General features: G+C 59.7%; 58 protein-coding genes (2 of these 58 only partly in view). 27 read left to right on the forward strand and 31 right to left on the reverse strand.

The window, feature by feature from the left end:
- From pheT to thrS, 6 genes are all read right to left on the reverse strand, one after another.
- Positions 1–2,205, reverse strand: the 5' portion of a protein-coding gene (gene pheT / locus HX824_RS10670) for a phenylalanine--tRNA ligase subunit beta (RefSeq protein ID WP_177054529.1). Its footprint begins 174 nt before the window's first position; the window shows 2,205 of its 2,379 coding nt (coding positions 1–2,205); it begins with the start codon at positions 2,203–2,205; the stop codon falls past the left edge of the window.
- 26 nt (positions 2,206–2,231) lie between these two features.
- Positions 2,232–3,248, reverse strand: a complete 1,017-nt coding sequence (gene pheS, locus HX824_RS10675; RefSeq protein ID WP_177054530.1) for a phenylalanine--tRNA ligase subunit alpha — start codon at positions 3,246–3,248, stop codon at positions 2,232–2,234.
- A gap of 109 nt (positions 3,249–3,357) precedes the next feature.
- Positions 3,358–3,714 (reverse strand): 50S ribosomal protein L20, encoded by a 357-nt coding sequence (gene rplT, locus HX824_RS10680; protein WP_003219940.1) that lies wholly within the window; start codon positions 3,712–3,714, stop codon positions 3,358–3,360.
- A gap of 28 nt (positions 3,715–3,742) precedes the next feature.
- Positions 3,743–3,937 carry a 50S ribosomal protein L35 gene (gene rpmI, locus HX824_RS10685; RefSeq protein WP_002553160.1) on the reverse strand — a complete coding sequence of 65 codons (195 nt, stop codon included), beginning with the start codon at positions 3,935–3,937 and terminating at the stop codon, positions 3,743–3,745.
- Between the two features lie 59 nt (positions 3,938–3,996).
- A complete protein-coding gene (gene infC, locus HX824_RS10690) occupies positions 3,997–4,548 on the reverse strand; it encodes a translation initiation factor IF-3 (RefSeq protein WP_169875357.1) in 552 nt (183 codons plus the stop codon).
- Complete coding sequence (gene thrS, locus HX824_RS10695; RefSeq protein WP_003219944.1) at positions 4,548–6,470, reverse strand: threonine--tRNA ligase; 1,923 nt, start codon at positions 6,468–6,470, stop codon at positions 4,548–4,550. The genes infC and thrS overlap by 1 nt, the downstream gene beginning before the upstream one ends.
- A gap of 364 nt (positions 6,471–6,834) precedes the next feature.
- On the opposite strand from thrS, the gene HX824_RS10700 reads away from it, so the two are divergent.
- Both HX824_RS10700 and HX824_RS10705 read left to right on the forward strand, forming a co-directional pair.
- On the forward strand, positions 6,835–7,149 hold the full coding sequence (locus HX824_RS10700) for a hypothetical protein (RefSeq protein ID WP_080673250.1): 315 nt from the start codon (positions 6,835–6,837) through the stop codon (positions 7,147–7,149).
- Between the two features lie 289 nt (positions 7,150–7,438).
- On the forward strand, positions 7,439–7,651 hold the full coding sequence (locus HX824_RS10705; protein WP_003179963.1) for a cold-shock protein: 213 nt from the start codon (positions 7,439–7,441) through the stop codon (positions 7,649–7,651).
- 73 nt (positions 7,652–7,724) lie between these two features.
- Here HX824_RS10705 and HX824_RS10710 read toward each other — a convergent pair whose 3' ends face one another.
- Both HX824_RS10710 and HX824_RS10715 read right to left on the reverse strand, forming a co-directional pair.
- Entirely contained in the window at positions 7,725–8,045 is a 321-nt protein-coding gene (locus tag HX824_RS10710; protein WP_008438688.1) for an I78 family peptidase inhibitor, read from the reverse strand.
- 147 nt (positions 8,046–8,192) lie between these two features.
- Positions 8,193–8,498 (reverse strand): hypothetical protein, encoded by a 306-nt coding sequence (locus HX824_RS10715; RefSeq protein ID WP_008438689.1) that lies wholly within the window; start codon positions 8,496–8,498, stop codon positions 8,193–8,195.
- Positions 8,499–8,640: 142 nt separating this feature from the next.
- Here HX824_RS10715 and HX824_RS10720 point away from each other — a divergent pair, with 142 nt between their 5' ends.
- Entirely contained in the window at positions 8,641–8,853 is a 213-nt protein-coding gene (locus tag HX824_RS10720) for a hypothetical protein (RefSeq protein ID WP_003219951.1), read from the forward strand.
- A 33-nt stretch (positions 8,854–8,886) separates the two neighbouring features.
- Here the strand turns inward: HX824_RS10720 and HX824_RS10725 are convergent, their stop codons facing one another.
- Genes HX824_RS10725 through HX824_RS10755 form a run of 7 tightly spaced genes read right to left on the reverse strand, consistent with a single transcriptional unit; the run spans position 8,887 to position 15,855 of the window.
- Positions 8,887–9,915, reverse strand: coding sequence for a nucleoside hydrolase (locus HX824_RS10725; protein ID WP_003219953.1), 1,029 nt, complete (start codon positions 9,913–9,915; stop codon positions 8,887–8,889).
- Positions 9,916–9,941: 26 nt separating this feature from the next.
- Positions 9,942–10,346 carry a D-ribose pyranase gene (rbsD, locus tag HX824_RS10730; RefSeq protein ID WP_008438690.1) on the reverse strand — a complete coding sequence of 135 codons (405 nt, stop codon included), beginning with the start codon at positions 10,344–10,346 and terminating at the stop codon, positions 9,942–9,944.
- Positions 10,343–11,260 carry a ribokinase gene (rbsK, locus tag HX824_RS10735; protein WP_008438691.1) on the reverse strand — a complete coding sequence of 306 codons (918 nt, stop codon included), beginning with the start codon at positions 11,258–11,260 and terminating at the stop codon, positions 10,343–10,345. Before rbsK ends, rbsD begins: the two co-directional genes overlap by 4 nt.
- A gap of 23 nt (positions 11,261–11,283) precedes the next feature.
- Positions 11,284–12,306, reverse strand: a complete 1,023-nt coding sequence (locus tag HX824_RS10740; protein ID WP_003219958.1) for a LacI family DNA-binding transcriptional regulator — start codon at positions 12,304–12,306, stop codon at positions 11,284–11,286.
- Positions 12,307–12,309: 3 nt separating this feature from the next.
- Positions 12,310–13,287 carry an ABC transporter permease gene (locus HX824_RS10745; RefSeq protein WP_008438692.1) on the reverse strand — a complete coding sequence of 326 codons (978 nt, stop codon included), beginning with the start codon at positions 13,285–13,287 and terminating at the stop codon, positions 12,310–12,312.
- Positions 13,284–14,837: a sugar ABC transporter ATP-binding protein gene (locus HX824_RS10750; RefSeq protein WP_008438693.1), complete on the reverse strand. Its 1,554-nt coding sequence runs from the start codon at positions 14,835–14,837 to the stop codon at positions 13,284–13,286. The genes HX824_RS10745 and HX824_RS10750 overlap by 4 nt, the downstream gene beginning before the upstream one ends.
- Positions 14,838–14,895: 58 nt before the next feature.
- Positions 14,896–15,855 (reverse strand): sugar ABC transporter substrate-binding protein, encoded by a 960-nt coding sequence (locus HX824_RS10755; RefSeq protein WP_008438694.1) that lies wholly within the window; start codon positions 15,853–15,855, stop codon positions 14,896–14,898.
- A gap of 566 nt (positions 15,856–16,421) precedes the next feature.
- On the opposite strand from HX824_RS10755, the gene HX824_RS10760 reads away from it, so the two are divergent.
- From HX824_RS10760 to HX824_RS10770, 3 genes are all read left to right on the forward strand, one after another.
- Complete coding sequence (locus HX824_RS10760; protein WP_003219965.1) at positions 16,422–17,510, forward strand: asparaginase; 1,089 nt, start codon at positions 16,422–16,424, stop codon at positions 17,508–17,510.
- 229 nt (positions 17,511–17,739) lie between these two features.
- On the forward strand, positions 17,740–17,991 hold the full coding sequence (locus HX824_RS10765) for a DUF1654 domain-containing protein (protein ID WP_008438695.1): 252 nt from the start codon (positions 17,740–17,742) through the stop codon (positions 17,989–17,991).
- Positions 17,992–17,995: 4 nt separating this feature from the next.
- Positions 17,996–18,685: an endonuclease gene (locus tag HX824_RS10770; protein ID WP_003219970.1), complete on the forward strand. Its 690-nt coding sequence runs from the start codon at positions 17,996–17,998 to the stop codon at positions 18,683–18,685.
- A 43-nt stretch (positions 18,686–18,728) separates the two neighbouring features.
- Here HX824_RS10770 and HX824_RS10775 read toward each other — a convergent pair whose 3' ends face one another.
- Entirely contained in the window at positions 18,729–19,106 is a 378-nt protein-coding gene (locus tag HX824_RS10775; protein ID WP_003219972.1) for a hypothetical protein, read from the reverse strand.
- A gap of 263 nt (positions 19,107–19,369) precedes the next feature.
- Here HX824_RS10775 and csrA point away from each other — a divergent pair, with 263 nt between their 5' ends.
- On the forward strand, positions 19,370–19,564 hold the full coding sequence (csrA, locus tag HX824_RS10780; protein ID WP_003192511.1) for a carbon storage regulator CsrA: 195 nt from the start codon (positions 19,370–19,372) through the stop codon (positions 19,562–19,564).
- A 120-nt stretch (positions 19,565–19,684) separates the two neighbouring features.
- On the opposite strand, the gene HX824_RS10785 is transcribed toward csrA, so the two are convergent.
- Entirely contained in the window at positions 19,685–20,143 is a 459-nt protein-coding gene (locus HX824_RS10785; protein ID WP_008438699.1) for a DUF2214 family protein, read from the reverse strand.
- A gap of 170 nt (positions 20,144–20,313) precedes the next feature.
- Here HX824_RS10785 and HX824_RS10790 point away from each other — a divergent pair, with 170 nt between their 5' ends.
- Entirely contained in the window at positions 20,314–20,574 is a 261-nt protein-coding gene (locus HX824_RS10790) for a hypothetical protein (protein WP_003219977.1), read from the forward strand.
- Positions 20,575–20,733: 159 nt separating this feature from the next.
- Entirely contained in the window at positions 20,734–21,048 is a 315-nt protein-coding gene (locus HX824_RS10795; RefSeq protein ID WP_008438700.1) for a hypothetical protein, read from the forward strand.
- A 16-nt stretch (positions 21,049–21,064) separates the two neighbouring features.
- Here HX824_RS10795 and HX824_RS10800 read toward each other — a convergent pair whose 3' ends face one another.
- A complete protein-coding gene (locus tag HX824_RS10800; protein ID WP_003219982.1) occupies positions 21,065–21,739 on the reverse strand; it encodes an HAD-IA family hydrolase in 675 nt (224 codons plus the stop codon).
- A gap of 243 nt (positions 21,740–21,982) precedes the next feature.
- Here HX824_RS10800 and HX824_RS10805 point away from each other — a divergent pair, with 243 nt between their 5' ends.
- From HX824_RS10805 to HX824_RS10825, 5 genes are all read left to right on the forward strand, one after another.
- Complete coding sequence (locus tag HX824_RS10805) at positions 21,983–22,195, forward strand: phage infection protein (protein ID WP_177054531.1); 213 nt, start codon at positions 21,983–21,985, stop codon at positions 22,193–22,195.
- 161 nt (positions 22,196–22,356) lie between these two features.
- A complete protein-coding gene (locus tag HX824_RS10810) occupies positions 22,357–23,127 on the forward strand; it encodes an alpha/beta fold hydrolase (protein ID WP_008438701.1) in 771 nt (256 codons plus the stop codon).
- Between the two features lie 111 nt (positions 23,128–23,238).
- Positions 23,239–23,496: a DUF2790 domain-containing protein gene (locus HX824_RS10815; protein ID WP_003219985.1), complete on the forward strand. Its 258-nt coding sequence runs from the start codon at positions 23,239–23,241 to the stop codon at positions 23,494–23,496.
- Between the two features lie 51 nt (positions 23,497–23,547).
- Positions 23,548–24,219 (forward strand): heavy metal response regulator transcription factor, encoded by a 672-nt coding sequence (locus HX824_RS10820; RefSeq protein ID WP_003219986.1) that lies wholly within the window; start codon positions 23,548–23,550, stop codon positions 24,217–24,219.
- Positions 24,216–25,628: a heavy metal sensor histidine kinase gene (locus HX824_RS10825; protein WP_003219987.1), complete on the forward strand. Its 1,413-nt coding sequence runs from the start codon at positions 24,216–24,218 to the stop codon at positions 25,626–25,628. The genes HX824_RS10820 and HX824_RS10825 overlap by 4 nt, the downstream gene beginning before the upstream one ends.
- On the opposite strand, the gene pcp is transcribed toward HX824_RS10825, so the two are convergent.
- The 8 genes from pcp to HX824_RS10865 all read right to left on the reverse strand — a co-directional run bounded on the left by pcp (position 25,621) and on the right by HX824_RS10865 (position 33,137).
- A complete protein-coding gene (gene pcp / locus HX824_RS10830) occupies positions 25,621–26,268 on the reverse strand; it encodes a pyroglutamyl-peptidase I (RefSeq protein ID WP_008438704.1) in 648 nt (215 codons plus the stop codon). The two genes, HX824_RS10825 and pcp, sit on opposite strands and share 8 nt — an antisense overlap.
- A 7-nt stretch (positions 26,269–26,275) precedes the next feature.
- Positions 26,276–27,226 (reverse strand): DUF979 domain-containing protein, encoded by a 951-nt coding sequence (locus HX824_RS10835; RefSeq protein ID WP_003219989.1) that lies wholly within the window; start codon positions 27,224–27,226, stop codon positions 26,276–26,278.
- Positions 27,223–27,936, reverse strand: coding sequence for a DUF969 domain-containing protein (locus tag HX824_RS10840; protein WP_003219990.1), 714 nt, complete (start codon positions 27,934–27,936; stop codon positions 27,223–27,225). Before HX824_RS10840 ends, HX824_RS10835 begins: the two co-directional genes overlap by 4 nt.
- A 337-nt stretch (positions 27,937–28,273) precedes the next feature.
- Positions 28,274–28,699 carry a GNAT family N-acetyltransferase gene (locus HX824_RS10845; protein ID WP_008438705.1) on the reverse strand — a complete coding sequence of 142 codons (426 nt, stop codon included), beginning with the start codon at positions 28,697–28,699 and terminating at the stop codon, positions 28,274–28,276.
- Positions 28,700–28,750: 51 nt separating this feature from the next.
- Positions 28,751–29,515, reverse strand: a complete 765-nt coding sequence (locus HX824_RS10850; protein WP_003219993.1) for an IclR family transcriptional regulator — start codon at positions 29,513–29,515, stop codon at positions 28,751–28,753.
- A gap of 117 nt (positions 29,516–29,632) precedes the next feature.
- Positions 29,633–30,952, reverse strand: a complete 1,320-nt coding sequence (locus HX824_RS10855) for an MFS transporter (RefSeq protein WP_003219994.1) — start codon at positions 30,950–30,952, stop codon at positions 29,633–29,635.
- A gap of 47 nt (positions 30,953–30,999) precedes the next feature.
- Entirely contained in the window at positions 31,000–32,199 is a 1,200-nt protein-coding gene (locus HX824_RS10860; protein WP_003219995.1) for a CaiB/BaiF CoA-transferase family protein, read from the reverse strand.
- Positions 32,196–33,137 (reverse strand): hydroxymethylglutaryl-CoA lyase, encoded by a 942-nt coding sequence (locus HX824_RS10865; RefSeq protein WP_177054532.1) that lies wholly within the window; start codon positions 33,135–33,137, stop codon positions 32,196–32,198. Before HX824_RS10865 ends, HX824_RS10860 begins: the two co-directional genes overlap by 4 nt.
- A gap of 320 nt (positions 33,138–33,457) precedes the next feature.
- Here HX824_RS10865 and HX824_RS10870 point away from each other — a divergent pair, with 320 nt between their 5' ends.
- The 3 genes from HX824_RS10870 to HX824_RS10880 all read left to right on the forward strand — a co-directional run bounded on the left by HX824_RS10870 (position 33,458) and on the right by HX824_RS10880 (position 36,812).
- Positions 33,458–34,384 (forward strand): SMP-30/gluconolactonase/LRE family protein, encoded by a 927-nt coding sequence (locus HX824_RS10870; protein WP_177054533.1) that lies wholly within the window; start codon positions 33,458–33,460, stop codon positions 34,382–34,384.
- 109 nt (positions 34,385–34,493) lie between these two features.
- Positions 34,494–35,780, forward strand: coding sequence for a CitMHS family transporter (locus HX824_RS10875; protein WP_008438714.1), 1,287 nt, complete (start codon positions 34,494–34,496; stop codon positions 35,778–35,780).
- Between the two features lie 117 nt (positions 35,781–35,897).
- Positions 35,898–36,812, forward strand: a complete 915-nt coding sequence (locus HX824_RS10880) for an SGNH/GDSL hydrolase family protein (RefSeq protein ID WP_008438716.1) — start codon at positions 35,898–35,900, stop codon at positions 36,810–36,812.
- Between the two features lie 9 nt (positions 36,813–36,821).
- Here the strand turns inward: HX824_RS10880 and HX824_RS10885 are convergent, their stop codons facing one another.
- Positions 36,822–38,024: an ROK family transcriptional regulator gene (locus tag HX824_RS10885; protein ID WP_008438718.1), complete on the reverse strand. Its 1,203-nt coding sequence runs from the start codon at positions 38,022–38,024 to the stop codon at positions 36,822–36,824.
- Positions 38,025–38,236: 212 nt separating this feature from the next.
- Here HX824_RS10885 and HX824_RS10890 point away from each other — a divergent pair, with 212 nt between their 5' ends.
- Genes HX824_RS10890 through HX824_RS10900 form a run of 3 tightly spaced genes read left to right on the forward strand, consistent with a single transcriptional unit; the run spans position 38,237 to position 41,677 of the window.
- On the forward strand, positions 38,237–39,640 hold the full coding sequence (locus HX824_RS10890; RefSeq protein ID WP_008438720.1) for an APC family permease: 1,404 nt from the start codon (positions 38,237–38,239) through the stop codon (positions 39,638–39,640).
- Positions 39,641–39,648: 8 nt separating this feature from the next.
- Positions 39,649–40,677, forward strand: coding sequence for an ROK family protein (locus tag HX824_RS10895; RefSeq protein WP_008438722.1), 1,029 nt, complete (start codon positions 39,649–39,651; stop codon positions 40,675–40,677).
- Positions 40,658–41,677 (forward strand): SIS domain-containing protein, encoded by a 1,020-nt coding sequence (locus HX824_RS10900; RefSeq protein ID WP_032899814.1) that lies wholly within the window; start codon positions 40,658–40,660, stop codon positions 41,675–41,677. The genes HX824_RS10895 and HX824_RS10900 overlap by 20 nt, the downstream gene beginning before the upstream one ends.
- A 66-nt stretch (positions 41,678–41,743) precedes the next feature.
- Here the strand turns inward: HX824_RS10900 and HX824_RS10905 are convergent, their stop codons facing one another.
- Positions 41,744–42,520 carry an AraC family transcriptional regulator gene (locus tag HX824_RS10905; protein WP_008438730.1) on the reverse strand — a complete coding sequence of 259 codons (777 nt, stop codon included), beginning with the start codon at positions 42,518–42,520 and terminating at the stop codon, positions 41,744–41,746.
- A 211-nt stretch (positions 42,521–42,731) separates the two neighbouring features.
- Here HX824_RS10905 and HX824_RS10910 point away from each other — a divergent pair, with 211 nt between their 5' ends.
- The 6 genes from HX824_RS10910 to HX824_RS10935 all read left to right on the forward strand — a co-directional run bounded on the left by HX824_RS10910 (position 42,732) and on the right by HX824_RS10935 (position 50,611).
- On the forward strand, positions 42,732–44,348 hold the full coding sequence (locus HX824_RS10910) for an APC family permease (RefSeq protein ID WP_008438731.1): 1,617 nt from the start codon (positions 42,732–42,734) through the stop codon (positions 44,346–44,348).
- A 30-nt stretch (positions 44,349–44,378) separates the two neighbouring features.
- The gene (locus HX824_RS10915) at positions 44,379–45,305 is read left to right on the forward strand and encodes a 4-hydroxyproline epimerase (protein WP_008438732.1); all 927 of its coding nucleotides are present in this window, start codon (positions 44,379–44,381) and stop codon (positions 45,303–45,305) included.
- 38 nt (positions 45,306–45,343) lie between these two features.
- On the forward strand, positions 45,344–46,291 hold the full coding sequence (locus HX824_RS10920; protein WP_008438733.1) for a dihydrodipicolinate synthase family protein: 948 nt from the start codon (positions 45,344–45,346) through the stop codon (positions 46,289–46,291).
- A gap of 179 nt (positions 46,292–46,470) precedes the next feature.
- Entirely contained in the window at positions 46,471–48,042 is a 1,572-nt protein-coding gene (locus tag HX824_RS10925) for an aldehyde dehydrogenase (NADP(+)) (RefSeq protein WP_008438734.1), read from the forward strand.
- A gap of 3 nt (positions 48,043–48,045) precedes the next feature.
- Entirely contained in the window at positions 48,046–49,305 is a 1,260-nt protein-coding gene (locus tag HX824_RS10930) for an FAD-binding oxidoreductase (RefSeq protein WP_008438735.1), read from the forward strand.
- 169 nt (positions 49,306–49,474) lie between these two features.
- Entirely contained in the window at positions 49,475–50,611 is a 1,137-nt protein-coding gene (locus HX824_RS10935) for a carboxylesterase (RefSeq protein ID WP_023659010.1), read from the forward strand.
- A 23-nt stretch (positions 50,612–50,634) separates the two neighbouring features.
- On the opposite strand, the gene gltS is transcribed toward HX824_RS10935, so the two are convergent.
- Both gltS and HX824_RS10945 read right to left on the reverse strand, forming a co-directional pair.
- On the reverse strand, positions 50,635–51,846 hold the full coding sequence (gene gltS / locus HX824_RS10940; RefSeq protein WP_177040476.1) for a sodium/glutamate symporter: 1,212 nt from the start codon (positions 51,844–51,846) through the stop codon (positions 50,635–50,637).
- A 439-nt stretch (positions 51,847–52,285) separates the two neighbouring features.
- On the reverse strand, positions 52,286–53,326 hold the full coding sequence (locus HX824_RS10945; protein WP_177054534.1) for a hypothetical protein: 1,041 nt from the start codon (positions 53,324–53,326) through the stop codon (positions 52,286–52,288).
- Between the two features lie 818 nt (positions 53,327–54,144).
- Here HX824_RS10945 and HX824_RS10950 point away from each other — a divergent pair.
- A complete protein-coding gene (locus tag HX824_RS10950; protein ID WP_177040477.1) occupies positions 54,145–55,473 on the forward strand; it encodes an O-antigen ligase in 1,329 nt (442 codons plus the stop codon).
- 222 nt (positions 55,474–55,695) lie between these two features.
- Here HX824_RS10950 and HX824_RS10955 read toward each other — a convergent pair whose 3' ends face one another.
- Positions 55,696–56,483 carry the 3' portion of a right-handed parallel beta-helix repeat-containing protein gene (locus tag HX824_RS10955; RefSeq protein ID WP_177020880.1) on the reverse strand. It continues 250 nt past the right edge of the window, so the window shows 788 of its 1,038 coding nt (coding positions 251–1,038); the start codon falls outside the window, past its right edge; its stop codon occupies positions 55,696–55,698.

Genomic DNA, 56,483 nt, shown 5'->3' on the forward strand with positions numbered 1-56,483 from the left:
GAGGTCTGTCAGCCATTCCCCTGCATTTTCACGGATTACGTCCAGAACAGCACTGGCCGCAACACCTTGATCGGCAATCAGCGCCAGATCACGTCGTACTTCAGGGAAACGCGACAACTCGCTGAATTTAGGCATTTTGCCCAAGGCCACTTCAGCCAAGACTAGCTCAAAAACGAAGACTGGACGGTCCAGCCCCAAGGTTTTCGACAGTTCCGGGTGAATCGCGCCAACGAAGCCCACCAGGCGACCTTCACGTTCGATACGGGCGGTCTGGCCCGGGTGCAACGCCGGGTGTTTGCCAGGGGTGAAAGTGAAGGCATCCAGCGCACCGGCAAAGCCCAGCACCGCTTCCACATCGGCCTTGACGTCGAAGAAGTCGACAGTGTCGCGACCTTGTGCCCAGCCTTCCGGCAGACGGCTGCCGCAAACCACACCAGCCAGCATCGGCTCTTGCTTCAGGCCATCCAGCTGACCGACGAAACGCAGGCCGCTTTCGAACATGCGCACGCGGTCTTGCTGACGGTTCAGGTTGTGGGACAGCGCCTTAACCAGACCCGGCCACAGCGACGAGCGCATGGCGGCCATGTCGTTGGAGATCGGGTTAGCCAGCAACAGCGGCTCGACACCCGGGTTGAACAGTTCGAATTGCTTTGGATCGATGAAGCTGTAGGTCACCGCTTCCTGATAACCACGGGCAACCAGCAGGCGACGCAGTTCCGGCAGGTGTGCACGGGCTTCGGCTTTCGGCTGCGGCGCCAGGCGCGCTTGCGGGTAACGAACCGGCAGGCGGTTGTAGCCGTACAGGCGGGCCAGTTCTTCGATCAGGTCGACTTCCAGGCTGATATCGAAGCGATGGCTTGGCACTTCTACGTGCCACTGCCCTGCTTCACCGGCCGAGATGCCGAGGCCGAGTGCCGACAGCAGGCGCTCGATTTCAACCGGCTCGATCACCAGGCCGAGCATTTGCTCAACGGCCTTGGCGCGCAGGATGATCGGTGCAACCGACGGCAGGTGCTGTTCGCTGACGGTTTCGATGATCGGGCCGGCTTCGCCGCCAGTAATTTCCAGCAGCAGGCCAGTGGCGCGCTCCATGGCTTCACGGGCCAGCTGCCAGTCCACGCCACGCTCGTAGCGGTGCGAGGCGTCGGTGTGCAGGCCGTAGGAACGGGCCTTGCCAGCGATGGCGATCTGATCGAAGAAAGCGCTTTCGAGAAAGATGTCGCGAGTGGTTGCGGACACGCCGCTGTGCTCACCCCCCATCACGCCGGCAATCGCCAGGGCGCGGGAATGGTCAGCGATCACCAGGGTGTCGGCACGCAGGCTGACTTCCTGGCCGTCGAGCAGTACCAGCTTCTCGCCTTCCTCGGCCATGCGCACGCGGATGCCGCCGTTGATTTCGGCGAGATCGAAGGCGTGCAGCGGTTGGCCCAGTTCCAGCATCACGTAGTTGGTGATGTCGACGGCAGCGTCGATGCTGCGCACTTCGGAACGGCGCAGGCGCTCAACCATCCACAGCGGGGTTGGCTTGGACAGGTCGACGTTACGGATCACGCGACCCAGGTAACGTGGGCAGGCGTTGGGGGCCAGCACTTCGATCAAACGCACTTCGTCGTGCACGGCAGGTACCGCTGCAACCACCGGGCGGGTCACGTTCGCGGCGTACAGTGCGCCGACTTCACGCGCCAGGCCCGCCAGCGACAGGCAGTCGCCACGGTTCGGGGTCAGGTCGACCTCGATGCTGGCGTCTTCCAGTTCCAGGTAGACACGGATGTCCTGGCCCACTGGCGCATCGGCCGGCAGTTCCATCAGGCCATCGTTGCCTTCACCGACCTGCAGTTCCGCCTGGGAGCACAGCATGCCGTTGGACTCAACGCCACGCAGCTTGGCCTTCTTGATCTTGAAGTCGCCTGGCAGCTCGGCACCGATCATGGCGAACGGGATTTTCAGGCCCGGGCGCACGTTTGGCGCTCCGCACACGACCTGGAAGGTTTCCGCGCCGTTGCTGACCTGGCACACACGCAACTTGTCAGCGTCCGGGTGTTGCTCGGTGCTCAGCACCTCGCCCACTACCACGCCACTGAAAACACCGGCGGCCGGCGTAACGCTATCGACCTCAAGGCCGGCCATCGACAGACGAGCAACCAGCTCGTCGCGACTTACCTGCGGGCTTACCCAGCCACGCAGCCATTGTTCACTGAATTTCATCCTGCTCTCCTAAAGATCCGTTACGACTAGCGAAATTGCGCGAGGAACCGCAAGTCGTTGTCGAAGAACAGACGCAAGTCGTTCACGCCGTAACGCAGCATGGCCAGACGCTCAACGCCCATGCCGAAGGCAAAGCCCGAGAATTCTTCCGGGTCGATCCCGGACATGCGCAGCACGTTGGGGTGAACCATGCCGCAACCCATCACTTCCAGCCAGCCGGTCTGTTTGCAGACGCGGCAGCCTTTACCGCTGCACATCACGCATTCCATATCGACTTCAGCGGATGGCTCGGTGAACGGGAAGAATGAAGGACGGAAACGTACCGCCAGCTCCTTCTCGAAGAACACCCGCAGGAATTCTTCGATGGTGCCTTTGAGGTCGGCGAAGTTGATGTCGCGATCAACCAGCAGGCCTTCGACCTGGTGGAACATCGGCGAGTGGGTGATATCGGAGTCGCTGCGATACACACGGCCTGGGCAGACGATGCGGATCGGCGGCTTCTGCGATTCCATGGTGCGGACCTGTACCGGCGAGGTATGGGTGCGCAGCAGCATGTTCGCGTTGAAATAGAAGGTGTCATGCATCGACCGGGCCGGGTGGTGGCCTGGGATGTTGAGCGCCTCGAAGTTGTGATAGTCGTCTTCGACCTCAGGGCCTTCGGCAATGCCGTAGCCGATGTGGGTGAAGAACTGCTCGATACGTTCCAGAGTCCGGGTAATCGGATGCAGGCCGCCCGAGGTCTGGCCACGGCCAGGCAGGGTCACGTCAATGGATTCGGCGGCGAGCTTGGCCGCAAGATCAGCCTCCTCGAGCGACGACTTGCGCGCATTGAGAACCTCTGTAACACGCTCCTTGGCCACGTTGATCAGCGCACCGACTTGCGGACGCTCTTCAGCCGGCAAATTCCCCAGGGTCTTCATCACCTGAGTCAATTCACCCTTTTTGCCAAGGTAGTGAACCCGGATTTGCTCCAGGGCATTGATATCTTCTGCGCTTTGCACAGCCTCTAGTGCTTGAGAGACCAGCGCATCCAGGTTTTCCATGTACAGACTCCAGATACAAAATAGGGGAAGAGCTTGAAGGCTCTTCCCCTATTTAAGACGTTTAACACCGTGGGCCGCGGAAGCGACCCAGGGTGACTGTCGGGGGTACTTAAGCCAAGGTGGCTTTAGCTTTCTCGACAATCGCAGCAAACGCCGCTTTTTCGTTCACTGCCAGATCAGCCAGAACCTTACGGTCGATCTCGATGGACGCTTTTTTCAGGCCAGCGATGAAACGGCTGTAGGACAGACCGTTAACACGTGCACCAGCGTTGATACGAGCGATCCACAGAGCGCGGAACTGACGTTTTTTCTGACGACGGTCACGGTAGGCGTATTGGCCAGCCTTGATAACCGCTTGCTTGGCAACACGGAATACGCGTGAACGCGCGCCGTAGTAGCCTTTAGCAAGTTTCAGAATTTTCTTGTGGCGCTTACGCGCCATGACGCCACGCTTTACACGAGCCATGAGTTACTTCCTCTATTCTTGACTAAAATTAACGAAGGCGCAGCATGCGCTCGACTTTTGCCACGTCAGACGGATGCAGCAAGCTGCTACCGCGCAGTTGACGCTTACGCTTGGTCGACATTTTAGTCAGGATGTGGCTCTTGAAAGCGTGCTTGTGCTTGATACCGTTAGCAGTTTTCAGAAACCGCTTAGCAGCACCACTTTTAGTTTTCATCTTTGGCATGTTCGGTACTCCGCATTCAGTTGATAAACATAATCAGAAGGCCTGCCGTGCCCTATTGATTACTTCTTCTTTTTCGGGGCGATGACCATAATAAGCTGGCGTCCTTCCATCTTAGGATGCTGTTCGACCGAACCGTACTCGAGCAGGTCAGCTTCAACCCGCTTGAGGAGTTCCATCCCCAGCTCCTGGTGGGCCATCTCACGGCCGCGGAATCGCAAGGATACCTTGGCCCTGTCCCCATCACTCAGGAAACGTACCAGGTTGCGCAGTTTTACCTGGTAATCCCCTTCCTCCGTCCCTGGACGAAACTTGATTTCTTTTACTTGAATCTGCTTCTGGTTCTTCTTCGCCGCGGCAATCTGCTTCTTCTTCTCGAAGATCGACTTGCCGTAGTCCATCACCCGGCAAACGGGTGGGATTGCGTCGGCGGAGATTTCCACCAGGTCCAATTTGGACTCTTCAGCAATACGAAGCGCTTCATCAATCGAGACGATGCCAATCTGCTCGCCGTCAGCGCCAATTAACCGAACCTCGCGTGCCGAGATATTCTCGTTGATCGGGGCTTTCGGTGCAGCTCGTTTATCTTGTCTCATTTCACGCTTAATAATAATTACTCCGAATCTGGGCGACCACGCCGGGAAACCGCTTGCGCGAGGAACTCAGCGAACTGGGCGACGGGCATCGAGCCCAGGTCAGCACCTTCACGAGTACGCACAGCGACAGTCTGCATCTCGACTTCCCGATCTCCGATAACCAAAAGATAGGGAACCTTGAGCAAAGTATGCTCGCGGATTTTAAAGCCGATCTTTTCATTTCTCAAGTCGGACTTGGCACGAAATCCGCTTTCATTGAGAGTTTTTTCAACTTCAGCGGCAAAATCTGCCTGTTTATCAGTGATATTCATGATCACTGCCTGGGTCGGAGCCAGCCACGCAGGGAATGCACCCTCGTAGTGCTCGATCAGGATCCCGACGAACCGTTCGAACGAGCCGAGGATCGCCCGGTGCAGCATAACCGGGTGCTTACGGCTGTTGTCTTCGGAGACGTATTCGGCTCCCAGACGGATCGGCAGGTTAAAATCGAGCTGCAGGGTACCACACTGCCAGACGCGACCAAGGCAATCTTTCAGCGAGAACTCGATCTTCGGACCGTAGAACGCGCCCTCGCCCGGCTGCAAGTCGTATGCAAGCCCCGCACTGTCCAGCGCTGCGGCCAGTGCAGCTTCGGCGCGATCCCACAGTTCGTCGGAACCGACGCGTTTTTCCGGACGAGTGGACAGCTTCATCTCGACTTCGGTGAAACCGAAATCGCGGTACACGTCCATGGTCAGCTTGATGAACGCAGCGGATTCGGCCTGCATCTGCTCTTCGGTGCAGAAGATGTGGGCGTCATCCTGAGTGAAGCCGCGCACGCGCATGATGCCGTGCAGTGCACCCGATGGCTCGTTACGGTGGCAGGCACCGAACTCGGCCAGGCGCATCGGCAACTCGCGGTAGCTCTTCAGGCCCTGGTTGAACACCTGTACGTGGCACGGGCAGTTCATCGGCTTGATGGCGTAGTCGCGGTTTTCCGACTGGGTGGTGAACATGTTGTCGGCGTAGTTGGCCCAGTGCCCGGATTTCTCCCACAGGCTGCGGTCAACGACTTGCGGCGTCTTGATCTCCAGGTAGCCGTTGTCGCGCTGAACCTTGCGCATGTACTGCTCGAGCACCTGGTACAGGGTCCAGCCGTTCGGGTGCCAGAACACCATGCCCGGCGCTTCTTCCTGGAGGTGGAACAGGTTCAGGCGCTTGCCGATCTTGCGATGGTCGCGTTTTTCGGCTTCTTCGATGCGCTGGATGTAGGCCGCCAGCTGCTTCTTGTCAGCCCAGGCAGTGCCGTAGATCCGCTGCAGTTGTTCGTTCTTCGCGTCACCGCGCCAGTAGGCACCGGACAGCTTGGTCAGCTTGAACGACTTGAGGAAGCGTGTGTTCGGCACGTGCGGGCCACGGCACATGTCGACATATTCTTCGTGGTAATACAGGCCCATGGCCTGCTCGTCCGGCATGTCTTCCACCAGGCGCAGCTTGTAGTCTTCGCCGCGGGCGGTGAACACGTCGATCACTTCGGCACGCGGAGTGACTTTCTTGATGACGTCGTAATCTTTTTCGATCAGCGCGTGCATGCGCTGTTCGATAGCCGCCAGGTCGTCCGGGGTGAAAGGACGCTCGTAGGCGATGTCGTAATAGAAGCCTTCGTCGATGACCGGGCCGATGACCATCTTCGCGGTTGGGTACAGCTGCTTGACCGCATGGCCAATCAGGTGCGCGCAAGAGTGGCGAATGATCTCCAGCCCCTCTTGATCCTTGGGCGTGATGATTTGCAGGCTGGCATCGCCGGTGATCAGGTCGCTGGCGTCAACCAGCTTGCCGTCGACCTTGCCGGCCACGGTGGCCTTGGCCAGGCCGGCACCAATGGATGCGGCGACCTCTGCTACGGAAACCGAATGATCGAATGAACGTTGACTGCCGTCGGGAAGAGTAATAGTTGGCATGGCGCCTCCTCTCCTAGTGGTGACCCCTACCAAAGGTCACGTGGGTTGGGATGAGCCAGTACAAGATCCAATACCAGGCCGTTCAGTGATGAACGCCTGCCTTACAGCGGCAGGAGCCTTTCGGCCAACCGATAATCGAACCAGAGTGACTGGAGTTAAACAAAAAAGACCTTGGCAAGGCGGCATAGGGCGCGCCGGAAAATAGCCAAGCGAAAGATGCTAGCACAGATGAACGGTCATGGCGCCGAAGCCGCTTCAGGAAACGAAAATTCCCGGCTTTTAAGGGCAAAAGTGAACTTGAACTGTACGGCAGCCCTCAAACACACCGAGAATCGCCGTTCGTCCACGACTCCAGGAGCATTTGATTATGCGTTTTACCTCGACTTTCGCCCTTGCTGCATCCCTGACCCTCATGTCCCTGGGTGCGCACGCCGCAGCCCCGTCGAACTGGCCTGCCGGTGCGCGGGACAGCTTCATCAAGGATTGCAGCGCAGCCGCCCAGCAAAGTGTTGATGCCAAAACCGCCAAAGACCACTGTGAATGTGGCGCGGACAAAATCAATGCCGAATTGAGCAGTGCCGAAATCAAGGAACTCATGACCAACCAGAACGCAGATCCTGCGCTCAAGACCAAAGCTGTGACGGCTATTTCGTCCTGCAAAGTCGTGAAGAAAAAGTAATTTTTACACCCTGCCAGACCGGCTGAAGGACCAGAAATCGCCATGAAAACTGCCATTTCTCACAAATTACGCAGCTTTTACGGCTTTTTTTAACAGCTGATATTTCGCCTGAAAGCCCCGTAGATCGGGGCTTTCAGCCAACCAAGGCATGAAACACAACGCGATTGATTAGCAAACAATGCCTTGGGGGGGCTCCCAAGCCGAACATTTCGACTATGATAGCTCGGTGTGCCCAGTTGGCCTGAGCAGCACAGCACTACTGAAAATATATGTTTCTTGGAGATACACCATGTCTAATCGCCAAACCGGCACCGTTAAATGGTTCAACGATGAAAAAGGCTTCGGCTTCATCACTCCTCAAGGTGGCGGTGACGACCTGTTCGTACACTTCAAAGCTATCGAAAGCGACGGTTTCAAAAGCCTGAAAGAAGGCCAAACCGTTTCCTTCGTGGCTGAGAAAGGCCAAAAGGGTATGCAAGCTGCACAGGTTCGCCCAGAGTAATTCTGCGCCGAACTAAAAAAACCCCGTCCATGTGACGGGGTTTTTTATGGCCTGGAGAAAAGCGCTGGAGCAATCAGCCGCAATTGACCCGATTGATCACAAGGTTGTCATCGGTATTGAGGTTCAGGCGATCGGAGCGGTATTCCAGCGTGACCATGTCATCTGGCTTGAGAATGCGTGCGTTCTGCGCTCCGGCGCGGCTACGGGCCTGTTCCAGCAATTGTGGCGAAGCTTTCTGGCCGATTGCGAACTCGGCAGCCTTCGCCTCACAGCGGCTATGACCAGCATCGGTCACGGCAGTGTCTTTGGCTGGCTCAGAGGTACCCGGGGTGCTGCAACCCGACAAGGCGAGCGCAGCCAACAAAGTACCGAATGATGCGAGCTTCCAAGGCATGAAGCCTCCTTTGAGAAAAAATGGACAGAGATCGTGCGACCGTGGTTTGGCCGATTGGTTTCAGAATTGTCACAATTGGCTGTGGGCCAGTCTGCCTGAGTCGACACCGGGCGCTGGCGAATCAATCGTCACCAGATATGAACGCACTCAGTAGATGTCGATGTAATCAAACGGCGGGGTTGGCCAATTCTGCTTGAGCGCGTTGAAAATCTGCATCACCCACACCTCGTCGCTGGCTGCGACGTTGCCGACATAACCCGAACCCGCCGCCCAGGTCTCCAGGCGGAACAGAAGGCCGTCGATATCGACGCCACCCACCACGCCCGAAGAAATGTAGGCAATGCCGGCCTTGGTAACGCGCAATTGGGTGTGAACGTTGTCACTGGCGGACGCAAGCAGCTGCCGCACAGCGTCCAGCGTCAGGTTGTCGGGGTTGTTCAAGTCGATCTGCACGCGGTTTGCCCTGGCAATTAAACAGGCGGACAGTGTCGCACAGCCCTCCCCTCATGCCTAAGTAGCAGTGCCAAACACGGCGCAAAATGGTTAACTCCACACGCAGAACGCACTAACCGCCTTTCAGCCCCGCGAGACACCCATGACCATCGTCACGATCCACGCCGACATCAAAGCCAAGTGGCCCCACGGGCAAAGCTCCTACAGCCCGGGCAGCCCGGAGGAGTTGGCAATCATCGGTATCGACCTGCTGGTCAAGGAACTGGGCACACAGGCCGCGCAGGCATTCATCGGCCAGGTATTCGAGAAATACCCGGCCGATCACATGGGGGCGCCAGACCCCGAGCGCGAATAAGACCCGGCCGACGAACGTCGACCGGCAGGCTGTTTACTTCAGGCGACCAAGGCGTTCGGTCAGCAGATCGAAGAAGCCCTGGGCATCGCCATTTTCAACCCAGAACGCGTTCTTCGGTTGTTTCAGGCCATCGTACCAGTCGACGATGGTCTGGCCGAAGGTCGGGCCTTCACGGCTGTCCACCACCACGTTGACCTCACGGCCGCTGAACAGCGCAGGCTTGAGCAGGTAGGCAATGACGGTAGCGTCATGCACCGGGCCGCCCGGGATGCCGTAGTGCTCCATATCGCCCTTGACGTATTCATTGAGAATATCGCCCACCACCTTGCTCGCGTTGTTGTTCAGCGCAGCGATTTGCTTCAGGCGTGCGTCGCTGGTCAGGACCTTGTGGGTCACGTCCAACGGCAGGTAGGTCAGCTTGACGCCGCTCTTGAGCACGATCTCGGCCGCGATCGGGTCGGCGAACAGGTTGAACTCGGCCACCGGCGTGATATTGCCGCCGTTGAAGTGCGCGCCGCCCATCACCACCACTTCCTTGATGCCTTGAGTGATCTCCGGCGCCTGGGTCAATGCCAGCGCCAGGTTGGTCTGCGGACCGAGCATGGCGATGGTGATGCTGTGGGGCTTGGCGGTGCTGAGGGTCTTGATCAGGTAATCAACGGCATTGCCTTCGGCCAGGCCTTTTTTCGGCTCATGCACGGTGACGCCGGAGATACCTTCCTTGCCATGGATGTTTTCAGCGTAGATCGGCGTGCGCAGCATCGGTTTCGGTGCACCGGCATATACCGGGATGTCCTCGCGCCCTGCCCATTCGCGGGCCAGACGTGCGTTGCGGGAGGTCTTGTCGAGGCGCACGTTACCGGCAACGGTGGTCAGCGCGCGGATCTGCAGTTCATCGGGCGAAGCCATGGCGAACAGCAAGGCAACCACGTCGTCAGCACCGGGGTCGGTGTCGATGATCAGGTCGATTTTTTCCGCCGCGTGGGCGCTTGCAGCAGTTAGCACGGACAAAAGCAGCACACTCCGGAACAGGTGTCGCAGGGTTTGGGTACCACGTTGCATGACGCACTCCTTGTCGTTGGGGAATTCTAGAACGTTACGCCGGAAACCAGCGCGATATTGCAGTAGGGCTGGCACTCGCCGGTGCGCACCACCGCCCTCGCCTTGCGGCTGAGCTGCTTGAACTCTTCATGGCTGACCAGGCGGCGTTCGCCGAGGGCGGCCTGTTCGGTCAGGGTATTGAGATCCGCCAGGGCCGGCGGTTGCTTGAGCAGGATTTCTTCCGCGAGCACGTGGCTTTCCACCTGCATCTCGCTGAGGACGATGCGCAAGGTACTGACGAAATCCGGAATGCCTTTGGTCAGCGCCAGGTCGATCAACTCGACACCCGGCGGCACCGGCAAGCCGGCATCACCGATCACCAGAATGTCGCCATGGCCAAGGGATGCGATCACCCGCGACAGCGCGATATTGAGCAAGGGAGTCTTTTTCATGAGGGCACAAAACCTTGGACGTCATGCAATGTGGGAATAGAGGGTTGCGCACCCGCGCGGGTCACGGACAGCGCGGCGGCTACCTGGCCGAAACGAATGGCCTCGGCCTCGCTCCTGCCGTTGGCCAGCGCGGCTGCGAAACCGCCGACGAAGGTGTCACCGGCAGCCGTGGTATCGACCGCCTTGACCTTGGGCGCGACCAGGTGCTCGAAGCCTTGGCCATCGGCAAACAACGCGCCTTCGGAGCCGAGGGTAATGATCACTTTGCCAGCACCGGCCTTGATCAGGCGTGTCGCGGCGGCCTTGGCGCTGTCCAGCGAGTCGACCACCACGCCGCTCAAGGCCGAGGCTTCGCTTTCATTGGGAATCAGGTAGTCGATGGCGGCGTACCAATCCTCGGGCAGCGGACCACTGGCCGGCGCCGGGTTCAGGATCACCGTTTTGCCCAGCTCGCGACCGCGCTTGAGGGCATGGCCGACAGTCTCCATCGGCGTTTCCAGCTGGCAGACAATCACGTCGGCAGCCTGCAGCACACTGTCAAATGCCTGTAATTTGGCTGGGGTCAGCTCGCCATTGCTACCGGCGACAATAACGATCGCATTCTGGCTGCTGTCATCCACCACGATCAGCGCCACGCCGCTGGAACCGTCGACGGTGCTGACGGCCTGGCAATCAATGCCCTCCACCAGCAACGCGTCGCGCAATTGCGCGCCATAGGCATCGGTGCCCACGCAGCCGACCATGGCGACCTCAGCCCCGAGGCGCGCCGAAGCGACCGCCTGGTTCGCGCCCTTGCCGCCGGGAACGGTGGAAAACGATTGGCCGATCAGGGTCTCACCGGCGCGGGGCAGCCGGCTGGCCCGGGTGACCAGGTCCATGTTCAGGCTGCCTATTACCACTACTTTTGCTGGCATACATCAGTACTCATCAATTCGGTTCAGCGGTATTGGGCAAACACACCGGCCAACGGCGCCGTCGACTCGCGCAGGACAATACTCGGCGTCACGATGCGCTGATCGATCGGCAATTGGGGTGTCGCAATTCGTCGCAGTAAAAGCTCGGCCGCCATCTCTCCCAACTGCAGGATCGACTGGCCCACGGTGGTCAGCGCCGGGTACACGTACTGGCTCATCTGGATATCATCAAACCCGATCACCGACAGCTCACCGGGCACCCGGATATTACGTTCGGCAGCGGCGCGCAAGACGCCGAAGCCAATCATGTCGTTGCCGGCAAAAATCGCGCTGGGGGGATTATCCGCCAGCAATTGCGCCGCGGCCGCGTAACCACCGGTACTGGTGAAATCACTTTCCAGCACACGGCCGGCCGGCACTTCGAGCCCCGCCTCGGCCAAGGCGCGGTAGTAGCCCGCCATCCGCATTTGCGCCACGCGGGTATGACTCGGGCCACCAATGCAGGCAATGTCGCGATGCCCCAGATCGAGCAAGTGCCGGGTCGCCAGGTAAGCGCCCTGTTCATGGTCGATGCGCACCAGGTCGACATCAATCCCGTCCAGTGCACGGTCGACGATGACCATCGGCGTGCGTACCGCCTTGAGGCCTGTCGCCAGGCCGCTGTCGTCGCCGCCCACCGAGGTCACGATCAAGCCGTCGATGCGTTTTTCCAGCAGCACCCTCAGGTAGCTGCGCTGCTTTTCGGCATTATCGTCGGAGTTGCAGAGGATCACGCAATAGCCGTTACGCTCGCAGTAATCCTCGATGCCCCGGGCCAGTTCCGCAAAATACGGGTTGAGGCTGTTGGGCACCAACAGGCCGATGGTGGCTGTGGTCTTGGCCTTCAGCGAGCGCGCGACCGCACTGGGTACATAGTCGAGCTGCTTGATGGCCGCCTCGACCTTGATCCGTACCGGCTCGCTGACCGGGCGCGTCTTGTTCACCACATGAGACACCGTGGTGTAGGAAATCCCCGCCAGCGCGGCCACATCCTTGATCGTTGCCATGGCTCAGGCTCGCCGACTGGCGCGCTGGCTGCGGTAAGTATCGAGCACCACCGCGATCACGATCACGGCACCGGTGATGATACGTTTGGTCGGCTCGGTGGCGCCAATCTGCGCCAGCCCTGCCGCCAGTACCGAGATGATCAGCACGCCGAAGAAGGTACTGATGACCGAGCCACGCCCGCCCATCAGGCTGGTGCCACCGATCACTACCGCAGCGATCACTTGCAGCTCCAGGCCGGAACCGGCGTTGGGATCGGCCGCTTCCAGGCGCGAAATCTGGAACAGCGCCGCCACACCCGCCAGCAGGCCCATCAGGCTGAACACCAGGATCTTGTAGGGCTTGGGATTGATACCCGCCAGGCGCACGGCCTCTTCGTTGGTGCCGATGCCGATCAGGTAGCGACCGAACACGGTACGGGTCAGCACCAGCTGCGCGGCGATGATCACCAGCAACGCGATGATGAACGAAGGTGAAATGCCGAAGGCCACCGGATTGGACAGCCAGGCAAACGAATCACCGATGTATGCGGTACGCGAGCCGGTCATCTGGTACGCCACGCCGCGCGCCATTTCCAGCACGCCGAGGGACACGATGAATGACGGGATCCGCCAGGCCACTGTGATCGAACCGGTAATGGTCCCGGCCAACGCGGCGCAGCCCATGCCCAGCACGGCTGCCGGCAACACACTCCAGCCCCAGCCGAGAATCGCCACGCTGACGGCCGATGCGGCCAGGGCCAGCACGGAGCCTACCGACAGGTCGATGCCGCCGATGATCAGCACGAAGGTCATGCCGACTGCCAACACCATCAGGTCGGGAATCTGGTTGGCCAGGGTGCTGAAGGTGTCGTACGAGAGGAAGTGGTCGCTCAGGAACGAGAACAGCGCAATCATCGCCAGCAAGGCGCCGGCCAGGCCCAGGTAGGTGCCCAGGCCATAGAAGTTGCCGCCACGTTTTGCGGTGGAGGAAGTGGTTTTCATGGGGTATTCCTAGGCGCTGCGTCGTTGAGCAGCGCATCACGTTTCTGATAGCCGGCAAAAGCAGCGGCAAGCAATTCGTCCTGGGTCCAGCTGTCGCGCTCGAAGGTCTCGATCAGGCGCCCGGCGGAAAGTACCCCGATGCGGTCGCAGATCAGCATCAACTCACGCAGGTCGCTGGACACCACCACCAGCGCCTTGCCCTGGCGGGTCAGGTCGCCGAGCAACGCATAGATATCGAATTTGGCGCCGACGTCGATGCCTCGGGTCGGTTCATCGAACAGCATCACCGCGCAATCGCGCTCCAGCCAGCGGCCAATCACCACCTTCTGCTGGTTGCCACCCGACAGCTCGGACACCAGCTGCGCCGGACTGGAACTGCGGATACGCATGGCGTCGACCTGGCGCTTGGCCAAGGCCGTTTCGTCACGACTGTTCACCAGGCCACCGCTGGACACCTTCGGCATGTTGCCCAAGGCAATGTTGGCGCCGATGGATTGGGTCAGCAGCAGGCCTTCGCCCTTGCGGTCCTCGGTGATCAGGGCGATGCCATGGCCAACCGCGTCGACGGGCGAGCGAATGCTGACGACTTGCGCAGGTGTGCCCAGGGCCACGGTGCCGCTGTCGGCCAGGTCGGCGCCGAAGATCAGGCGCAGCAACTCCGTACGGCCCGCACCGATCAGGCCGGAGATGCCGTAGATTTCGCCGGCACGCACTTCAAACGACACGTCGCGGACCTTGTCCGAGCGGGTCAGGCCTTTTACCGTCAACAGCGGCGCGCCGATGGTGCGCGGGCCCAGGTCGATTTTCTCGCCCAGTTCGCGGCCCACCATCAGCGTGACCAGTTGCTCACTGTTGTAGTTGGCCATCGGCTCGACACACACCAGCTTGCCGTCACGCAGCACCGCAATGCGCTGGGCAACCCGGGCCAGTTCTTCGAGCCGGTGGGAAATATAGATAATCGCCACGCCCCGGGCCTGCAGGCGGGTGATTTGTTCGAACAGCATCTCGACTTCACGGGCGGTCAGCATCGCCGTGGGTTCGTCGAGGATCAGTACGTGGCAATCGCCGATCAGGTTGCGGGCAATTTCGACCATCTGTTGGTGGCCGATGCCGAGGCTGCCGACCAGGGTGTCCGGGTCGATAGCGTCCAGGCCGACCTGGGCCATGGCTTCAATGGCGGCCTTGCGCAGTTGCTTGCGGCTGATCCAGCCACCGTGGCTGGGCAGGTTATCGAGGAACAGGTTTTCAGCGACCGTCAGGGTTGGCAGCAGGTTAAGCTCCTGCATGACCATGCGGATGCCCTGCTCTTCAGCCTGGGTCCGACTGCCTGGCGTGTAGGCCTGGCCATTGAACTGCATCTGGCCGTCGGTCGGGGTGACCAGCCCGCCGATGATTTTCGACAGGGTGCTTTTCCCCGCGCCATTCTCACCGGTAAGCGCCAACACTTCCCCACGATTGAGCGTCAGGGTGATGTCGGATAGAACCGGTTGGGCATAGGTCTTGCCGATACCGCTGACCGAGAGGACAGCGTTCGGTGCGGAAGATGACATAGGAACGTCTCCAGGCGTCCGCTCGGGTGAGCGGACGCTGTTTTGTGCTGCCGGGGAATTACTTCTTGAGGATGAGTTCGACCGGGGTTTCGATCATGCCATCCACGGCATCGACTTTTTCACCCTTGACCAGCTTCAGAGCGTTCTGGATACCGAAAACGGCTTGCTGGGCAGCAGCCTGGTCGGCGGTGGCCAGGACACGGCCGTCCTGCAGCATCGGCTTGATGGCCTCGATGTTGTCGTAGCCTACGACCAGCACCTTGCCAGCCTTGCCGGCGCCACGTACGGCGGATACTGCGCCCAGTGCCATGTTGTCGTTACCGGCCAGCAGTGCCTTGATGTTCGGGTTTGCCTGGAGCATGGCAGCGGCAATCGCGTTGCCCTTGTCGATTTCCCACTCACCGGATTGGGTGGAGACGATCTTCATGCCGGCGGCATCCATCGCGTCCTTGAAGCCAGCGGTACGCTGCTGGGCGTTGGTGGTGGTGGACACACCTTCGATGATGCCAACCTGGTCACCCTTGGTGAGGTGCTTGGCCAGTTCTTCACCGACCAGGCGCGCGCCCTTGCGGTTGTCTGGACCTACGAACGGGATATCAAGGTTTTTGCTTTTCAGTACATCCACATCAAGACGGTTGTCGATGTTGACGATCTTGATGCCTTTGTCGGAGGCCTTTTTCAGCACGGTGACCAGGGCTTTCGAATCGGCGGGAGCAATGACGATCGCGTCAACCTTGGACAGGATCATCTGATTGACGATATCGATCTGTGCACTGGTATCGGTTTCGTTCTTGATCCCGTTGGTGATCATGTCGAAATCGGCGGAGTGGGCCTTCTGGTATTCCTTGGCACCGTCTTGCATGGTGACGAAGAATTCGTTGGCGAGGGATTTCATGACCAGGCCGACCTTGGGTTTGGCGGCGGTCTCGGCAGCAAATGCAGAGGAAAGAGGCAGGGCAGCGGATGCGGCAGCAAGCACAGCGACAGCAAGAAGACGTCCAGCAAATGGCAGCTTCATGGGTTCACTCCGATCTTATGATTATTGTGAGCAACGCTTGCACCGAAGAACGCTTCGGCAGCCAACCCACCCGGGCGGCTGATACGAGCTTTCACGACACTCGAGGAGGACCCCGTGAAACATCTCGCAAACGTTTGCGTTAGGTCAAACTATGAGAAGCTTGTCGAGATTTGTCAACGGGAGAAAACAGCCTTTTGGTGAATCCGCTTTACGCCCTGCCCTCGAAGCCATCCGGTACCCCCTTTAAACATCCGCGTTGCTGGATCGTTCTCTGAAACGACAGGTCGCGGCGTGCCTCCTGCGTTTAAAACCAAACTTTTCCGTCATCCTTTTCGGACAACCGAACACCCGCGCACCGCTTTGTTCGGAAAGCCGGACAGAAGACCAAGCCATTTACTTACAAATCAAACAAATATAGATATAAATCAATAGTTTAAATTCTATTGCCCAACAAAATCCCGCTGGTACAAATCCTGCTCTTACTCAGCACCTCGTGGCGTTCAGAACCGCCCGGGTGTTTCTAGATGAACCTGCATCAGCACTCATCAAAACTAGAGAGAAGAATAATGAAATCTGCGTTGAAAACTTTCGTACCGGGCGCGTTAGCCCTCCTGCTGTTGTTCCCCGTTGCCGCTCAGGCAAAAGAAGCTGAAACCCAGCAAAAACTGTCCAACGTGGTGATCCTTGCCACCGGCGGCACCATCGCCGGCGCCGGCGCCAGCGCGGCCAACAGTGCGACCTACCAGGCCGCCAAGGTCGGCATCGAACAATTGATCGCCGGTGTTCCTGAGCTTAGCCAGATCGCCAATGTCCGCGGCGAACAAGTATTGCAAATTGCCTCCGAAAGCATCACCAACGAAAACCTCCTGCAACTGGGTCGTCGTGTCGCCGAACTGGCCGACAGCAAGGACGTCGACGGCATCGTGATCACCCACGGTACCGACACCCTGGAAGAGACTGCCTACTTCCTCAACCTGGTGGAAAAGACCGACAAGCCAATCGTCGTGGTCGGCTCGATGCGCCCAGGCACCGCCATGTCGGCTGATGGCATGCTCAACCTGTACAACGCCGTTGCCGTCGCCGGCAGCAAGGACGCCCGCGGCAAAGGCGTACTGGTGACCATGAACGACGAGATCCAGTCGGGTCGCGACGTCAGCAAGATGATCAACATCAAGACTGAAGCGTTCAAGAGCCCATGGGGCCCGCTGGGCATGGTGGTAGAAGGCAAATCCTACTGGTTCCGCCTGCCAGCCAAGCGTCACACCATGAACTCGGAATTCGACATCAAGACCATCAAAAGCCTGCCGGACGTCGAAATCGCCTATTCCTATGGCAACGTAAGCGACACCGCCTACAAGGCCCTGGCCCAGGCCGGCGCGAAAGCCATCATCCATGCCGGTACCGGCAATGGTTCGGTGTCGTCCAAGGTGGTGCCTGCCCTGCAGGAACTACGCAAGCAAGGCGTACAGATCATTCGCTCTTCCCACGTGAATGCCGGTGGTTTCGTTCTGCGTAACGCCGAACAACCAGACGACAAATACGACTGGGTAGTTGCCCATGACCTGAACCCGCAGAAAGCCCGCATCCTGGCCATGGTCGCCCTGACCAAGACCCAGGACAGCAAGGAACTGCAACGGATGTTCTGGGAATATTGATCGCTCCCGGGCCCGGCCGGCAACGGTTGGGCCATCCCGCTCGTGGCGTACCGCGAGCGGGTCTGATTTCCCCCGCTTTATCCCCCGCGAAAAAAACCTTTGAAAAACAAAGCGTTCCTACACCAAATCGGCAAAACCACTGTCAGAAGAACTTCTTGAATTTTAAGCAGTTGCGAAATTGCCCACAGTTAAATACTGTATGCACGTACAGCCTAATAAGGAATACTCCGTGGCAAAGCCTTCTTCCGCAGCACCCGCAGCGCCTGACGCCTATCAACGCCTGGCCGTTCGCGTGCAAAAAATCATCAATTCCACCAACGCCCAGAAGAACAAGGCGGCGTTGATCTTCCGTTTGCCGGAGGAACCGGAAGACGAGTGGGCACGACTACTGGAGGAAATCGCAGAAAACGACAACGTCACCCTCGCCTATCGCGATGACGGTGGCGTGCAGATTTTCTGGGTTGTGCCGAAGGAAGATTGAGTCAATGAGTGTCCGTTTTATCAGTGTGTTGTTCGTGTTTTTTGCTGTCACCGCTCACGCCCAAGCCCCCAGGACGTTCAGCGAAGCCAAGAAAATCGCCTGGAAACTGTATGAACCGCAATCCACAGAGTTCTATTGCGGCTGCAAATACAACGGCAACCGGGTAGACCTGAAAGCCTGCGGCTATATCCCGCGCAAAAACGCCAACCGGGCAGCACGTATTGAATGGGAACACATTGTTCCGGCTTGGCAGATCGGCCATCAGCGCCAGTGCTGGCAGGATGGCGGGCGCAAGAACTGCACCCGCAAGGACGCGGTCTACAAGCGGGCCGAAGCCGACCTGCACAACCTGGTGCCGAGCATCGGCGAGGTGAATGGCGACCGAAACAATTTCAGTTTTGGCTGGCTGCCGGTACAAAGCGGCCAATATGGATCATGCCTGACCCAGGTGGACTTCAAGGCCAAGAAGGTCATGCCCCGCCCTTCCATTCGCGGCATGATCGCCCGAACCTATTTCTATATGAGTAAGCAGTATGGCCTGCGCCTGTCGAAACAGGATCGCCAGCTGTATGAAGCCTGGAACAAGACCTACCCGGTACAGCCCTGGGAACGCCAGCGCAATCAAACCGTGGCGTGCGTGATGGGGCGCGGCAATGAATTTGTCGGCCCGGTGAACTTGAAAGCCTGCGGCTGAACGAAAAAAGCGGGAGCGCCATGGCCTCCCGCTTGTCGACTCTTTACTGCGCAACCTTGTGTTCGATGACCTCGGACACCGTGTCATTCTTCTTCGCAGTGGCCAGTTTCTCGGTCAACTGCGCTTGTTTCGCCTCGGCCTCGGCCCTGGTGCTGAATGGGCCCAGCAGCACCTGGTCCTTACCGTCTTCCTTCGCCAGATAGAAACTGAAACCGTGTTCCAGCAACCACGCGGTCAGGTCAGTCATCGCCTGCAGCTTGTGATCCGGCGGCCCCACCCATACATCCCATTCTTGAGAGGCGATCGCGCCGACCGCAGGTTGCGCCTGGGCGGGCGCCTCGGCAACGGCAGGCCTGGCCTTGGGGGCGTCGACACTTTTACCTTCACCGCAACCGGCCAATGCCAACACCGCAATTGCCATCGCTACTTTACGCACTACCCTGCTCCTTAGAGGATCAAAGAGGCGACTTTATCATTCACTGTCTATTCTGGCCGTCATAAACGTTGGCTTAAACAATGCGAATGATGTATCGCAGACCTGTATGATGGCGGCATGGGAATTAATGCCGCCTCTATGCGTCCTAAAAGAGGCAGCCACAGGGAAGCGCTTCGCAGTAAGCTACACACATCCGACATCTGCCCTGTCTGAAACATGTGTCCTTCAAAGCAATCAAGGAGAAGTCCATGCTGATACTCACCCGCAAAGTCGGTGAAAGCATAAACATCGGTGATGACATCACGATCACCATCCTGGGCGTTAGCGGCCAGCAAGTAAGAATCGGCATCAATGCTCCAAAGGACGTTGCCGTGCATCGCGAGGAGATCTACCAACGTATCCAGGCGGGCCTGACGGCTCCGGATAAAAACCAGACACCTTGAAGCGCCTCCAGTAGCCAGCCCTTTCGTTCACTGTAACGGCTGGCGAAAACCTCTTTCAGCCTGCTCGCGGCTTCCCGCGGCCAGCGCGCCCTATTCCCTTGTTCCAGCGTCAGGCCAGCGTCATCCCAGGCCGACACCGCGTGCCATGCCACTCGCTGCAATCATCATCAGCACCAGCAGTAACGCCTGCACATGGCTGATGCGCGCAAAAAGACCTGCCTGGTGCAAATCGAGGCGCGTGCCACGCGCCAACGCGATGCGCCATTTGATAAAGCGAATCATCGGCGCGAGCTCCAGTAACAAAATTAATACAAGCAGCGTCATCTTCACGTGAAACAACGGCTGGTGCAGGTAATAATCACTGCCCTTTTCGTAGCCGCCAAAGGCCCGCAGGCCACCGGTTACCAATAACACCAGGGCACTGATTCCCCAGATGTTGTCTGCGATCAATACGCGGCGCAGGGTGGATGGGTCACTATCAGATACACCGCGCAATGCCTTGCCACGCGCAAGCACGGCCGACAATGCCATGGCGAATGCCAGTAAATGGACTGCTGCAAGAAACCACTGAACCAACATAAGGCGTACTCCCTTTTGTATGACACATGGCAGGAACACTTCTCAGTAATAGTCGCTGGCTGCGTTCAACACATGAAACAGCCTGCAAACAAAGGGAACTTGTGGAGTTTTCCAGGGCCGAATCTCGTGACAAATCCCCTACAGTCTGCAGCGCGCCAAGGAGCACGTTGATGAGGCGTACCGTTAAACAGCCTTACTTATCCAAGTCTTGGTTGATTGTCACGCTGATCAGCGTGGCGTTTGTGGCGCTGGAGTATGGCCTCAAGTTCGAAATCGAAGGCTCCTCCGACAAAGCCTACTCATGGCTGGACCTGACGCTGTTCCTGAGCGCGTACTTGTTTTTCTTCTGCCTCAAGCCCATTCAGGTCGCCGTCCATCGCAGACTGTGCCGGCGCGCGCCTCACAGTGATCGCCGCAAAGCCTCATCCTGACGGCTTTGGGTTTCATCTTGAAGTTCGTTGCCCCAGCGCGGTGTATCCCGCAAGCGGGTTGAAACCGCCGCCGCAGTTGCTATCAGATCGCTGGTATTTACAGCTGCGCGACACAACCTATGCTTGGGCATGCACGGTCGGTGAAAGGTTGTAGCGCTGATGGACACACTGAGTAAAAGCGAAATCGAATCAGCACTGGCAGCGCGCCTGCCGAGCTACAAAATCGTCTGCACCCTGCATGCCGATGGCACGCTTTCCGCGATTCTCAGCGGCCCGGAAGCTGATCACTTTGCGGTGACCGGCATCGTCCGCGCACACCATCGAGGGCCGGAGGCGATTGCCAGGCTTGCCAGCGAAATCCTCAAGGAAATGGTCTTGTCCCGCCAGGGGCTCAAGGGCAACCGCCTGCAGACGCTGACTGGAAACGGCTCCAACGTTGAACCGCCCCTTTACGAAGAAGGCCGATCCGGGTAACCGGGTCGGCCTTTTTTTACGCCAGGCGCTGTAGATGCAACAGCCCGGCTTCGTCCCGCTGAACCTGTAGACGCTCATACCCGTCAATCGACGGATGCGCGGTGACCATGGGCACAAGGTGGGTCGACGTCACCACCATCACATCGGCCCCCGCCGCCTCGCCGGCGCGAATCCCGACGCTGGCATCCTCAAACACCAGGCAGTCCTGTACCGGTACTCCCAGCCGTTGCGCACCGAGCACATAACAGGCCGGATCCGGCTTGCCGCTGGCGACATCCTCCGCGGTGACCAGCACCGCCGGCGGGTTGATCCCGGCCGCCTGCATACGGCGCAGAGCCAGTGCCTTGGGGGCAGACGTAACCAGCGCCCATTGATCGCCGGGCAATGCGTTGAGGAATTCCACCGCGCCCGCAATCGCCACCACCCCTTCCACATCCTCAAGTTCAGCCTCGGTAATCCACTGCGCCTCAGCCTGCGCGTCCACACCGGGCAATGCCTGGCGGGTGATGGTATCGATGGCCCGGGCACCATGGATGGTCTTCAGAAAGGCCTCGACATCCAGCCCATGGCGTTCAGCCCAGGTGGCCCATACGCGCTCGGCGGCGGCAATGGAGTTCAGGAGTGTGCCATCCATATCGAACAGAAAGGCGCGGTAACGGTGGGCGAATACAGCTGAATCGCGGGTGGACACTGCTCGGCTTCCTCTTGCTTTCGTCACCCGGTCTTGGGCGCTGACGAACCACTTGCCTGGTGCAATCTACGGATCGGCCCAAACGCTGTAAACCTTCCCGTGGTTTGTATCGGACTGTATGGGAACCCCGCCTGGATACGCGAACCCGCATTTCGCCACGCCTGGGCACACATGGCAGATACACCCCGGCGATTAACTACGACCACCAGCCAATCCGGCTGACTCACGCGTAGGAGCCTCATCATGTTCAATCTCTCGAAAGCTTCGTCCCTGGTATTCGGCCTGACTGTCATCGCGGGCCTCAGGCTGTCATCCATGGCGTCGGCCGACACCCACGCTGGCGCGGTCAAAGACCAGCCATCCCACCTGCTCGCCGAGGGCGGCGCAGATCGCCTGCACGAACGCGGCCTGGCGGAAGGCGGCGCTGAACGCCTGCAAGCAGCCCGTACTGTCTGATGGGTCACCGTCCAACCAGGGCAGCCTTCCGGCTGCCCATTGCATTACAAACTTGTCATCAAGCTGTCAGTGTTGCCCGCACCCTCACTTCATACAGTGAAGTCGTCAGTCACCCACAGCGGGTGACCCAACTTCCCACTGAAAATGAAGCGAGCCCGCCCATGAAACCTGCAAGCAAACTCTGCCTGATCGCCGCCAGCCTGTTGATGCTGGGGACCGGCGCCGCCGTGGCCGGCCCGATTGCACCGGTGAAAGCCAATAACGTAGTGCTGGTACACGGCTCCTGGGCCGACGGTTCCAGTTGGTCCGAAGTGATTACCCGCCTGCAGGCCGCCGGCTTGCATGTAACCGCTGTGCAAAACCCGCTGACCTCGGTGGCGGATGACGTCGCTGCCACCAATCGCGTACTCGATCAACAGGACGGTCCTACCGTGCTGGTCGGCCATTCCTACGCCGGCACCGTGGTCAGCGACGCCGGGGCCAACCCCAAGGTCAGCTCCCTGGTATACGTCGCCGCCCGCGCTCCGGACGCCAACGAAGACTTCGTCGCCCTGTCCGCCAAGTACCCAAGCACACCCGTGCGGGCCGGTGTGGTGGAGCACGACGGTTACCTGACTCTGAATCAGGACGCCTTCCTCAAGTACTTTGCCGCCGACGTACCCCACGCCAAGGCCATGGAGCTGTACGCCGTGCAACAACCGATCGCCAAGACCCTGTTCAGCGGTCGCACCGTCAACGCCGCGTGGCACACCAAGCCGTCCTGGTATGCGGTGTCCAGCAATGACCAGACCATCAACCCGGACCTGGAACGCTTTCTCGCCAAGCGCATGAACGCCACCACCATCGAGGTGCCATCGAGCCACTTGTCCCTGGTTTCCCACGCCAAGGAAATCACCGACCTGATCCTCGAAGCGTCCGGCCGCCAGCCTTAAGCCCTTCATTACGATCTTGTCATCATCCTGTTGGCTGGCTGTTTGTGTCGCCTGGTTACTGTGAACTCACTGCCGGATACCGGCAGCCAACCCTTAAAGAGAGATACCGCCATGAAACTGTTTATCCTCGGCTTTGCTGCCCTCCTCGCCACCGGCTCGGCCTTTGCCGATACCACCGCCACCACCTCGGTGATCCATGACACTCCCGGCTTCTTCATGCACATGGACGTGGCCAAAGTACTGTCGAGCACCGATACCTACGGCCAGTGCGGCATTGTCCCTGCGCGCCTCGACTACCTCGACAGCCAGGGCCGCGAACACGTGCTGGACTATCAAGTACAGGGCATCGGCTGCCCCAATGACAATTGATCGGGCTACACTTGCGCCACGCAAGAACTGCACATCACCAGGGCGAATCCCATGAATATCCTCGTAGTCGAAGACGAGCCCAAGGCGGGCAACTACCTGCTTAACGGCCTGCAGGAACTGGGTTACTCCGTGAGCCTTGCCCGCGATGGCGTGGACGGTTTGCACCAGGCCCTGGAAACCCCGTTCGACGTGATCGTGCTGGACGTGATGATGCCGAAGATGGACGGCTGGGAAGTGCTGCGTCGCCTGCGCAAGGAAGCCGACACGCCGGTGCTGTTCCTGACCGCCCGGGACGATATTGCCGACCGCATCAAGGGCCTGGAACTGGGCGCCGACGATTACCTGATCAAGCCGTTTTCCTTCGCCGAACTGGTGGCGCGCCTGCGCACCCTGACCCGGCGCGGGCCAAGCCGTGAAGAAGAACACTTGCAGATCGCCGACCTGCAGATCGACGTGCTCAAGCGCCGCGTCAGCCGTGGCGGCGTGCGCATCACCCTGACCAACAAGGAGTTCGCCTTGTTGCACTTGTTCGCCACCCATCAGGACCAGGTACTCTCGCGCTCGCTGATCGCCTCAAGGGTGTGGGACATGAATTTCGACAGCGACACCAATGTGGTCGACGTGGCCGTGCGCCGCCTGCGCCTGAAAATCGACGACCCGTTCCAGCTCAAGCTGATCCATAGCGTGCGCGGCATCGGCTATCGCTTCGATACGCAACCATGAGCAAGCCCCGGCATTACTCCCTGACGCTGCGCCTAGCGCTGATCTTCGCCCTGCTGGCGTTCGCCCTGCTGGCAACCCTCGGCGTGGCGCTGTACCGCGACCTTGAGCGCGAACTGATCCACCGCGACGACGCTGCGCTGATCTACCGCGTCGACCAACTGCGCAACCTGCTGAACGACAGCAACACCCTGGACCTGATCAAGACCAAGCCCGAACTGTTCCAGAACATGCTGGGCAACCGCGAATCGGTGCTGAGCATCGCCGCACCCGGGCAGAAACCGCTGCTGGAAGTGAACCCCGGCAACATCGACATGCCCGACGTTGCACCGGTGCCCCGGGACCACGCCCTGGAATTCGCCGACGTGCAGCATTTACCCGGCGTCAATGGCGTCCCCTTCTCCACCCTCGCCGCGACCATCGATTCAGGCGACCTGGGCAGCCTGCAAGTCACTACCGGGCGGTTGATGACCGAGCGCACCGCAGTGCTCGCCAGCTACCGGCTGAGTGTCTATATCCTCGCCAGCATCGCGGCATTGGTACTGGCGGTGGTCGGTTACCTGATGGTGCATCGCGGCCTGCTGCCATTGCGGCGCCTGGCCGTGCATGCCCAGGGCATCGGCGTCGGCAACCTCGCCGCGCGCCTCGACAGCCACGGCGCCCCCAAAGAACTGCTGCCGATGATTGATTCGTTCAACACCATGCTCGAACGCCTGGCCAAGGGTTTTGTGCAACTGGGCCAGGTCTCCACCGACATGGCCCACGAACTGCGCACGCCGATCAATAACTTGCTCGGGGAAACCCAGGTGGCGCTGCAGCAACACCGTAGCATCGAAGCCTACCAGCAACTGCTGGCCTCCAACGTCGAAGAACTCGAACGCCTGGCGCGCATGCTCGACAACATGCTGTTCCTGGCCCGCACCGACCCGGCCAGTGCGCTGCGCCAGCGCCAGGAACTGGACGCGGCCGATGAAGTGGAACGCATGGCCGACTACTTCGAAGGCCTGGCGGGCGATGTCGATATCAGCATCCTCGCCCAGGGCGCCGGTGTGATCTGGGCCGAGCCGATGCTGCTGCGCCGTGCCCTGGCCAACCTGTGCGCCAACGCCATCAAATATGGTGCGCCCGCCTCTGAACTGCTGATCCAGGCCACACCCTGCGCCGAAGGCATCAACCTGACAGTGACCAACCACGGCGCGACCATCCCGGCGGAGCACTTGCCCAGGTTGTTCGAGCGGTTTTATCGCGTGGATGAATCACGGGAGCGTTCGGCGCATTCCAATGGATTGGGGCTGTCGATTGTCGCGACCATCATGCAGTTGCATAACGGCCGATACAGCGTGAGCAGCGAGAACGGTGTGACATGCTTCGCGTTGTTTTTCCCGGGACGCGAAGCCGAAAACCTCAGCTGACTTGCCCACCCGTTTCAGTGATATCCACCAGGGTATTCCAGGCCGTCAGCAGCGCAATCCGCAAGCCCTCGACCTGCATCGGCAACGCCATCGAGGCCGGCTCGGGTATTCGGCCCACCACCTGTTCGGGCAGCCACGGCACATGGATGAAACCGCTGCGTACCCCTGACCCGGCGAGCGCGTGCTGCAACAGATAGAACACCTGGTTGCACACGAAAGTGCCGGCGGTTTGCGACACGCTGGCCCCAATGCCGGCCTCGCGCACGGCCCTCACCATGGCCTTGCTCGGCAAGGTGCCGAAGTAGGCCGCAGGGCCGCCGGGTAGCACTTCCGTGTCGACAGGTTGCTCACCCAGGTTGTCCGGGATCCGCGCGTCGTTGAGGTTGATCGCGACCCGCTCGATGGAAATATCACTGCGCCCGGGGCCCAGCCCGACAGCAATGACCATCTGCGGGCGGTGTTCGGCCAACAGCTGAGCCAGGCGCTCGCCCGCCGTGGCAAAGGCACAGGGTAACTGGCGCGCGACAATCCGCACATCAGCGCCCAGTTGCACACCCTCCAACAGGCGTACCGCCTCCCAGGACGGGTTGACAAGGTCTTGGTCAAACGGTTCGAAACCCGTCAGCAATACAGTGCGCATTACAGCCTCACATCAGCAGGTAGAGCAGGACAATATTGACCACCAGCATCATCAACGCGGTCGGCATCTGTGCCTTGATGACCGCGTTTTTATCCGGCAGCTCCAGCAACGCCGCCGGGACAATATTGAAGTTGGCCGCCATGGGTGTCATCAGCGTACCGCAGTAACCGGAGAACATGCCGATGGCAGCCATCACCGCCGGGTTGCCGCCGTAGATGCCTACCAGCACCGGTACGCCAACGCCGCCGGTCATCACCGGGAAGGCGGCAAAGCCATTGCCCATGATCACGGTAAACAGTGCCATGCCCAACACATACACCATCACCGCTACCAGCTTGTAATCCAGGTTGATATAGGTGGTGGTGATGTGCGCCACCGCTGTGCCCACGCCCGCTTCGTTGAACAACAGCCCGAGCATCGCCAGCATCTGCGGCAGCACCATCGCCCAGCCCAGCGCTTCGGTGAGGCGCCGGGATTCGCGAAGGGCTTGCACCGGCGTGTCCCGCGTCAGCCAGCAGGCCAGCGCCAGTGCAATCAGGCAGCCGATACCCAGGGAAACAAAGGTGGTGTTCTTCGGGTCCAGCAGCGGCACGCCGCCGATCTCGGTGTGTTTGAGCAATACCGAGCCGATCACCGTGGTCAACGGAATGGCCAATGCCGGGATAAACAGTTTATGCCCCAGGCGACCTGCGCTGGCCCGTGCGGCCTTGTCATGCAACTGGGCATGCGCGCCGCGGCCTACGCCGCCCAGGCCCGCGATGAGTGCCATCACCACCACGCCCACGCCGACCACCACCGAGGGCAGGCGCTCCCCCACCAGGAACGGAATGGCAAACAGCAGCCAGAACAACGAACTCGACCAGCGCTTGGGGTGGGTGCGATCCATCAGGATCATCCCGGCGGTGATCACCAGCAGAACGCCGGCCAGCCAGTACAGGTATTGAATGGAAATGATCATTGCGCCGCCTCCGCTGTGTTGGCCGGTAACAGCTCTCGGGTCAGCATTCGGTCAAAGCGGTGCAAGCGAATGGCGTGAATGATGAAGGCGCAGATCGCCGTCGGGATGCCCCAGACCGCAATGTGCAGAGGTTCGACATCAATCCCCGAACCCAGCAGGAAGGTGTGCATCAACGCAATCGCACCAAAGGCGACGAAGATATCCTCGCCAAAAAACAGCCCGACGTTGTCGGTCGCGGCACACATGGCCAGGACCTTGTGGCGAAGCTTGTCGGGGAGTTTGCCATAGCGTTTTTCCGCCGCACCTTCGGCCATCGGCGCCAGCAACGGGCGCACCATCTGCGGGTGCCCGCCCAGACTCGTCAGGCCCATGGCCGCTGTGGATTCACGCACAAAGAGATAGATGATCAGCAAGCGCCCGACCGTGGCCCGCTCAAAGCGCGCGATCCAGTTTTGCGCATGCAGGCGCAAGCCATGGCGCTCCAGCAAGCCGATGACAGCCAGGGGCAACAACAGGATCAATTGCAAGGCGCGAGTCTGGAGGAAGCCGTCGCCCATGGTGGCGAGGATCTTTTCCAGTGGAAAGTGGGCGGCAAACCCGGTGGCAATCGCTGCCGCCGTGACGACCAGCAGCGGATTGAAGCGCAACACAAAGCCGACCACGATGACGAGTACGCCAATCAGCGGCCATAGGTTCACAACAGTTTGCATGGTGGTGAGGTCCTTAAGTGCGCGCTGCGGCGCCAGTAAAGCAGGTAGTGAACAAAGGGTTCACTGCAAGAAAACGGCGTGCAGCCCGGCTCGATTTTTTATTGTTGACCTGGAAGGTCGAGCGTCAGTGGCCGCATCTTTGCTGCTTGGGGAGGGAGGTGTCCAACAAGAAAAATTGTTGCTGCAATCCAATAAAGTTTGTGGGTGTTTGAAGCGTTAGAGGGCATTTGTCGGCCCGTTTGAAGAGAAGGCCCAGGCGCAGAACGTGCTCAGGTACTTGAAGTCCGATAAAGGGCTGGACGGCTTGGTCACGTGGCGGTCGGTGACCCGCTAGCCCTCAGCCCAGGTGCTTCTGGAAAAAGTGGCGCGTGTGTCCTGGCGGGTACTCGGCAATATGCCCGAACTCGCTGAAACCCATCTTCCGGTAGAACCCGGGCGCCTGGAAGCTGAAGGTGTCCAGCCAGATCCCCGCACACCCTTTCTCCCGTGCCAGCTCCTCAGCCGCGAGCATCAGCCGCGAGCCCATGCCTTGAGTGCGCATTGACTCAGGCACGCTCAACAGCTCAATGAACATCCAGCCATAGGAAATTTTCCCGTACAGGCCGCCCACCACTTCCTGGCTGGCGGGATCACGCAGTAACAGCCCGAACGTTTCGAACGGGTTCTCGCCGCATTGGCTGATGTTGTATGCCCTCAGCGGCTGAAGGATGGCCTGGCGCTCTTGCTCCGTCACCTCAAACGACAGTTCCATTGCCACGTCCATCTTGATCGTCCTGTGTTGAATTCCAGATCAGCCCACAAAAACACCACCCCTTCAAGGATTGAGTTTTTCCAGGGCCGCTCGCAACGCGGTGTTGTTGCCGCCCAACGCGCTGGTGGCGATCGCCGCGTTGCGCAGCAGGATCGATGCGGCGTGGGGGATGTGTTCTTTCAGCAATCGGTCGGAGGGGCCCGACAGCGTCAACGCGCCCTTGAGCTCACCGCCCATTGCAAACACGGGGACGGAGACGGCGGTGGTTTCCGGGTCGCGTTCGCCGAACGAGCAGGCCCAGCAGCGTTCACGCTCCTGAGTCAGTGTGGCGTCACCCTGGCGTGAGAACGCGCGCAGGACCTTGCCGGAAGCCCCGGCATGCAGCGGGAACCGCGCGCCTTCCAGCACCGAGACCCGCACCGCGCGCTTGGGCTCGACACGGAACAACACCACCCGGCTGCCGTTTTCATAGACGTAAAAAGACGAGGTCTCGCCGCTCTCTTCGGTGATGGATTCCAGCAGCGGCAGGATCACATCCCGCAAGCGGAACGAGGCTTGATATAGCTGGGACAGGCGCAGAGGTTCAGGCCCGACGGCGTATTGGCCGTCACTCAAGCGCCGCACAAACCCGGCTTTTTCCAGCGAGGTGATCAGGCGCAGGATGGTGCTTTTATACAAGCCGGTGCGCCGGGCGATCTCCGCCAGGCTCAAGCTCTCCTGGTCGATATTAAAGGCCGCGAGAATGGAAAACGCGCGATCGACTGCAGCAACGCCGCCTTCCGGACTGCCGGCTTGATCAGCAAGACTGTTGTTGGGTTCGGTACTCATGGCCACTCATTGGGTATTCATCGCCGGCGCAAGCGGCGGCATCATTGCCGTCCCGGTCGCGCCAGACACTTTCAGTCGCCGTAACATACCCTTTTGCGCCGGGGTGCAGCCACCGCATTATGCTTCCCGCAGGAAAAGCCGCAGCGACATAACCATCGCGGCCGCGACGAACATGATGCACCCCATCACCATCAGGCCCGCCGTGAACGAGCCGGTGTAATCCTTGAGAAAGCCCATCAGGTATGGCCCGACAAAACCGCCAAAGGCACCAATCGAGTTAATCAGCGCAATACCACCGGCAGCGGCCTGGCCACGCAGGAACTTGCCCGGCAAGGTGTAGAAAATGGTCTTGCCGGCAATCGTCCCCACCAGCGCCAGGGTGATCCCGGCCAGGGCGGCCACCAATGTGTCCATCTGCAAGGCGACCAATAGCGCCAGGCCAGCCAGCAGCATGGCCACGGTCAGGTTGAAAATCCCCTTGCCGGTGCGGTCCACGTGTTTCGCCCAAACCAACAGGCCGATGGTTGCAAAAAAGTAGGGAATCGCCGCCACCCAGCCAATCATGCTGATCTCGACACCGTGGGCCTTGAGCATCTGCGGCAGCCAGATTCCAATGCCGTAGGAGCCCAGGGTAAAACTGAAGGTAATCGAGCTGAGGATCCACACCCGAGGGTCTTTCAGGGCAGCCTTGAAGCCGTGGCGGTGCTGGCCCTGGCTTTGCTCTTCAGCCAGCAAGCCGGTGAGCACGGCACGTTCCTGTGCCGACAGCCATTTGGCTTCGGAAGGCTGGTTGGTCAGCACTTTCAACGTGATCAGCCCGAGGATGCACGCCGGGACGCCCTCGATCAGAAACATCCATTGCCAGCCTGCCAAACCCCAGATGCCGTGCATTTGCAGGAGCCACACCGACAGCGGGCCGCCCACCAGGAACGAAATCGGCGTGGCCGCGGTAAACCATGCCAGCACCCGCGTGCGGTACTGCGCCGGAAACCACAGGGTCAGGAAAAAGATCACGCCGGGAAAGAACCCGGCCTCGGCCACACCCAGCACCAGGCGCATGGCGTAGAAGCTGTAGGGGCCGACGACCCAGGCGGTGGCAGCCGCCGCAATCCCCCAGGTAATCATGATGCGCGCCATCCACCGCCGGGCGCCAAAGCGGTACATCGCCAGGTTGCTCGGCACCTCACACAGGCAGTAGCCAACGAACATAATCCCCGCACCCAGGCCGAATTGCGTGGCGGTCAAACCCAGCTGTTCGGTCATTTGCAAGGCGGCGTAGCCAACGCTGGTGCGGTCCAGGTAGTTGAAAAAGTAAGCCAGGGCGAGCAGCGGGATCAGACGCCAGGCGGCCTTGTGCAGGACGCGGGTTTGCTCTGCATCCAGCACCACGGCGGTGATGGCTGGGGCGCCTGATGCAGGTGTCGTGACAATTGCCATGACGGGTTTCCTCGACATTATTGTTATTGGAATGGCGACAAAAGGACCTAGCGGACCACGCCACGAGCGCGCAAGGCGTCGACATCGCTGGCGGCATAACCCAGCTCTTCAAGTAACGCCTGCGAATGGCTGCCCAGTTGTGGCACGTTCAGGCGCGTATCGAAACGCCGGCCATTCATTTCAAACGGCAGCATCGGCACCTTCACTTCCTCGCCGTTATCCAGCGTCAGGTGCGCCAGGCCGCCGGAGGCATTCAGGTGCACATCGTCAAACAGATCCTGAGGCCGCTGGATCGGCGAGAACGGCAAGCCGGCCTGCTCGCACATGTCCATGATTTGCTGCTTGGGCAGCGTGGCCAGCCGCTCCCGCACCAGCGGCAGGATTCGCGAACGGGCATGCACACGCTGGGTGTTGCGCGCCAGTTCGGGGTCGCTGCCCAGTTGTTCAAAACCAAACGCCTGGCAGAAGCTCAGCCATTGGCTGTCACTCACCACGCCCATGAACACCTGCTCGTCATCCCGGGCGTTGAACACGTCATAGATCGCCCACGCTGAAAGACGGCTGGGCATCGGCGCTGCCGGCTGGCCGGTGGTCGCCATCTGCATCATGTGCTGGCCGACCAGGAACGCGGAGTTCTCGAACAGGCCGGTCTGCACAAACTGGCCCTCCCCGGTCGCCTTGCGTTGCCACAGTGCGGCCAGGATCGAGATGGCGCTGAACATCCCGCCCATCACGTCATTCACCGAGGCACCAGCGCGTAGCGGGCGGCCTTCGGGGCCGGTCATGTACGCGAGCCCGGACATCATCTGCACCACCTCATCCAGTGCAGTGCGGTGTTCGTAAGGGCCCGGCAAAAAGCCTTTCATGGAGCTGTAGATAACGTCGGGCTTGATCGCCTTGACCTGCTCAAAGCCCAGGCCGAGTTTTTCCATGGCGCCTGGACGAAAGTTTTCGGTGACCACGTCGGCGCTTTCGATCAGCTTGCGCACCGCCGCCATCCCTTCCTCGGTCTTGATGTCGACGGCGAAGCTTTTCTTGTTGCGGTTGTAGGTCATCCAGTAGCCGGCGCCCGAACCGGTCAACCGCCGGGTGTTGTCGCCAGCCGGCGTCGGTTCGACCTTGATCACTTCGGCACCAAGATCGGCCAGCACCAGCCCGCAGGTCGGGCCCATGACCATGTGCACAAACTCGACCACGCGGATGCCCGCCAATGGCAGCGCCTGGATCTTGTGATTCTGCGTGTTCATCGTACAGCCCCTGCGTAGTGGAAGTTCTTGCCCACGCCGGCATCCGGAATGAACCCGTAGAGCGGCTCGCCTGGCAGGCCTTTTTGCAGCCATTCACGTGCCGCCACCAGCTTGTCGATATCGACGCCGGTACGCAGGCCCATGGATTCGAGCAGGTAAACCAGGTCTTCGGTCACGATGTTGCCCGACGCGCCCGGCGCATATGGGCAGCCGCCAATCCCGCCCTGTGAGGCGTCGAACGTGGTGACCCCCACATCGAGCGCCGCCACCACATTCGCCAGCCCCTGGCCGCGGGTGTTATGGAAATGGGCACTGCCAGCCTTGGCGCCGATTTCGCTGTGCAAGCGGATAAACGCCCGGCGCACCTGAGCCGGGTTGGCATAGCCGACGGTGTCCGCCAGCCCTACCTCATCCACGCCCAGCTCGGCCATGCGCAGCGCCATGCGAATCACATCGTCCTCAGGCACTTCGCCCTGGATCGTGCAACCGAATACCGTCGACAACCCAGCCTCCACTTGCACCTTCGGGAAGTGTTCGTTGCGCAGGGCAATGACCTGGCGAACCTCCTCGAACACCTGTTGATGAGTCTTGCGGATATTGGCCAAGGAATGCGGCTCGCTGACGGAGATCGGCAGGGTGATTTTCTGCACGCCGGCGTCGAAAGCGGCCTGGGCGCCCTTGAGGTTCGGCACCAGCGCCGTGACAAACACGTCCCGGCGTTGACGCATATGCACCACTAAGTGCGCCGCATCGGCCATCTGCGGCAGCAGCTTGGGGGAGACGAATGAGCCTATCTCGATTTCCTTGAGGCCGGCGTCGGCCAAAGCCGTTAGCCACTGCAATTTCAGCGCGGTAGGCATCGTCGCGGCGACGCTTTGCAGGCCATCACGCGGGCCTACCTCGCTGATCAGAATGTCGATGTTTTTATTAGCGGTCATCACCAGGCCTTTAAAGGTCAATTCATACTTGTTCTATCTGACAGAACGATGTTCTGAAATAAATAATGAGCGCGTTAATTTTCACTGTCAACGTCCGAAAAGCGCCCAGCGCTTTTTACTTATATTTGGTTGATCAACGGGCAAGCCAATCCATTGCATTGATCTGATATGGCAAAAGACAGGGTTGACAGCCCAAGAAATAACCTCGACATTTGTTCTATTAGAAAGTACATCGTTCTATCCAGCAGAACAAAACAATAATGAGACAAGGCTTACCTCCTTTTCAGAGGTGCCTTGCCCGTTCCGTAGGAGTTGATCCTGTGAGCCTGTATGCCCCGCCTCGTGATTTGCCCACTCGCGTCTTCAGCACATTGCCGCAGGTTTTCTGCAAGGACGGAGACTCCGAGTGGGTGCACGCCAACAAACCCGGCCATCGAGTGAAAAGCTTCCTCGAAGGACCGTCCTTCGATGTGCAGGGCAATCTCTATGTCACGGACATTCCCTACGGCCGGATCTTTCGCATCGACCCGCACGGCAACTGGACCCTGGTGGTGCAATACGACGGCTGGCCCAACGGCCTGAAGATCCATCGCGACGGGCGTATTTTCATTGCCGACTACAAGCACGGCATCCTGACCCTGGACCCTGCCAGTGGCGTCATCACACCGTTTCTGACTCACCACCGCAGCGAAGGCTTCAAGGGTGTGAACGACCTGTTCTTCGACGCTGGCGGCAAGCTCTACTTCACCGACCAGGGGCAGACCGGCCAACAGGATCCCACCGGTCGTGTATTCGCCTACGACCTGGAAAATCAGACGCTCACCTGCCTGATCAACAACGGCCCGAGCCCCAACGGCCTGGTCATGGACCTGGCGCAAAACGCGCTGTTCGTCGCCATGACCCGGGGCAACGCGGTGTGGCGCCTGCCGATCCAGCGCGACGGCGGCACAAGCAAAGTCGGGATCTTCACCGCACTGGCGGGCGGCGTGAGTGGCGCCGACGGCATGGCCCTCGACGCGCTCGGCAACCTCTACGTGTGCGATGCCGGCAATGCCTGCGTCTGGGTATTCGATCCCCACGCCGTACCGCTCTATCGCATCCGCAGCTGCACCGAGGGCCGCACCCTGACCAACCTGGCGTTCGGCGGCGAGGGCAACCGCCAACTGTTCATCACCGATTCGTCGACCGGCTCGATCCTGGTCGCCGACCTGGAGCACGCCGGCCAACCGATGTTTTCCCACCGCTGAATCCACCGGCACTGAACGCTGCGCGCAGCACGCAGGGACTTCGTTCGCCCTGAAAAAAGCCGGCAGTCACTTGCCTGGCGCCCTATAAGACCAACAAGAAGGCACACCCATGTTGATATTCCTGAGCTACGCCATGATCGTCTGCTTCATGTACCTGATCATGAGCAAGCGCCTGTCACCGCTGGTGGCGCTGCTGCTGGTACCAATCGTCTTCGGCTGCCTGGCCGGCTTCGCCCCGCAACTGGGCGGCATGATGTACGACGGCCTGAAGATGCTCGCCCCCACCGGCATCATGCTGACGTTCGCGATCCTGTATTTCTGCCTGATGACCGACGCAGGCCTGTTCAACCCGCTGATCAAAGTGATCCTGCGCCTGGTCAAGGGCGACCCGCGCAAGATCGTGGTCGGTACCGCCGTACTTGGCCTGTGTGTAGGCCTGGATGGCGACGGCGCCACCACTTACATCATTGCGACCGCTGCGTTTTTGCCGCTGTACCGGCTGACCGGCATCCGCCTGCAAGTCATGGCCACCGTGCTGCTGATGTCGATTGGCGTGATGAATATCCTGCCGTGGGGTGGGCCGTTTTCCCGGGCGGCCAGTGCGATGCATGTGGACATCACCGAGCTGTTCGTGAGCATGGTACCGATCATGCTGGCCGGTGCAGTGTGGGTGTTGTTCGCCGCCTGGTGGCTGGGGCGCATGGAATTCCGCCGCCTGGGCAGAGTGAGCATCAGCGAGGAAGAAGTGCTCAAGGGCTATGCGCATATTCGCCTGAGCGATCCGCGTTTTCTGTTCAACGTGGTGCTGACCATCGCCCTGATCACCTGCATGATGATCAGCCTGATGCCCTTGCCGATCCTGTTCATGATCGCCTTCGGCCTGGCCTGCCTGGTCAACTTCCCGTCCATCAAGCAGCAAAAGGAAGTCATCGCGCGGCATGCCGACAACGTGATGGCGGTGACCTTGCTGATCTTTGCCGCGGGGATTTTTGTCGGGATCATGGGCGGCACCGGCATGGTCAAGGCGATCTCCGACAACCTGATCGCGCTGCTGCCGCAACAGTCCGGGCCTTACCTGTCGGTGATCACCGCGCTGCTGAGCATGCCGTTCACCTATGTGCTGTCCAACGATGCATTCTATTTCGGCGTACTGCCCATCTGGGCACAGACCGCTGCCCACTACGGAATTGATGCGAAGGAAATGGCGATTGCCTCGCTGATCGGTCAGCCGGTGCACTTGCTCAGCCCGTTGGTGGCCTCGACGTACCTGCTGTGCGGCCTGCTGGACATCGACTACGGCGACAACCAGCGCGTCTCGCTGAAATGGACCGTGGGCACGGTGATGGTGATGTTGCTGGCGGCGATTGCGATAGGTGCAATCACCGTCATCAACTGAGGAACGACTGTCGCGGGCGGGACAGTCCTTGCGCCCTCAGCTACATACAGGTCGCAACCGCCGCTGAGGAAATACCGCGCCGCCGGTACTCTGGGGCGACCGCCCGGGAGATTTCCAATGACACTACGCACTTGCTTGGCCGCTCTATTGGTACTGACCGCCTCCACCGTCTTTGCCGCCCCTGGTTACGATCATCTTTTTGCATTCGGTGATAGCTACTCCGACAACGGCGCGGGCGAACGCTTCACCAAAACCCTGGCCACGCAGAAGGTCAAGGACGCGCAGGAACTGCCCGGTTCGTTGTATTGGAAAGGCCGCTGGAGCAACGGCCCGACTGCCGTCGAGAACCTGGCACACGCCTTGAAAATACCCTTGACCGACTACGCGGTCGGCGGGGCCAAGAGTGGCAACGGCAACTACTACACCTGGATGGAGCCGGCGCGCGACACCGGCGTTTCGGGCCAGATCGCTGATTACCTGACGTCCGCCAAGGCACACAAGGCGGACCCGAGGGCGCTGTATTTCATCTTCATTTCCGCCAACGACTTTTTTGAATGGGCGGATTTCTCGCACCCGGAATCGGTTGCAGTGCTCAGCCAGAACAGCGTGGCAAATATCCAGACGGCCACCGAGACATTGATCGCTGCAGGCGCGAAGCAGGTGATGGTGGTGGGCACGACGGATTTGACTCATGTGCCGGCGGTGGTGCAGGGCAATCAAGTCGAGAATGCAAAAAACTATCAGCAGACGCTAGAACAAAAACTTCCGGTAGTGCTGAACACATTGGCCAAAACCCACCAGGTCAGCATCAGCTACTTCGACCATGTGGCGTTCAGCGACAAACTGCGCGCCGCCCCCGAGGTTGCTGGGTTCAAAGACCTCGATACGCCCTGCCAACACACCTATCCGGACGTGAAACCGGTGTGTGAAAACCCGGATGCGCATTACTACTGGGATGAATGGCACCCGACGCGCAAGGTCCATGCCCTGGCCGCCGAGGCGATGCTTGAAACCCTGAAGTCCAGCCGCTGACAGCCGGGTTTATTCCGGCTTGAGCAGCGCCTCGTAGTCCGGGCTGATTTCCGCCAGGATCATCAACGCCGCCGCGCCCAGCGCCACGGCGTCGTGCCCGGCGGTGCCCATTTGAATGCGTGGGTGCAGGCGATCCGAGCGGCTGCTGATGGAGCGACTCAGGGGTTCGAGGCGGGCGATCAGCCGGACCAGAATCGCTTGGGGCAGAAAGCCGCTGATGAGGATTGTCTGCGGGTCGAGTACCGACTCAAGAATGTTGATGGCCTGCTTCAACGCGGGCGCCGCTTCGTCGAGCCAGGCGTCGACGCCTTCATTGAGTTCCTCGTCATTCATGACCCACGTCGCCAGGTCCTGCTCGGCCGGATGCCCCAGGTGCTCCAGCAGCGCGGCGATGGAAATGTAGCGCTCCAGGCAGCCCTGATTACCGCAGTAACAGGTCTTGCCGCCAGGGATCACGGTCATGTGCCCGATCTCGCCGGCGTTGTGCCAATGCCCGGAATACAGGCGGTTGTCCAGGTACAGCCCAGCCCCCAGGCCGCTGCCGATAAACAGATGGACGAAGTTATGCAGGCCGCTGGCGATGCCATACAGCCGCTCGCCCATGGTCGCTGCAGTGGCGTCGTTTTCAATCAGCACCGGAAGGCCGATTTCCCGCTGCAACCTTAGCGGGATGCCCGGGTCGTCCCAGCCGGACATCGCCGTGGGTCCCACGCAGGTCATGCCTTCAACACTGAAAGGCCCCGGCAAGGCAATGCCGACGCCGAGGAAGCGGCCGCCCGCACGCTGCCCGCGCAAATCCTTTACGCAGCCCACGATCAGCGGCAATGCCTGATCGAATGTAGGGTAGCTGACCGTCAATGTCACTTGCGCCACCGTCTCGCCGAGCAGGTCCAGCAACACGGCAATGATGCGATGTTGTTCGACGTGAAAGCCGATCGAGTAGCCGCCTTCGGGGTTCAGCGACAACGGTACCGGTGGCTGGCCACGGCCGCCCTTCTCGGCCGCATGGGCCAGCAAGACCCCCTCTTCCTGCAGCTCGGTGACGATGTTCGACACCGTCTGCGCCGTCAGCGAGGTCAGCCGCGTGAGATCAGCGCGGGTCAGGCGCCCGCTCTGGCGAATGGCTTCCAGGATCACCCGACGGTTGTGCTGTCGGGCATGTTCGGCGTTGGTGCCGGTGGTCACCGCACGTTTGAGCTTGGGATTTTTCATGAGCTGATAATCCGTCGCCGCGATTAATTAAATCAAGTTGAATTAATACTCGCATCGTGCTTTTCTTAGCGCCTCGGACGATTGCGCCTGCAGCAATTTCCGATTACGCCCCATAAAAACAATGACGGGTCGATAGAAGCCCTTGATGGCACGCAATCCCTTTGCAACTGCCCTTGTCCCCTTCTGTCACTCGATTAAGAGGTCGTTCCCCCATGAGCACGTTGACACCCGTCGATCCGGACTTGCCCAACGGCAAACGCAAAATCGGTCTGTTCCCCGCCATTACCCTGAACATGAGCCAGATGTGCGGTGTCGGGCCATTCATCACCATTCCCACCATGATCGTGATCATGGGCGGCCCCCAGGCTTACCTCGGCTGGATCCTCGGCGCCTTGCTCGCCCTGTGTGACGGGTTGGTATGGGCCGAACTTGGTGCCTCGCTGCCCGGCGCGGGCGGTACTTACAATTACCTGCGGGAAGCCTTCGGCAAGCGCACGGGCAAGCTGCTGCCGTTCCTGTTCGTATGGACGGCCATGTTGTTTATCCCGCTGATCATGTCCACCGGCATCATCGGCTTCGTGCAATACCTCACATGGTTCTGGCCCAACATGAGCCAGACCGCCGGCAACCTGATCGGCCTCGCCGTGATCTGGCTGGTGATCGTGATGCTGTGGCGCAAGATCGAGTCCATCGCCAAATTGAGCATCGTGCTGTGGGTGATCATGCTGATCAGCATTGGTGCGCTCATCGCCGCCGCCTTTACCAATTTCCATGCCGACCTGGCCTTCAGCTTCCCCGAGGGCGCCTTCAACCTCGGCGACAGCAGCTTCTGGCTGGGCATGGCCGGCGGCCTGACCATCGGTATTTATGACTACCTGGGCTACAACACGTCGGCGTACCTGGCCGGTGAAGTCGAGCAACCCGGGAAGGTGATTCCCAAGTCGATCGTGTTTTCGATCATGGGCATTCTCGCCATCTACCTGTTGATGCAAGTGGGTGTTTTGGGCGTGGTGGATTGGCACCGCATGCTCGACCCCGAATCCGCGGCCTACAAGTCCGTAGCCTCGGTCGTACTCAGTGAAACCTGGGGCAGCACTGCCGCCGGGATCGTCACCGTACTGATCTTGATCACTGCCGTCGCTTCAGTGTTTGCCGGGCTGCTCGGCGGTTCCCGGGTGCCGTTCGAAGCCGCAAAAGACAAGGTGTTCTTCAACGCCTTCAGCAAGGTTCACCCCAGGCACGCGTTCCCGACCTACGGCATCCTGAGCATGGGCCTGCTGACATCTGTGGGGTTCATGATTGGACGCCTGACTGACCTGAACACGCTGATTCAGCTGCTGACCACGGTGATGATCCTGGTGCAGTCTGTGGCGCAGATCATCTCGTTGCTGGTGCTGCGCAAGACCAAGCCGCACCTGGCCCGGCCTTACAAAATGTGGCTGTACCCGGTACCAGCGATTATCGCGCTGCTGGGTTGGGTTTATATCTATATGGCGTCCAACCATAACGCCCCCGGTGCTTACCCAATCCAGTGGTCGCTGGTGTGGGTAGCGGCCGGCAGCGTGGCCTATCTGCTGTGGGCGCGCGTGCAAAAACTGTGGCCTTTCGATAAGTGATGAGCGTTATGCACGAACCATTGAAAACAACGGGCGCTGCGGCGCCCCGGCAAGGGCTGCTGCTGGCGATTGATGTCGGCGGCACCAAGACGCAGGTCGCCTGCTACAACATTGCACACCCGCGCATGAACACGCGGATTCTCGCGACCCACGCCGACGGTTTATCCGGCGTGCCGGCACTGCAACGCATCCTGGATGCCGCCCATGCCTGTGTGGCCGAGTTCGGCGACCTGCCGGTGCTGAGCGTGGCGGCGGTGTTTCCCGGCGTGGTGCGCGGGCCCACCTTGCTGATGGCGCCCAACACCCCGGGCTTCGAACGCCTCGACCTGCAAGGGTTGATCGCCCAGGCGTTTGGCAATGCCCCGGTAGCCCTCGATAACGATGTAAAGGCCGGCGCCCTGGCCGAAGTCCGCTGGGGCTCGCTGGCCGGTGTCGACAACGCGATCTACCTGAACCTGGGCACGGGCCTTTCGGCGGCGGCGATTGCCAACGGCAAACTGATTCGCGGCCACAACGGCGCCGCCATGGAAATCGCCTACCTGCTGTCACCGTTTCTCGACCCAGCGCAGCCTGATCAGTGGCGTACCTATGAGCACGGTGGCGCGCCGCTGGAAGAGCTGTTTTCCGGTAACGCCTTGAGCGAGTTGGCGGTGCAGATGCTTGGGCACGGGCATCAGGCGCTGGACCTGTTTTCCAGCGTCGACCCGCAGGTACGCCAGGCGCTGGAGCTGCGGATCGCCGCGTGCGCCGTGCAAGTGGCCAACCTGGCGGTGGCGCTGGATGTGGAGCGCATCGCGATTGGTGGTGGCCTGTACCGCCAGGCCTCGACACTGGCGCCGATCCTCGAGCAACTGATCCGCCGCGTGGTGCCCTTCCCGCCCACTATCGCCGCTGCGCATTTCACCCACGACGCACCGCTGTGGGGAGCCCTGAGCATGGCCATGGAAGCCGTCGGCTTGAACGCCATCGCGCAGCAGGTGCTCAACGCCGGCAACACCCTTTATCAGGAGTTGAGTCATGTCATTGATGCTCAGTGAAACCGCGTCGATCCCGACTATCCTGCAACGCATGCTTGATGATGACCGCGCCGTGCGCGCACTGGTCGCGCAGTTGGAAAGCGACTTGCCCGAACTGATCATCACCGTCGCGCGCGGCAGTTCGGACCACGCAGCCGCCTATTTCAGCTACGCGATGATGAGCCTGGTGGGCGTGCCCTGCCTGTCGATCCCGCTGTCACTGGCCAGCCTGCAACAACCGCCGCTGCGCCTGAAAAAATGCTGGGTGGCCGCCTTTTCCCAGTCCGGTAAAAGCCCGGACTTGATCGACAGCGTGAGGTATCTGCAACAACAGGGTGCGGCCTCGGTCGCACTGGTCAACACGGCGGACTCGCCACTGGCGGCCATCACCGGGCATGAAATCCTCTTGCCCGCCGGCCTGGAACAAAGCGTGGCGGCGACCAAAAGCTATGTAGCGATGTTAATGGCAAGCGCTCAAATCGTGGCCCGCCTGGCCGCAGATAACACCTTGGGTCAAGCGCTACTCTCGCTGCCACGGCAGATGAATGAAGCCGCGAGCGAGGACTGGTCACCGGTGCTCAACGTACTGCAAAGCGCCGACAAGATGATCGTGATCGGTCGCGGTGCCGCCCTGCCGATTGCCCAGGAAGCCGCGCTCAAACTCAAGGAAACCTCAGGCATTCAAGCCGAAGCGTTTTCCAGCGCCGAGGTCCGGCACGGGCCGATGGAAATCATTGAGGAAGGTTATCCCGTGCTGGCGTTCGCCCCTTCGGGCCCCGAGCAAGCGGGCACGCTGGCGTTCGCCGACGACATGCGCGCACGCGGCGCCAAGGTGATGGTAGTGGCGCCACGGGGCACCGCTTGTGCGGGATTGCTGCCCAGCGTTCCAACCGCGCATCAATTGCTGGAGCCGTTCACCATGATCCAGGGGTTTTACCTGATCGCGGCGCAACTGGCCGTGGAGCGGGGGCGTAATCCGGATCAGCCGAGGTTTTTGAAGAAGGTCACGCAAACCCACTGAGTCAGGGGGAAACCGCCCGGCGGGCGTTGGCCAGTGGCGATTGTACGTAGAAGATATCAATTAGAATCACTGCGCACTCGTCGCCTGCCGATACTGGCGCGGCGTAAACCCGGTCAACGCCTTGAACTGCCGGGTAAACGCACTGTGGTCGGTATACCCGCACTGCAACGCCACCTCAGTGATCGGCAGCTCGGTATGCAGCAGCCGGTGCGCATGTTCCAGGCGTACCTTCTGGATCATCTGGCGCGGTGTCAGGTGGAACACGCGCTTGCAGTAGCGCTCCAGCTGCGCCACGGAAATCCCGGCGATCCGCGTCAGTTCACCCAACGTGACCCGCCGATTGAAATGCGCCCGGATGTGCTCGTCCACCGCCGCCAGCCGTTGATAGGCCGGGTGGGTTTCGCTGGCGGTTTGCAGGTCGACCGAGATGCCCGCCAGGCCGATGATTGCAGCGTCGCGGCTGTACAGCGGCCATTTGTGGGTCAGGCACCAACCCGGCTCGCGGGTACCGTAGAGGTGCAGTTCCAACTGGTCTTCGAGGACAAATCCCTGCTCCAGCACCCGCCGATCCTGCTCGGTATAGCCGGGCCCCAACTGCGCGGGAAATACCTCGGCGCTGGTTTTTCCCAACAGCGGTTGCAAGTCCTTCAAGCCGCACCGCTGCACCAGGGTGCGGTTGGCCAATACGTAGCGCGCCTGCACGTCCTTGATAAAGATCGCGGCATTGGGAATCACGTCCAGCATCGGCAACAGCAACCCCACGCCGGCCAGTAATTCTTCGATGGTCTGTGGACGATTCGACTCGCTCCCTTGGCATAGGGTGGCGAACGCGCTCTGCATCATGACGCTCTCTCCTGCATTTTGCGGACAGGCCAGGCGCCCGGCGGGCGGTGCCTGGCGAGCAGATTGCCGCATGGCGGTGGCCCTGTCGAGCACTCGCAATTGTGCTGATTTCGTCATCGCAGCCTGCGCAAAACATCAATCGCGGCGCCGTCGATGGGTTCACTGTATGGCCACTGCATGCCTATCCAATAACCCACAAGAAGGCGCCGCCATGTCAGCCCAAGGCAAGTTCAAGAAACAGCTTTCATTGATCGACCTCACCTTTATCGGACTGGGAGCGATCTTCGGTTCGGGCTGGCTGTTCGCGGCCAGTCACGTCTCCGCCATCGCCGGACCGGCGGGGATTTTTTCCTGGTTGCTGGGCGGCTTCGCCGTGTTGCTGCTGGGCATCGTGTATTGCGAACTGGGGGCGGCATTGCCCCGCGCCGGCGGTGTGGTGCGCTACCCGGTCTATTCCCACGGCCCGCTGCTGGGCTACCTGATGGGCTTTATCACGCTGATCGCGTTTTCAAGCCTGGTAGCAATTGAAGTGGTCGCCTCGCGCCAATACGCCGCGGCGTGGTTTCCCGAGTTGACGCAGGCGGGTTCCAGCAACCCCACCGTCCTCGGCTGGTTCGTGCAGTTTGCGCTGCTCTCGCTGTTTTTCGCCCTCAACTACCGCAGCGTGAAGACCTTCGCCATGGCCAATAACCTGGTCAGCGTGTTCAAGTTCATCGTGCCGCTGCTGGTGATCGGCGTGCTGTTCACCTTTTTCAAGCCGGAGAATTTCCACGCCCAGGGCTTCGCGCCGTTCGGCCTGTCGGGGATTGAAATGGCCGTGTCTGCCGGCGGGGTGATTTTCGCCTACCTGGGTCTGACGCCAATCATCTCGGTGGCCAGCGAAGTGAAGAACCCGCAACGCACCATTCCGATTGCACTGATCCTGTCGGTGCTGCTCTCCACTGCAATCTACGTGCTGTTGCAGACCGCTTTCCTCGGCGGCATCCCCACCGAAATGCTCGCCAACGGCTGGGCCGGCGTCGCCAAGGAACTGGCCCTGCCGTACCGCGACATCGCGCTCGCCCTGGGCGTGGGCTGGCTGGCGTACCTGGTGGTCGCCGACGCCGTGATCTCCCCCAGCGGCTGCGGCAATATCTACATGAACGCCACGCCACGGGTGATCTACGGCTGGGCGCAAACCGGGACCTTCTTCAAGATCTTCACCCGCATCGATGAAAAGTCCGGCATCCCGCGCCCGGCGCTGTGGCTGACCTTTGGCCTGTCGGTGTTCTGGACCCTGCCCTTCCCGTCGTGGGAAGCGCTGATCAACGTGGTGTCCGCCGCGCTGGTGTTGAGCTACGCCGTGGCGCCGGTATCCGTGGCCGCCCTGCGCCGCAATGCACCTGACCTGCCGCGCCCGTTCCGGGTCAAGTGGATGGGCTTGCTCGGCCCGCTGTCGTTCATCATCGCCGCGCTGATCGTCTACTGGTCCGGCTGGAGCACCGTGTCGTGGCTGCTCGGCCTGCAAATCCTGATGTTCGTGGTGTACCTGCTGTGCGGCCGTTTTGTGCCGACCCTGCACCTGAGCCTGGGCCGCCAGGTTCGCTCCTCCGCCTGGCTGATCGGCTTCTACGCCGTGACCATCATCCTGTCGAAGCTCGGCAGCTTCGGTGGCCTGGGCATCCTCGGCCATCCCTTCGACACCGTGGTCGTCGCCGCTTGCGCGCTGGGGATTTATTACTGGGGCGCGGCCACCGGCGTGCCGGCGCACCTGGTTCGCCTGGAAACCGAAGACGACGAAAGCGAAGCCCCTGAGCCCGACATCGGCCGAGTGCAGCTTGCTTCCTGAGCCTCAGCCAACCACTGGATGGATTGTTCTATGAAACGAGTGCACATCATTGATTCCCACACCGGCGGCGAACCCACCCGCCTGGTGATGACGGGGTTTCCCACGCTGGCCGGCGAGACCATGGTCGACAAGCTCGACGACCTGCGCACCCGGCATGACCAATGGCGCAGGGCGTGCCTGCTGGAGCCCCGTGGCAACGATGTACTGGTGGGCGCGCTGTATTGCGCGCCGGTCTCGGCCGATGCCACCTGCGGCGTGATTTTCTTCAATAACGCCGGCTACCTCGGCATGTGCGGCCACGGCACCATCGGCCTGGTTGCCTCGTTGCACCACTTGGGGCAGATCGCGCCGGGGGTGCACAAGATCGACACGCCGGTAGGCCCGGTGAGCGCCACGTTGCACGCCGACGGCGCGGTCACGTTGCGCAATGTGCCCGCCTATCGCTATCGCCAGCATGTCTCGGTGCAAGTGCCTGGACATGGCTTGGTCCACGGCGATATCGCCTGGGGCGGCAATTGGTTCTTCCTGGTTTCCGATCATGGCCAAGCACTGGAAATGGACAACGTCGAAGCCCTGACCGACTACACCTGGACAATGCTCAAGGCCCTCGAAGCCCAGGGCATCCACGGCGAAGACGGCGCCCTGATCGACCATATCGAACTGTTCGCCGACGACCCCCAGGCCGACAGCCGCAACTTTGTCATGTGCCCAGGCAAGGCCTACGACCGCTCGCCCTGCGGCACCGGCACCAGCGCCAAGCTCGCATGCCTGGCGGCCGACGGGAAACTCGCCGCCGGTGAGCCGTGGATACAAGCCAGCATCACCGGCAGCCAATTCGAAGGCAGCTATGAATGGGAGGGCGAACGTGTGCGCCCTTCCATCACCGGCCGCGCCTACATGACCGCCGACAGCACCTTGCTGATCGACGAACAGGACCCCTTCGCGTGGGGCATCTGAACCGCCCCCGCCCCTTCAATCAAACTGGAGCTGAAACAATGAATACCACTATCTTCACCGGTTGCATCCCTGCATTGATGACGCCGTGCACCGCCCAGCGCAAACCGGACTTTGACGCACTGGTCGCCAAGGGCCGCGAACTGATCGATATCGGCATGAGCGCGGTGGTGTACTGCGGCTCTATGGGCGACTGGCCGTTGCTGACCGAGGCCGAGCGCCAGGAAGGCGTGGCGCGCCTGGTGGCCGCCGGTGTGCCGACCATCGTCGGCACCGGCGCGGTCAACAGCCGTGAAGCCGTGGCCCATGCAGCGCATGCGGCGAAGGTCGGCGCCCATGGTTTGATGGTCATCCCGCGGGTGCTGTCCCGTGGCGCATCGGCGACGGCGCAAAAAGATCACTTTGCAGCCATCCTCAAGGCGGCGCCAAACCTGCCGGCGGTGATCTACAACAGCCCTTACTACGGCTTCGCCACCCGCGCCGACCTGTTCTTCGAACTGCGTCGCGAGTACCCGAACCTGATCGGCTTCAAGGAATTCGGCGGTGCTGCAGACCTGCGCTACGCGGCCGAACACATCACCTCCAAGGACGATGACGTGACCTTGATGGTCGGCGTGGACACCCAAGTGGTGCACGGTTTCGTCAACTGCAACGCCACCGGCGCAATCACCGGCATCGGCAATGCACTGCCACGGGAAGTCCTGCAACTGGTGGCCTTGAGCAAGAAAGCCGCCAATGGCGACGCCACTGCACGTCGCCAGGCGCGGGAGTTGGAGTCGGCGCTGGCGGTGCTGTCGTCCTTCGACGAAGGCTGCGACCTGGTGCTGTTCTACAAGCATCTGATGGTGCTCAACGGCGACAAGGAATACACCCTGCACTTCAACGAGACCGATGCCCTCAGCGATGCCCAGCGTCGTTATGCAGAGAACCAGTACGCGCTGTTCCGCCAGTGGTACGCCAACTGGTCGGCCGAGCAGAACGTCGCTTAAAAATACTCAAGGCAGCAAAGATCAAATGTAGGAGCTGTCGAGCTCCGGCGAGGCTGCGATGGGATCACTGCGGTGTACCTGCCAGACCGCAGCGCCTGCATCGCAGCCTCGCTGGGGCTCGACAGCTCCCACAGTGGATTCTCTTCGCCAAGCCAATCTTTACTTTCCAGGACTACGCCATGACTCTGACGGGCACCATGCTGATTGGTCAGCACTCCATTCCAGGCAGCCGCGAGGCCATCCGGGCGATCAATCCTGCCACCAACCTTGCGTTGGAACCCGCCTACGCCGGCGGCACCGCCGAACATGTCGAACACGCCTGTGCGTTGGCCTGGAGCGCCTTCGATAGCTATCGCGAAACGCCGTTGGCCGCTCGCGCCGAATTCCTTGAAACCATCGCCAACGAAATCGAAGCCCTGGGCGATGAACTGATTGAACGGGCGATGGCCGAGACCGGCCTGCCCCGCCCACGCATCCAGGGCGAACGCGGGCGCACCTGCCAGCAATTGCGCACCTTTGCCCGCACCGTGCGCGCGGGTGAATGGCTGGATGTGCGGGTGGATACTGCACAACCGGAACGCCAGCCGCTGCCTCGCTCGGACCTGCGTCAACGCCACATACCGCTGGGGCCGGTGGCCGTGTTCGGCGCGAGCAATTTTCCGCTGGCATTCTCGGTGGCGGGCGGTGATACCGCGTCGGCACTGGCGGCCGGTTGCCCGGTGATCGTGAAGGCACACGGCGCGCATCCTGGCACCAGCGAACTGGTGGGCCGCGCGGTGGCCCGGGCCGTTCAGCAATGTGGCCTGCCTGAGGGTGTGTTTTCGCTGTTGTATGGCTCGGGCCGCGAGGTCGGTATCGCGCTGGTGTGCGATCCGCGCATCAAGGCCGTGGGTTTCACCGGCTCGCGCAGCGGCGGTATTGCCTTGTGCCAGGCGGCCCAGGCGCGCCCCGTGCCGATCCCGGTGTATGCAGAGATGAGCTCGATCAATCCGGTCTACCTGTTTCCCGCTGCGTTGAGCGCACGCGGTGAAGCATTGGCACAAGGTTTTGTCGTGTCCCTGACCCAGGGTGCCGGCCAGTTCTGCACCAACCCCGGGCTGGTGATTGCCGTTGCAGGGCAAGCGCTGGACCACTTCGTCGGCACGGCTGCCAACCTGCTTCAACACAGCACTGCCCAGACCATGCTGACACCGGGGATCTTCAAGGCTTACGAAGACGGCGTCAGCGCCCTGACCCGGCATGCTCAGCTCGCAGGTACCGGTCTGCCGGCAGAAGGGCCGAACCAGGGACAGGCCCATTTGTTCGTGACCCAGGCCCGGGACTTTCTCGCCAATCACAGCCTGCAAGCCGAGATATTCGGCGCCACGTCATTGATCGTGCAATGTGCCAACGTCGATGAGGTCCGCCAGGTCAGCGAACACCTGGAGGGCCAACTGACCGCAACCCTGCATCTGGATGACGACGACCTGGCAACTGCCCGCGCGCTGCTGCCGACCCTGGAACGCAAGGCCGGCCGCCTGCTGGTCAACGGCTGGCCGACCGGCGTTGAAGTGTGTGATGCGATGGTGCACGGAGGACCATTCCCGGCCACCTCGGACTCACGCACCACCTCGGTGGGCACCGCCGCGATCCTGCGATTCCTGCGGCCGGTGTGCTACCAGGATTTCCCGGATAGCTTGCTGCCGACGGCCCTGCAACACGGCAACCCATTGCTGCTGCGGCGCTTGCTCGACGGTCAGAGGGAAGCCTAGAACATGTCCGATAACGTCATGCCAGACGTCGCCGTAGTGGGCGCCGGCATCATCGGCGTCGCCTGCGCGCTGCAACTGGCGCGCCAGGGCCGGCGGGTGGTCATCATCGATCAGCAGGAACCTGGCCACGGCGCCTCGTTCGGCAATGCCGGCCACCTGGCGACCGAGCAAGTGTTCCCCATCGCGGATGCGTCGATCCTGACGCGTTTGCCCGCCATGCTCATGGACCCGATGGGCCCGCTGCGCCTGGACTGGAAATACCTGCCGCGTGCACTGCCGTGGTTTACCCGGCTGCTGCTGAACCTGCGCCCGGCGCCCTTCCAGCGCACCGTCGCCGGGATCCGCGCGCTCAATGAAGGCAGCCTGGGCGCCTGGCACCGGCTGCTGGGCAGCATCGAGCGCCCGCACCTGATGCGCGAAGACGGCTCGTTGCTGGTCTTCGAGCGCGCCGAGTCGCGACAGGCCATTGATGCATTGCAGGCACGCATGAGTCAGCAGGAAGTGCCGGTGGACCACTGGCACGCGAGCGTGGTGCAGGACGCGGCGCCACAACTCAGCAAAGGGATTCAGGGCGGGTTGTTTTTTCCACGCACCGGGCATTTTCTCGATCCCTATGGGGTGGTTTGCGAGCTGATGGAGGCGGCCAAAGCCAGCGGGGTGCAATTTCTCAAGCGTCAGGTCGTGGGCGGGAAGCTGGACGAGCACGGTGTTTCATTGCGGACCGACCAAGGCATCGTGGCCGCGTGCCAGGTGTTGATCGCATGCGGTGCGCACTCAGCCAGCCTGACCGGCGCACTGACTGGCAAAAAGGTCCCGCTGGATACAGAGCGCGGCTATCACCTGATGTTGCCCCATGAGCATGGACGGTTGCCGTTTGCGGTCACGTCATTGGAGCGCAAGTTCATCATGACGCCCATGGACGGCGGATTGCGGCTGGCAGGTACCGTGGAGTTCGCCGGCCTTGATCGCCCACCGAACATGGAACGCGCGTGGCAGTTGCATCGACTGAGCCAGGGGCTGTTTCGTCGTGACTTGAGTGCCGAGGACGCGACGCCGTGGATGGGGTTTCGCCCTTCCCTGCCGGACTCGCTGCCGATTATCGACAAGGTGTGCAAGGGCAAGGTGCTGCTTGCCTTTGGGCATCAGCATCTGGGCCTGACGCAGGCTGCGGTGACGGCGGAGTTGATTGCACGGCTGGCATCGCCTGCGGCCGCGTCCAACGGGCTGCCGGCGCTAGAGCCCTACCGGCTGGATCGTTTCTGAGATCATCGGAAACGTCTTGCTACTGTTTCGCACTTTCGGTGATACAAGGCAGGTCATTATCGTGCATGACCTTACGGTTACGCTCCGTTGAGAACCTGCCTTGAACAACCACACCTGTATGCAGCCCCGTCCATCGATGCGCAGAACGCTCCGAAGCGTTGCTTGCGGCATGCTCGCCCTATTGCTCTGCACGACAGCCCTCGCAGAACCGGGCATGCCGCTTGGCCAGAAATCATTCGAAGCGTATCGCGCCGCTACCTTGCAATGGCTGCGGGACCATCGTGATTTCCAGGGCATCGACAAGGATGCCGAACTCAACTGGAACGCCCCGCAGGAATGGCGCCCGGCGGGTGCCCCCAAGCGCGGGATCATTCTCGTGCATGGCCTGGGCGACTCACCCTGGTCTTTCCACGATATCGGCAGCGCACTGGCCGCCCGCGGCTTTCTGGTCAGGACCGTGCTGCTGCCCGGCCACGGCACGCAACCGGCCGACATGCTGCAGGTACGCATGGAAGACTGGCGCCGGGTGGTGGACGAACAGGCTGCGATCCTTCGCGCAGAGGTAGGAGAAATCTACCTCGGCGGCTTTTCCACCGGCGCCAACCTGGTACTCGACTACGCCTACAAACACGACGACGTCGCGGGGCTGCTGCTGTTCTCTCCCGCGTTCCAGTCCAGCATGACCTACGACTGGCTGACACCCCTGATCAGTTGGGCGCGCCCCTGGCTGCTGGCGCCAGACGCCAGCCGGCCACAACAGAGCCTGGTGCGCTACATGACAGTGCCCACCAACGGTTTTGCCCAGTTCTACCGCAGCAGCCGGCTAGCCCGCCAGGACCTGGAGCGGCGCCCCTATGACAAGCCGGTGTTCATTGCCGTCGCAGCCCACGACTCAGTACTCGATACGCACTACGTGCTGGAGACCTTCCAGCAACGCTTCAGCAACCCCCATAGCCGCCTCGCCTGGTACGGCACATTGCCAGAGAGCGCCTGGGATACCCGCCGTGTAAAAGCGCGTACCGACTACCTGCCGGAGTTGCGGATCAGCCAGTTCTCCCACATGGGGTTGCTGTTCTCACCCGACAACGCTCTGTATGGCGAACAGGGCAGCCTGCGGTTTTGCTGGAACGGCCAGACGGACGACGCAACCCGCGCCTGCGAACAGGGGGCCGACGTGTGGTATTCGGACTGGGGCTACCGTGAGCCGGGCAAGATGCACGCGCGGTTGACGTTCAATCCGTATTTCACCTGGCAGCTTGGGGTGATTGACGAGGTCCTGGGCAAGCAGGACCTGGCGAGTCATTAAACGGCAAATCCGGTAAACCGCGTTTATCCCGCGACGCCCAGGATCGGCAGCGCCAGGTACAACTTGATCACGATCGCATTGGTGATATCGATGAAAAAGGCGCCCACCATCGGCACCACCAGAAATGCAATCTGCGATGGCCCGAAACGCTGGGTCACCGCCTGCATGTTCGCAATGGCAGTTGGCGTGGCACCGAGCCCGAAACCGCAGTGCCCCGCCGCCAGGACCGCCGCGTCATAGTTGCTCCCCATCACCCGGAACGTCACGAAAATCGCAAACAGCGCCATCATCAACGCCTGCGCAGCCAGCAGGATGAAAATCGGCAGGGCCAGCGCGGCGAGGTCCCAGAGCTTGAGCGACATCAATGCAATCGCCAGGAACAACGACAGGCTGACATTCCCTAGCACCGAGACTTCGCGCTCGAATACCTGGTGCCAGCCCAGCGCCGACAGACCATTACGCAACACCACACCGACAAACAAGACACACACAAACGTCGGCAGCTCAAAGGCCGTGCCCTGGATAAAACCGCTGAGGAATGTGCCCACTTGCAGGCTGATGGCGAGCAGCGCCAGGGTCTCGATAAACGAGAAGGAGGTGATCATGCGCTCTTGATTCGGCTGCTCGAACCCTTTTGGCCCTAGCGGTTGTACCGGCGCCAGGGCGGGCGTCTGGACGCGCTTGATCAGCAGGCGAGCGACCGGGCCGCCAATCAGGCCGCCGAGCACCAGGCCAAAGGTCGCGGAAGCAATGGCCAGTTCGGACGCCGACGCCACGCCATACTTCTCGCTGAACACCGCGCCCCAGGCCGCGCCGGTCCCGTGCCCACCCGACAGCGTAATGGAGCCCGCCAACAACCCCATCAATGGATCGAGCCCCAGCGCCTTGGCCAGCGCAATCCCCATCGCGTTCTGGACCACCAGGAGCGCCGTCACCACCAGCAGGAAAATCCCCAGCACCCGCCCGCCTTTCTTCAGGCTGGCGAAATCCGCATTCAAACCAATGGTGGCAAAGAAAGCCAACATCAGTGGCGTCTGCAGCGACGAATCAAACCGGACCTCAATGCCAGCGAGCATACGCAGGACCAGAAGCAGCACCGCCACCACTAAACCACCGGCCACCGGCTCCGGAATATTGTAAGTGCGCAGGAAACCGACTCGAGCGACCAGCCCGCGCCCAAGTAAAAGCACCAGGGAGGCGGCGACCAGCGTTGAATAGAAGTCGAGTTGAAGCATGGGGCAGCTCTCTGTAGTTATTTATGACGAATCGGGGCAGGCCTATCGATCCTTCGGAACAACACAGGAAGAGTAGTAGTACGACGCCATCTTTAACCTGGGAAAAGTCCTAACGTTGCCGAACGGAATCCCCAGGACATTCAGGCGAAAGACTTGCGAAGCGCAATCTGAAGGGGCAAGACGAGAAAATCGAGTGCATGACAAGGGCTGCAGAACTGCGTCTGGACGGGCGCTTTACAGGTCCGCGGCATCCTGCCGACTCAGCGCCCATTCGAATCTGCCCTACCTGGCCGTGCTTCTGTGTTGGCCAATGATTACCAAGGGACAATTGCGGCCGCTCTGTTGCTGGGCGTCGCAACGGCGCTGGCCGCGAACCTATACCCTGGGAATAAATATTCCCAATAAAAAAGCCCGCTCAATGCGGGCTTTTTTTCCATGATTATCCGGAAAAAGGTATGGGTTCAACCATATAGCAATCAACGCAGTCTGAAGTGATGACGTTATCCAGGATCAGAGGGGATTCGGTCGCAGGTCGAAGGAACCCCGTACGAATGGATGCGGTATAGACCCCAACGTTTACTGTATTGAGGCGAGCCCTTGCGTTAATCGACACACAATCAATGCTGTAATTCATCCCCATCCCCAAGCCGCAATTTTCACCACCTGAATTAATCACGCGGGTAGAGTCCTGCCCCTCGATGACGACACCCCAGGCGGTCTGTTCAGGATCGACACCTGGCTCTGTAGCCGTGCAATAACTATCAAGAATGGTGTTGTACTCACCACCGTTGTCCAGCAGCAGCATGCAGCGCCCAGTCCAGTCGACCGACGTGATGTTCTCGATCACACAGTGTTGTGCGTAGTGCAGATGCAGCCCTACCGCAGCGTCCCCGGTGAATTCAAGGTTGCGGATGTACACGTTTTTAATCGGGTCACATAAAGCCACGATTGCGCCCAGGGGATGATCACGTTTGATTACGCGATTAACAATCAATGAGTTAGCCAGCACATATATAACCTGGCGAACCTCCAGGGGGCCGTCGAGTGGCATCGGGTAGGTTGCAAAATCGGTTGAAGCATCCGAGATGACGATCCAGGAACCGTTTGTGTACGGAGTGGTATCAGCCACGGAGATTTCGGTCGTATTGACGTAGGCCGGCGCGGTCAGATAACTGCCCGGGCGAACATTACCCTGGTAGTCGATGGCGGCATAACTCGGATCTGTTGGGTCCAGCGGGTTACGACCGATCCCTGAAACGTCGATAGTGACCTTATCGATCCCTGGTGCTGGCTCGATGATCTGCCCACTGTAGGGCCAATTGTCATCACGGTTTAGCAGGACTGTTGTCCCGATTGGGCAGTCAGTGCCATTGATTTGAATCCAGCGGTATCCGGCCTTCATCACCGACTGGAGTTGAGGACCGTTATCCGCAGAGGGATCCGGCGTAAAAACATAAGGGGTATCGCTGTAAATTGACATATGACTTCTCCTGATTTCCCATGGCCATTTTTTGGCGAAACAACTGTACATGCATACAGCTAAAAATTCTACGAAAGCAGCACCCTCTAGCTATTGCCCACCGACGCCGACATACGCATCACGCGTATCGGGCGCGTGATCTACGTTGTGGCGTTCAGGGAGGCTCATGGGAGACGGGAAAAGAAGATGCCGAAGCACGCTCGAAAGAAGCACAACGGGATAAATCGACAAGCCAGGAAGGGACGCCGAATTGTCATTTTGAGGAGGTAGGTTGCAAAGGCTTCGCAAATCGCAACAAAAAAGGGCGCACCTTTCGGTGAGCCCTTCCAGACCGCCCAGCAAAGCGGATTCTGTTTGGTCGGCGCGATAGGACTCGAGCCAGCGCCCCCCACCATTTGAAGGTGATCCCGAGAAATCTGCAACCGATTGATCCATAGGGGAAAATTCGCCCTTTGAAAGGCTACGAATTTCCCGTTTAACCTTACAAGAATCATTAACTTAGCGTTGTCTATTCCTACAGTAATCAACCATTCACAGTGTCCTGCCGAACCGAGCAACTCGAAATCCTCTCACTACACCGAAACACGTCTACAATTTCAGCAATTCGAACGGATCTTCGATTACCGCGATACAAAGGAACCATCATGCCACTTATCAATTTTCGAACACGTTTCGCGCTTTCGGCAAGCTTGCCATGACAAGTTAACTATTCTGGCGCGCAGATGGGCGGCATGATGCTGCCTCAAAAGGCGCTCAAGACAATAAATAATGCATGAAGTGTGCTTTTTTAAGTTTTGTTACTACAGGGATAGTCGAACATGCTTTTATTTTTATCAGCTGTTTTACTGTGCATTCCACTAAGAATATTCGTGCCTGCTCTTGGCGTTGAAATTGCGCCGTCTGACTTGCTATGCCTACTTATCCTCCCTTACATACTAATCATTCACCACAAGATAAATAAGTGGCTTCTGCTCAGCATAATTTTCTCTTTCATCTCACTTATATACATACAATTATTTATCCAGCCGGGAAACATCGCCAGATCTATTTTCTCCATAGCGTTTTTCTTCAAGCCATACCTGGTCTATTTGCTGGGTAGAAACATTGGAGAGTCAAGCATTCACCCTGACAGGTTCAACAAGACATTAATCTATCTACTCACGGCAACCGCGCTTGCAGCAACGGTTGACGCGATTTTCATGAAGGGCCACGTTACTATATTTACTGAATTTGAGCGTATCCCAGGCGAAGTCATTTACGGCGCCGTCTTCGACCCTACATTTTTCGGTATGAAATTTCATGGTAGCAATGGAATAAATGGAATAGCTGTATTTTTTTCGACGGCATTCATGATTTGTCTAGCGCTAGGCGTAATCATGAAACCCAAAAAAAGCATACGGATTATTTCGTACACTGGAATGTTGTGCAGCTTGATACTCGTCCTAGGCAGTGGATCTAGACAAGCTGCATTTGGTTTAATCGTTAGTTGCTTATGTTGCTTCTTCGCGGGAAAAATGACAGTCGGCAGGATATTTAGAGCTGCTCTATACATCACGCTTGCCATCGTTACATCTGCAACCATAATAGCGATTTTTTCAGACTACTTTATTGAATTATTCGCCAAAATACTTTTGATGACAGACAACATCTACTCTGGAAATTGGGATGGGGTTTCATCAGGAAGATTAGGCCTGTACATGATAATTATTGATGACTTAATAAGCAGCCCGATATTTGGTACTGGCTTTGGTGGCTATGGGCTTTTTAACTCTGAGCTTGGCTACTTCGATAACGATGTGAGCACCTCAGGTTATACGCCACACAATCAATATTTAGGTGCCATTTGGAAAATGGGAGGTCTTGCTGGATTGTTCTATCTGATATTCCTGTGGAGCATCGTAAAACCTTTCTTCAAAATCCCTCAAAGCGATGAATTTCAAAAGAGATTTTACATTGCAATGATGGCAATGGTCATACCATTCTTTACTGTATTCAATGTATTTCAAGATGGTCTGTCTTCCCCATCTACAGGCCCTATATTTCTGCTGATACTGGGTTTCTACTGGCGACGCGCATTCAACTTAAGCTCAAAAAATAATTCAACAATGCCTGCCCAACCTCACGCTGCACTCCATCCGTTAAATTAAAATAAAAGCATAAGCGGTACTATGCGAACGTATAGTCTTTTTAGAGCGCCTCGCGAGAAGTTACGACTGCCAGTCTTAGGCAGCCTTCGTGTCGGGGGAAATAGAAAGCCATTCAGGGGTTATTTTTTGAGAGAAGAAGGCCAAGACTCGGCCTTCTTCGCACTACCTCTTAAATGACATTAAAACATTGAGAGGCGAACAAACTCATAACACAGCTAGAGCTTATGATAAACCCCGCTTGCTAAAGATAAAGCAATCAACGTTCTCTGGACTCTCGTATGTGTCAAGAATTAGAGGACGTTCCGTTCTCGGCCGGATATAACCACTTCGGATAGAGTGGGTATATACGCCGACATTTACATTATTCCTGCGGGCTCTTGCATCGACAGCTACGCTATCAATACAGTAATTCATTGCACTGCCATTACCGCAAAATTCACCGCCGCTATTCACCATCCGGGATGAATCCTGACCTTCCATGACTACACCCCAGGCATTTTGTGTTGGCCCACCACCAGCCTCTGTCCCGGTACAGTAGCAATCAATGACTGAGTTATTGCTACCGCCGTTATCAATGAGAACAAGCGACCGCCCAGTCCAGTTAACAGAGGTAATATCTTGAATAGTGCAATGCTGGCCGTAGTGAATATGAACTCCGACAGCAGAGTTCCCAGTGAACTCCAGGCCTCGAATTATAACGTTACGAATCGGCACGCACGTAGCAACAATGGCTCCATCCGGATGTCCTTTTTTGAGAACATTGTTGATCACCAGCGACCCGCTGAATACTCGAATAACCTGCCGAACTTCCATAGGACCATCAAGTGGAAGCGGCTGCTTATGGAAGTCTGTTGAAGCATCGGAAATTACAATCCAGTCCCCAGCTACATATTTTGTCGGATCATCGACAAAAATTTCATTCTGATTCAGAAAAGCTTCCCGCGTTAAAAAACTTGCAGGCCGGACCTTCCCTTGATAATCAAACGCTGCATAGCTCGGATCGGTAGGTA

The organism is Pseudomonas sp. D4002 (assembly GCF_013385665.1).
Classification (GTDB): Bacteria; Pseudomonadota; Gammaproteobacteria; order Pseudomonadales; family Pseudomonadaceae; genus Aquipseudomonas.

Coding starts and splice junctions, on each gene's coding strand:
- HX824_RS10840 (WP_003219990.1), bottom strand. CDS start 27,936: ATGCAAACTGTTGTGAACCTATGGCCGCTGATTGGCGTACTCGTCATC.
- HX824_RS10925 (WP_008438734.1), top strand. CDS start 46,471: ATGACTCTGACGGGCACCATGCTGATTGGTCAGCACTCCATTCCAGGC.
- HX824_RS10875 (WP_008438714.1), top strand. CDS start 34,494: ATGTTGATATTCCTGAGCTACGCCATGATCGTCTGCTTCATGTACCTG.
- rbsD (WP_008438690.1), bottom strand. CDS start 10,346: ATGAAAAAGACTCCCTTGCTCAATATCGCGCTGTCGCGGGTGATCGCA.
- HX824_RS10860 (WP_003219995.1), bottom strand. CDS start 32,199: ATGAACACGCAGAATCACAAGATCCAGGCGCTGCCATTGGCGGGCATC.
- rplT (WP_003219940.1), bottom strand. CDS start 3,714: ATGGCTCGTGTAAAGCGTGGCGTCATGGCGCGTAAGCGCCACAAGAAA.
- HX824_RS10900 (WP_032899814.1), top strand. CDS start 40,658: ATGTCATTGATGCTCAGTGAAACCGCGTCGATCCCGACTATCCTGCAA.
- HX824_RS10825 (WP_003219987.1), top strand. CDS start 24,216: ATGAGCAAGCCCCGGCATTACTCCCTGACGCTGCGCCTAGCGCTGATC.
- HX824_RS10770 (WP_003219970.1), top strand. CDS start 17,996: ATGAGTGTCCGTTTTATCAGTGTGTTGTTCGTGTTTTTTGCTGTCACC.
- HX824_RS10820 (WP_003219986.1), top strand. CDS start 23,548: ATGAATATCCTCGTAGTCGAAGACGAGCCCAAGGCGGGCAACTACCTG.
- HX824_RS10915 (WP_008438732.1), top strand. CDS start 44,379: ATGAAACGAGTGCACATCATTGATTCCCACACCGGCGGCGAACCCACC.
- HX824_RS10855 (WP_003219994.1), bottom strand. CDS start 30,952: ATGGCAATTGTCACGACACCTGCATCAGGCGCCCCAGCCATCACCGCC.
- HX824_RS10725 (WP_003219953.1), bottom strand. CDS start 9,915: ATGCAACGTGGTACCCAAACCCTGCGACACCTGTTCCGGAGTGTGCTG.
- HX824_RS10920 (WP_008438733.1), top strand. CDS start 45,344: ATGAATACCACTATCTTCACCGGTTGCATCCCTGCATTGATGACGCCG.
- HX824_RS10755 (WP_008438694.1), bottom strand. CDS start 15,855: ATGAAGCTGCCATTTGCTGGACGTCTTCTTGCTGTCGCTGTGCTTGCT.
- pcp (WP_008438704.1), bottom strand. CDS start 26,268: ATGCGCACTGTATTGCTGACGGGTTTCGAACCGTTTGACCAAGACCTT.
- rpmI (WP_002553160.1), bottom strand. CDS start 3,937: ATGCCAAAGATGAAAACTAAAAGTGGTGCTGCTAAGCGGTTTCTGAAA.
- HX824_RS10865 (WP_177054532.1), bottom strand. CDS start 33,137: ATGACCGCTAATAAAAACATCGACATTCTGATCAGCGAGGTAGGCCCG.
- HX824_RS10710 (WP_008438688.1), bottom strand. CDS start 8,045: ATGCCTTGGAAGCTCGCATCATTCGGTACTTTGTTGGCTGCGCTCGCC.
- HX824_RS10910 (WP_008438731.1), top strand. CDS start 42,732: ATGTCAGCCCAAGGCAAGTTCAAGAAACAGCTTTCATTGATCGACCTC.
- HX824_RS10815 (WP_003219985.1), top strand. CDS start 23,239: ATGAAACTGTTTATCCTCGGCTTTGCTGCCCTCCTCGCCACCGGCTCG.
- HX824_RS10895 (WP_008438722.1), top strand. CDS start 39,649: ATGCACGAACCATTGAAAACAACGGGCGCTGCGGCGCCCCGGCAAGGG.
- HX824_RS10930 (WP_008438735.1), top strand. CDS start 48,046: ATGTCCGATAACGTCATGCCAGACGTCGCCGTAGTGGGCGCCGGCATC.
- HX824_RS10950 (WP_177040477.1), top strand. CDS start 54,145: ATGCTTTTATTTTTATCAGCTGTTTTACTGTGCATTCCACTAAGAATA.
- HX824_RS10740 (WP_003219958.1), bottom strand. CDS start 12,306: ATGGCAACGATCAAGGATGTGGCCGCGCTGGCGGGGATTTCCTACACC.
- HX824_RS10890 (WP_008438720.1), top strand. CDS start 38,237: ATGAGCACGTTGACACCCGTCGATCCGGACTTGCCCAACGGCAAACGC.
- rbsK (WP_008438691.1), bottom strand. CDS start 11,260: ATGCCAGCAAAAGTAGTGGTAATAGGCAGCCTGAACATGGACCTGGTC.
- HX824_RS10785 (WP_008438699.1), bottom strand. CDS start 20,143: ATGTTGGTTCAGTGGTTTCTTGCAGCAGTCCATTTACTGGCATTCGCC.
- HX824_RS10705 (WP_003179963.1), top strand. CDS start 7,439: ATGTCTAATCGCCAAACCGGCACCGTTAAATGGTTCAACGATGAAAAA.
- thrS (WP_003219944.1), bottom strand. CDS start 6,470: ATGCCAACTATTACTCTTCCCGACGGCAGTCAACGTTCATTCGATCAT.
- HX824_RS10835 (WP_003219989.1), bottom strand. CDS start 27,226: ATGATCATTTCCATTCAATACCTGTACTGGCTGGCCGGCGTTCTGCTG.
- csrA (WP_003192511.1), top strand. CDS start 19,370: ATGCTGATACTCACCCGCAAAGTCGGTGAAAGCATAAACATCGGTGAT.
- HX824_RS10810 (WP_008438701.1), top strand. CDS start 22,357: ATGAAACCTGCAAGCAAACTCTGCCTGATCGCCGCCAGCCTGTTGATG.
- HX824_RS10775 (WP_003219972.1), bottom strand. CDS start 19,106: ATGGCAATTGCGGTGTTGGCATTGGCCGGTTGCGGTGAAGGTAAAAGT.
- HX824_RS10885 (WP_008438718.1), bottom strand. CDS start 38,024: ATGAAAAATCCCAAGCTCAAACGTGCGGTGACCACCGGCACCAACGCC.
- HX824_RS10790 (WP_003219977.1), top strand. CDS start 20,314: ATGAGGCGTACCGTTAAACAGCCTTACTTATCCAAGTCTTGGTTGATT.
- HX824_RS10795 (WP_008438700.1), top strand. CDS start 20,734: ATGGACACACTGAGTAAAAGCGAAATCGAATCAGCACTGGCAGCGCGC.
- gltS (WP_177040476.1), bottom strand. CDS start 51,846: ATGCTTCAACTCGACTTCTATTCAACGCTGGTCGCCGCCTCCCTGGTG.
- HX824_RS10750 (WP_008438693.1), bottom strand. CDS start 14,837: ATGTCATCTTCCGCACCGAACGCTGTCCTCTCGGTCAGCGGTATCGGC.
- HX824_RS10845 (WP_008438705.1), bottom strand. CDS start 28,699: ATGGACGTGGCAATGGAACTGTCGTTTGAGGTGACGGAGCAAGAGCGC.
- HX824_RS10745 (WP_008438692.1), bottom strand. CDS start 13,287: ATGAAAACCACTTCCTCCACCGCAAAACGTGGCGGCAACTTCTATGGC.
- HX824_RS10905 (WP_008438730.1), bottom strand. CDS start 42,520: ATGATGCAGAGCGCGTTCGCCACCCTATGCCAAGGGAGCGAGTCGAAT.
- HX824_RS10850 (WP_003219993.1), bottom strand. CDS start 29,515: ATGAGTACCGAACCCAACAACAGTCTTGCTGATCAAGCCGGCAGTCCG.
- pheS (WP_177054530.1), bottom strand. CDS start 3,248: ATGGAAAACCTGGATGCGCTGGTCTCTCAAGCACTAGAGGCTGTGCAA.
- HX824_RS10720 (WP_003219951.1), top strand. CDS start 8,641: ATGACCATCGTCACGATCCACGCCGACATCAAAGCCAAGTGGCCCCAC.
- HX824_RS10760 (WP_003219965.1), top strand. CDS start 16,422: ATGAAATCTGCGTTGAAAACTTTCGTACCGGGCGCGTTAGCCCTCCTG.
- HX824_RS10945 (WP_177054534.1), bottom strand. CDS start 53,326: ATGTCAATTTACAGCGATACCCCTTATGTTTTTACGCCGGATCCCTCT.
- HX824_RS10805 (WP_177054531.1), top strand. CDS start 21,983: ATGTTCAATCTCTCGAAAGCTTCGTCCCTGGTATTCGGCCTGACTGTC.
- HX824_RS10935 (WP_023659010.1), top strand. CDS start 49,475: ATGCTCGCCCTATTGCTCTGCACGACAGCCCTCGCAGAACCGGGCATG.
- HX824_RS10880 (WP_008438716.1), top strand. CDS start 35,898: ATGACACTACGCACTTGCTTGGCCGCTCTATTGGTACTGACCGCCTCC.